Source organism: Streptomyces sp. NPDC107575 (genome assembly GCF_055657265.1).
The window spans coordinates 610,627-665,679 of the sequence record NZ_JBVKBG010000004.1 but is presented as its reverse complement, the minus strand read 5'-3'; the positions used below and the strand labels follow the sequence as shown (position 1 = coordinate 665,679).

The window sequence follows — 55,053 nt, the reverse complement described above, 5'->3', positions numbered from 1 at the left end:
CGGGTGCAGGCGATCGCCGGTGCGGCCGCCCTCGAGGCCCAGCAGACGCCGCGGCTCGGCGCCGGTTGGCTGCACGCGTGGCGCTCGCAGGCGCCGAAGGACGCGGGCGGGGCGCAGGTCTTCGCCGAGTTCCTGGTGCAGCAGGCGTGGCGCGGCGGCGGCACCCCGGACGAGCAGCGGATCGTTCTCGAAGAGGCCCGCAACGCCTGTGACCAGGCGGCCCTGTTGGCCCCCGGCGACCCCGTCCCGCACATCACGCACCTCGCCGTCGCGCGCGGACTCGGCTATTCGCAGGCCGAGTTCGAGCAGCTGTGGCTGAAGATCCTCGACACGGCGCCGGGACACATGGGCGCGCATCTGGCCGGTCTTCGGTACTGGACGGAGAAGTGGCACGGCTCGCGCGAGCAGGCCTTCTCGTTCGCGGAGGCCGCCGCCGCTCGTGCGCCGCGCGGTTCGCTGCTCGCGGCGCTTCCGCTGTTCGCGCTGTACGAGCACGTGCCCGATGTGAACCTGGTGCGCGGCTTCTACGAGAGCGAGGTCGTCACGAAGGCGCTGCACGGCGCGCTGTACGCGGTGCACTCCGCGCGCCCGGACGACCCGATGCTCGCGCACGTCCGGCATCTGCTGGTGTTCTTCCTGGTGCGCAGCGAGCGCTGGTCCGAGGCGATGCAGCAGCTGGTGCACGTGGACGGGCACGTGGGGGCGATCCCGTGGACCGCCGAGCCGGACCCGGCCGCGTCGTACGCGGTGTACCGGGCGCTCGCCGTCGCGGGGTACGAGGCGAACGGCGGGAGCCCGGCGACGCTTCGGCATTGACCGGGTGCCGTTCCTACGTCTCGGGGCTCCGCCCCGGACCCCGCGCCTCAAACGCCGGCGGGGCTTGATCTGGCCACGCGGACGATGGCGGCACGGGAACATCCGTCCAATACGGCGAGGAGTTCCCGCCGCATGCTCGGTTCGTGGCAGCCAGTAGGCAACGGGAGGCGGGCAGCGTCATGGCGGAGCTCTACGCAGAAGACGTCCACGTGGAGGTGAGCGGGCCCTCGCAGGCGCCCGCCGTGCTGCTGATCCACGGCAGCGCGGGGTCCCTCGAGCACTGGGACCCGGTGGTTCCGGCGCTCGCGGAGGCGTTCCGGGTGATCCGGGTGGATCTGCCGGGGTGCGGGCGGTCTCCGTCGCCGAAGAGCGGCGGGTTCGGGGTGCCGGAGCAAGCGGGCCGGATCGAGGGCGTGCTCGACCGGCTAGGGGTGGGGCGGGTGACCGTCGTCGGCCATTCGTCGGGGTGCATGGTGGCGACGGCCCTGGCCGAACGGCGGCCCGGGGTGGTGACGGCCGTGGTCCTCATCGCGATGGGCCCCGACCTGAACGCACAGACGGCCGAACTCCCGCTGGTGCGGCTGCTGTTGGCCCCGGTCGTGGGACCGCTGCTGTGGCGGCTGCGGTCACCGGACGCGCTGCGCAAGGCCGCGAGCGCGTCGGCCACACGGCCCGTCGAGATCCCCGACTCGTACGTCGAGGCCACGCTGGCCATGACGCACCGCTCCTTCGTCGGGACGATGCGCGGCAACCGGGAGTACCTGGCGCAGCGCCCCCTCCCGGACCGCCACGCCCCGCTGGGGCTGCCGCTGCTCGTCCTCTTCGGCGCCGAGGACCGCCGCTGGCGCCCCTCCTCGGCCCAGACGTACCGCGCCGTGCCGGGGGCCCGGATCGAACTGTTGCCTGGCGTGGGGCACCTGGTCATGCTGGAAGCACCGGAGGAGACCGGGGCGCTGCTGCGGGAGTTCATCGCGGCGGCCACGGCCGGCACCAGCTAGGGGACCGCATGCCTCGACCCTCGTGGGACATCGCCGTACCGGCCGGGCCCGGGCGGCTCGCGGGGCTGCGCATGGCCGGATTCAGCGACCGGGCGACGGAGCTGCGGAACCTGCAACTGATCCCGCACCCTTCGGTCACCGTGGCCCTCAATCTCGGCGACACCGCCCTGTCCATGCACGACGGGACGGGCAGCCGTACCTGCGAGCGGACGGTCGTCGGCCTCGCTCCCGACGCCGTACGGGCGGCGGGCGACCGGGGCTTCGCCTGTCTGCAGCTGCGGCTCTCGCCCGCGCTCGCGCACGCGGTGCTCGGCGCGCCGGGCGGCCCGTACGGGGAGCCGGTCGACCTCGACGAACTGTGGGGGCGGGCCGCCGCCGAGCGGTTCCAGGACCTCCTGCGCGCGGCCGGATCCTGGCCGGAGCGGTTCGCGATCGCCGAGCGGGAGCTCGCCCTGAGGACGCGGGAGGGACGCGTCCCCGACCCTGAAGTCGCCCATGCCTGGCGGCGGTTGGCGGCCGACCACGGTCTCGTACGGGTCGACCGCCTCGCCCGCGAGACCGGCTGGAGCCGCAAGCGGCTGTGGTCCCGGTTCCGCGACCAGGTCGGCCTCACGCCGCAGCACGCCGCCCGCCTCGTCCGCTTCGACCGTGCCGCCCACCGGCTCGCCGCGGGCGAACCGCCGTCCCGCGTCGCCGCGGAGAGCGGCTACGCCGACCAGTCCCATCTGCACCGGGACGTCCGGGCGTTCACCGGGGCGACGCCCGCGACGGTCGCGGGGACCCCGTTCCTGGCGGTGGACGACGTGGCGTGGGCGAGCGACGGCAGCTGACCCGGACACATCAACCGCCGATGCCACGTCCGACATCTCGAACGCCCTTCGATTTCTCGTACCGATCTGCGTCGGAATTCTTGACCCACCTGCCACAGAACTCTTCACTGACACACATGCCGCCCACCAGAAACCACCAATACCCGCTGTCCACGGCCGCCTTGACGCGACGTCATCTGCTGGTCGCCGGTTCCCTCGCCCTCGCGGCGGTCGCGCTGCCCGCCCCCGCCGCGCATGCGCGGGCCCGGGAAGGGACGTACGAGGGCTACCTCTTCGTCTACTTCACCGGCGAGGGCTCCGCGAACGGCGAGCAGATCCACATGGCGCTCAGCCGCGGCGACGACCCGGTGCGGTTCCGGGAGCTGAACGGCGCCGCCCCCGTGCTCACCTCCGGCATCGGCGACAAGGGCGTGCGCGACCCCTTCGTCATCCGCTCCCCCGAAGGCGACCGCTTCTTCCTCATCGCCACCGACCTGAAGATCAACGGCGGGCCCGGCTGGGACTACGTGCAGCGGCACGGCAGCCGGTCGATCATCGTGTGGGAGTCGACCGACCTCGTGACCTGGGACGGCCCCCGGTCCGTGCGGGTGTCGCCGGAGACCGCGGGCAACACCTGGGCCCCGGAGGCGTACTGGAGCGAGGAACTCGGCGAGTACGTCGTGTTCTGGGCGTCGAAGCTGTACGCCGAGAGCGACCCGGAGCACACCGCGGACACGTACAACCGGATGCTGTACGCCACGACGAAGGACTTCCGGACCTTCAGCGAGGCCAAGGTGTGGAACGACCCCGGCTACTCCGTCATCGACTCGACGGTCATCGCGCACGACGGGACGTACTACCGCTTCACGAAGGACGAGCGGTCGGCGTCGCAGTCGCCGTACGGGAAGTTCATCCTGGAGGAGAAGGCGACCGACCTGCTCGACACCGACTGGGACACGGTCGCCGAGGGCATCGGCATGGGCTCGATGGCGCAGGGCGAGGGGCCGCTGGTCTTCAAGTCCAACACCGGGTCGAAGTGGTATCTGTTCATCGACGACTACACCGGCAGCGGCTACATCCCGTTCGTCTCCGACGACCTCGCGGCCGGGAAGTGGACCGAGGTCGAGCGACGTCGGCTGCCCGCCGCGCCGCGGCACGGGACCGTACTCCCGGTCACCGCGGCCGAGTTCGAGCGGATCCAGAAGAAGTGGGGCGTCGCGCCGATGCTCGCCGACAAGCACGGGCTCGTCGCGCACTGGCCGCTGACCACCGACGCCAAGGACGCCTCGGGGCACGGCCACCACGGCACGGCCTCCGGTGACGCCGCCTGGTCGGACGGGGCGCTGGTGCTCGGCGGCGCCGGCGGGCACGTGAAGCTGCCCGACGACCTGCTCGCCGGGCTCGACGCGGGCACCGTCACCGCCGACGTATGGGTGGACGCGGACCAGGCGACGCCGTACTTCCTGTACGGGTTCGGGAACACGGCCGCCTCGACCGGGTCCGGCAACGGCTACCTGTTCGCCACCGGCGGCGGCGCCGACTCGGGGTTCCGCGCCGGGCTCTCCGACGGCGACTGGAAGCGCGAGGAGGAGGCGAACGCGGGCACCGGCCTGCCGCGCGGGCGCTGGGCCAACGTCGCGTTCACCGTCGACGGCACCACCTCGCGCCTCTACCTGGACGGCGCGGAAGTGGCGACGAACACCACCGCGGACCTCACGCCCGGCGACATCGGCGGCGGCCGCACCACCGCCAACCACCTTGGCCGCTCCCAGTACTCCGCGGATCACACCCTCAAGGGCCGGCTGCGCGACGTACGGCTCTACAACCGCGCCCTGTCCGCCGACGACATCGCCGCGCTGCCGTCCAACGCGACCCGGATCCGCGCGGTCGGGCTCGACGCGCTGAAGGTGCCCGCGGTCGTCGAGGGCGAGGGCGGGACGGTGGTCCTGCCCGTCGAGCCGGAGACCCAACTACGCGCCCTGAAGCCGGAGTTCACGCTCGCGCCCGGCGCCCGGATCAGCCCGGCGAGCGGCAGGCGCGTGGACCTGCGCTCCCCCGTCACATACACGGTCACCTCGGCCCGGGGCGAGAAGCGGGCCTGGAAGGTGTCGGCGGTCGAGATGCGCACGCCGGTGCTGCCGAAGTTCCACGCCGACCCGAACATCGCGGCGTTCGGCGGCAGGTACTACCTGTACTGCACGACCGACGGGTTCGCGGGCTGGGGCGGTACGACGTTCAGCGTCTGGTCGTCGAAGAACCTGGTCGACTGGACCGACCACGGCGTGATCCTCGACCTGGGCAAGGACGTGAGCTGGGCCGAGTCCCGCGCCTGGGCACCGACGATCGCCGAGAAGGACGGCCGGTACTTCTTCTACTACTGCGCCGAGGCGAAGATCGGCGTCGCGACGGCCGACTCCCCCACGGGCCCGTTCAAGGACAGCGGCAAGGCGCTGATCAGCGCCAACCCGGACGGCGCGGGGCAACCCATCGACCCCGCCGCGTTCACCGACGACGACGGGCAGACGTACCTGTACTGGGGCAACGGGTCGGCGTGGGTGGTGCCGCTCAACGCCGACATGGTGTCCTTCGACTCCGCGAAGGTGCGGCAGATCAAGGGGCTCGCGGACTTCCGGGAGGGCCTGTTCGTCGTCAAGCGCAATGGCGTCTACCACCTCACGTACTCCATCGACGACACCCGCAGCGAGAACTACCGCGTCGGGTACGCCACCTCCGACTCCCCGTACGGGCCGTTCACCAACCGCGGTGTCGTCCTGGAGAAGGACCCCGCGCAGGGCATCCTCGGCACCGGCCACAACTCGCTGCTCCAGGTGCCGGGGACGGACGACTGGTACATCGCCTACCACCGCTTCGCGCTCCCCGACGGCGACGGCACCCACCGCGAGACCACCCTCGACCGGGTCTCGTTCGGCGCGGACGGGCTGCTGCGGCCCGTCACTCCGACGCTGACGGGGGTGCGGCCGCGGCGGATTCCCTGAGCCGCGCCGCGGTGCGCGACGCGTCGTACGTCTCCGGGACGCCCTCCAGGATCACCAGGCTGCCCGGCAGGTGGTCGGTGCGCAGCGGCAGGATCTCCTGGTAGGCGGGCGACGCGTACCAGGCGTGGGCCGCCGCGAGGTCGGGGAACTCGACCATCACGATGTCGCCGACCGGCTCGCCCTCCATCCACTCCCCCTTCTTGCCGTGCGACAGGAAGCGGCCGCCGTACGGGGCGAAGGTGGACTGGACGCGTTCGATGTACGTGAGGACGTCGGGGTGCGGGGCACCGGGCGTGGTGCCGAGTACGGCGATCGCGTAGGCGGTCATGAAAGGGCCCTCCCTCGGGTCCGGCGGGATCTGGTGGGTACAGGTCAGATCCTGCCGGGGCCCGGGGAGGGCGGCCATGACCTCTCAGGTCATGAAAGTGCTGCGGGCGCTCAGATCGTCGCCGCGTCGATCACGAAGCGGTAGCGCACGTCCGAGCCGAGGACCCGCTCGTACGCCTCGTTGACCTGGCTCGCCTCGATCAGCTCGATCTCGGCGCCGAGGCCGTGCTCGGCGCAGAAGTCGAGCATCTCCTGGGTCTCGGCGATGCCGCCGATCATGGAGCCGGCGAGCACCTTGTTGCCGCCGATGAGGGAGAACAGGTTGAGGGAGATCGGCTCCTCGGGGGCGCCGACGTTCACCAGCGCGCCGCCCGTCTTGAGCAGGCCCAGGTAGGCACCGAAGTCGACCTGCGCGGAGACCGTGGAGAGGATCACGTCGAAGGTGCCCGCGAGCTCTTCAAAGGTCTTCGGGTCGCTCGTCGCGTAGTAGTGGTCGGCGCCCAGCTTCAGGCCGTCGTCCTTCTTGCGCAGCGACTGCGAGAGGACGGTGACCTCCGCGCCGAGCGCGTGCGCGATCTTGACGCCCATGTGGCCGAGGCCGCCGAGACCGACGACCGCGACCTTCTTGCCGGGGCCCGCACCCCAGTGCTTCAGCGGGGAGTACGTGGTGATGCCGGCGCAGAGCAGCGGCGCGGCCACGTCGAGCGCGAGGCCCTCGGGGATGCCGACGACGAAGCCCTCGGTGACGACGACCTTCTGCGAGTAGCCGCCGTAGGTCGGCTCGCCGTCCTTGCCGACGGCGTTGTACGTCTGGACGTTGCCCTGGACGCAGTGCTGCTCGAACCCGGTCCTGCAGGGCTCGCACTCGCCGCAGGAGTCGACCATGCAGCCGACGCCGACGCGGTCACCGACCTTGAACTTGGTGACACCGGAACCGACGGCCTCCACGACACCGGCGATCTCGTGGCCCGGGACCATCGGGAAGATGGCCTCGCCCCAGCCCTCGCGGGCCTGGTGGATGTCGGAGTGACAGATTCCGGCGAACTTGATGTCGATCAGCACGTCGTGCTCGCCGACGGTGCGGCGCTCGATGGTGGTGCGCTCCAGCGGGGCCTTGGCGCTGGGGGCGGCGTATGCGGCAACAGTCGTGGTCATGTCCTCAAGCCTGCTACCGGCCCGGCCGGATCACCAAAGAATACGCAGGTCACCGCTTTGCGTACGTCCAGTGGTCCTACTACTGGCGGGGTCAGGCTCCCGGTCCTACGACCGGGAATACTGGACAGCATGGACGAGAACGATGCGGCCGGGGAAACCGCGGCGGACCGCCCGGACCAGCTGGACCGGCGCGCCGAGCTGAGCGAGTTCCTGCGCACCCGGCGGGCCCGGCTCAAGCCCGAGGACGTGGGCCTCGCCTCGGCGGGGCGGCACCGGCGGGTGCCGGGCCTGCGGCGCGAGGAGCTGGCGCAGCTCGCCGGGGTCTCCGTGGCGTACTACACCCGCCTGGAGCAGGGCAACGGGCGCAATGTGTCGGCGGAGGTGCTCGACGCCATCGCGCGCGCCCTGCGGCTCAGCGACACCGAGCACGCCCACCTCGTGCACCTGGCGAGGCCGACGCGGCAGCGCCGCAAGTCGCCGGCGCCGAAGCGGCAGCAGCAGGTGCGGCCCGCGCTGCGCCATCTGCTCGACGCGATGGAGGGCGTGCCCGCGTACATCGGCGGGCCGCGCTCGGACATCCTCGCCTGGAACCGGATGGCGGCGGCGCTGTTCGGCGACTGGGGGCAGCTGCCGCGCGTCGAGCGGAACTGGGCGCGGCTGACCTTCCTCAACCCGGACTACCGGGAGCTGTTCGTCGACTGGGACTCCAAGGCGACCGACATGGTCAGCTATCTGCGCCTGTACGCGGGCCGGAACCCCGAGGACCCGGAACTGTCCGCCCTGGTCGGTGAACTCTCCGTCAAGAGCGAGGAGTTCAGGCGGCTGTGGGCCACGCACGACGTGAAGGAGAAGGGCCACGGCGTGAAGCGGATGCGGCATCCGTTGGTGGGCGATCTGACCCTCGCGTACGAGACGTTGCACTTGCCGGACGACGACGGGCAGTTCTTGTCCGTGTATCACGCGGAGGCAGGGTCCGCGTCGGCGGAGGCGTTGCGCCTGCTGGCGAGTTGGGGTGTGGACGACTCGTTGCGGGCGAAGTTGTAGACGTCGCGGGGCGCTGCCCCGGCCCCCGCGCCTCAATCGCCGGCGGGGCTTGATCCGTACGGCGGTGCCGCTCCCCACGTCCAGTGCGGCACCGGTTGTTCCGCCGGGCGTTCGGCGCCCGGGGACGAGAAGTGGACCGCCAGGCGCGTCCCCCACTCGATGTACGCCAGGAACGCCGAGCGGAATTCCGCGTCCGTCGGGAGGGCCGCCTCGTCGGCCGCGTCCTGGATGAGGTTGACCCAGCGGCGGCGCTGCGGCTCCGTGACGGCCTTGCCGATGTGCATCGCGACCATGTGACTGTGGCCGCCGAGTCGGTCGGAGTAGGCGGGCGGGCCGCCGAAGACCTCGCCGAGCCACAGGGCGACGTGTTCCGCGTGCTCCGCCGGGAGGTCGGCGAAGAGCGGGCCGAGGAGGTCGTCCTTGACCACCTTCTCGTAGAAGACCGTGGTGAGGCGGTCGAACGCCTCGGCGCCGCCCGCCCATTGATAGAGCGTCGGCTCCGCCGAACCCGTGCCGCGCACCGTCGTCGGCGCGTAGTGGCGCATCTCGTCGATGTACCCGACGTAGGGGCGGATCTCCGTGAGGAACACCGGGAAGAGGTCGGAGGCGCGGAAGCCCTTCAGGTGGTCCTCGGTCGACGTCCACACGATGCGCAGGATGTAGTGCTCGAAGTCCTCTTCGCAGCGGGTGAGTTCGTACGAGACGCAGTGCTCCGAGGCCGCGAGCTGCCGCGCCGCGCGGGTGTACGCGGCGAGGAACTCGGCGGAGCGGTCCTCGGGGATGCGGTAGCGGATGTACTCGATGGTGCGCTGGGATCGAGTCGTCATGCGCTCCAGCCAAGCACCGGCGCTCCGCTGTGGCCAGCACCGGTGTTGCGGTCGCGGGGCTCCGCCCCGGAACCCCGCGGCCTCTCGTCCAAAGAGCGGGCTTGATTACCTCACCGTCACCGGCCGGTCCTCCCTGAGCTCCGCGAACAACCGGTTCGCCTTCTGCTTGTCCCAGAGGATGGCGCTGCCCTTGGACGTCGCGAGGCCCAACGTGCCGACGGGGACGCCGAGTTGCCTGCCCTGGCCCGACGACACCCCCTGCATCGCCTTGAAGAGCCGGGTCAGCTCCGGGACCCCGGTCGACTTGTCGACGATGAGCGTGTCCAGGCCCGCGCCCGCGGTGCCGTACATGGTGGACGGGTTCATCAGCACCCCCGGCGACGAGGCCTTCTTGGCCAGCGCGGAGAGGAACTTCTGCTGGTTGCGGGAGCGGCCGAGGTCGCCCTCCTTCTCCTGGTGGCGCTGGCGCACGAAGCCGAGCGCCTCGCGGCCGGTCAGGTTGTGGCAGCCCTTGGCCAGGTCGAGCCCCGACTTGTCGTCGACGATGCGCCGGTCGACGCACATCGGCACGCCGCCGACCGCGTCGACGATGCCGACGAACCCGGCGAAGCCGATCTCCGTGTAGTGGTTGATCCGCAGCCCGGTGTTCGCCTCGATCGCGCGGACCAGGAGTTCGGGGCCGCCGAGCGAGAACGCCGCGTTGAGCTTGTTCTTCGCCGGCTTGTGGTGGACGCCGGTCTTCGGGTCGACGTACGGCGGGATGGTGACCCAGGAGTCGCGCGGCAGGCTGGTGAGCGTGGTGCCGTGGGCGCCGGTGTGCAGCACCATCATCGAGTCGGTGCGGCGGCCCTCGGAGCCCAGCTCGGAGCCGGTGTGCAGGTTCTTGGTCTGCTGCTCGCTGAGGCCCTCGCGGCTGTCGGAGCCGACGATCAGATAGTTCGTGCCCTTGCCCGCGGCGGCCCGGCTCGGCAGCGACGCCAGGTCGACCTCCCCGTCGAGCCGGGTGCCCGCCCACACGTACGTCCCCGCGCCCGCGAGCACCGCGAGGAGCACCAGCAGGCAGAGACCGCGCACCACGAGCCCGAACTTGCCGCGCCGCCGCTTGCGCTTGGGCTCGCGCTCGCTGCGCTTGTAACTGCCGTCGGCCCGCCCGCCGGGCCGGTTGGCCGGCACCGGGTCGAACGGGTGGTGCTCGACCTCGTACTCGTCGTACGGATAGGGCGTCGGGGTGTGTGCGCTGGGGTTCAGGGTCGTCACCTCGCGACCGGCAGGTCCGGCCGATCGGCCGGCCTGACGATGTGCTGGGCCGCCGCGGCGGCCGTTCCGGAACGGTGCATGCGCTGCCACTTCAACCGGCTGCCGCCCACGAAGGCCACCACGGACTGGATGACCACGAGGTACATCAACTGCCGGTACACGAACAGCTGGAAGGGCAGTGACCAGAGCGTGCGCCTGCGCTCTCCGTCGAGCTTCAGAGCGTACGCCGCGACGGCCATCTGGAGGGCGAGGAAGCCCACCCAGGCCACCACGGACGTGGTCGTGTCGCCGGCGAACACGGCGCTGTAGAACATGAAGACGTCGATCATCGGGGCGAGGAGCGGCAGCACGACCTGGAAGAGGAACAGGTAGGACAGGCCGCGCCGCCCGAAGCGGCCCGCGGGCCCGACCTCCAGGACCGCGCCCCGGTGCTTCCACATCGCCTGCAGCGTGCCGTAGCACCAGCGGTAGCGCTGACGCCACAACTGCCGCAGGGACGTGGGGACTTCGGTCCAGGCGACGGCCGTCTCCTCGTACACGACCCGCCAGCCGGCCCGCCACAGCGCCATCGTGAGGTCGGTGTCCTCGGCGAGGGTGTCCTCGCTCAGGCCGCCGACGCCCATCAGCGCGTCGAGCCGGAAGGCGCCGATCGCGCCGGGCACGGTCGTCATGCACTCCAGGACCTCGAACATCCGGCGGTCCAGGTTGAACCCGAAGACGTACTCCAGGTGCTGCCAACGGCCGAGGAGGCGCTTGCGGTTGCCGACCTTGGTGTTGCCGCTGACCGCGCCGACGGCCGGGTGGGCCAGCGGCTGGATCAGGCGCTGGATCGCGTCGGCCTCGAAGACGGTGTCCGAGTCGATCATCACGACGTACGGGCAACGGGTGTACTTCAGGCCGTGGTTGAGGGCCGCCGCCTTGCCCGAGTTGGGCTGGCACAGCACCTGCACACGCGGGTCCCGGGCCGCGTACTCGCTCGCGATCTGCACCGTGCGGTCGCTCGACCCGTCGTCGATGACGATGATCTGCATCGGCTGGTGGGTGGAGGCGAGCAGCGAGCGCAGCGTCGCGCCGATCCCCGCCTCCTCGTTGTACGCGGGTACGAGCACGGTCACCGGATCGCGGATCTCGCGCAGCCAGGGCGAGCCGGGGCGGAACCGCTCGAGGCGTCGGACGTGCGCGCGGGCGAACAGCACGAGCACGAGCAGGCGCAGCACACCGAGCCCCGCGGCCGCGAGGAGCACCCACGAGATGGCCGAGACGAAGCTGCGGCCGAGGGTCTGGAACCAGATCAGGCCCTGCCCGAGCCAGCGCACGGGCGCGGCCACCTCTGATGTCGCCTGCCGGTCGGTCTGCGCGCCCTCGGTGATGGTGGCGAAGCTCTTGGCCTGCGGGTTCGCGAGCAGCTTCTGCGTCTCGCGGTAGCCGAGCGAGGTCTGGCTGAGCTGGCGCACCAGGCCGTCCCGCACCCGCTGCCCGGAGTGGTCGGCCGCGACCAGGGTGTAGCCGGCGGCGGACGCGGCCTGGGCCGCGGGCCACTCGCCGCCGCACATGGTGGCGACGGTGGTGGTCATCGGCATCCGCAGGAGAGTGGTGTGGAAGCCGCCGCTGCCCGCGAACGCGCTCTGGGTGAGCCCCAGTTCGAGCCTTTTGCGCACCGTGGACGAGCTGCCCATGTCGGCGCCCGTGTAGGTGTTGGAGCCGATGTCGTGGCCCTCGTCCTTGATCCGCTCGACCAGCTTCGGATACTGCGCGGCCTTGGCGCCGTTGAGGAAGAACGTGGCGTGCGCGTGGTGCTTCTTGAGCAGCGCGAGCAGCTTCGGCGTCGCCTTCGGGTAGGGGCCGCCGTCATAGGTGAGCGCGACGGTGCCGGGCGGCATCGAGGCGCTGTGCACCCGTCCGCCGTCGATGGACAGCACCGGGCCCGCGCCGGAGGCCGACTCCGGCACGGGCTGCGTGCAGGCAGGCTTCGTCTTGGCGCCGTCCACCTCGTTCTGGGTCCAGCCCTGGAAGAGGAGCGCGCCGAGCAGCACCGGCAGGGTGAGGGCGAGCAGCAGCCAGTGCGCCCGCGGATCCCTCGCTTGTTTGTGCCGTGCCCCCATCAGGCGTCGGCGCCGGCGTCGCCGCCCGGCCGGTCCCGGTCCCGGTCCCGGCGAAGCGACCACATTAGGTGCCCGTTCTCCACGTTCCACTCACACATGGGAGGCGAGTGTATTGATGTGACCTTCTGAGAATTGGGGCATTGGCAAACATCTGGGACCGGAGTGCCAAGTGACAAACGGCACACCTTCCGTTTCGAGCACAACCCTTTGCTCGAAACGTGTTCACCTCGACGACACCTGTGGGTGTCCGGGTCAGGCGGCCGAGGCGTTCTCGGTGACCGTGATCCGCCCCTTGCTGATCGTCGCGAGGCGGGGCGCCCTGCGGGCGATCGCGGAGTCGTGGGTGACCATCACGAAGGTCAGCCCGTGCTCCTTCCAGCGCTCCTCCAGTACGTCCATGATCTCGTCGCGCATCGACTCGTCGAGGTTGCCCGTGGGCTCGTCGGCGAGCAGCACCTTCGGGTTCTTCACCAGGGCCCGCGCGATGGCGACGCGCTGCTGCTGGCCGCCGGACAGCTCCGCCGGCAGATGCCGCAGCCGCTCGCCGAGCCCCACGGACCGCAGCGCCTGTCCGGCCCGCTCCCGCCGCTCGGCGCTCTTGAGCCCGAGCGGTACGAGGGCCGTCTCGACGTTCTCCAGCGCGCTGAGCGTCGGGACGAGGTTGAAGGACTGGAAGACGAAGCCGATGGACTCGGCGCGGACCTTGGTGAGCCGGGCCTCCGGCAGCGTCGCGAGGTCGACCCCGTCGAGCTCCACGCTGCCCGCCGTGGGCCGGTCGAGCCCGCCGAGCATCTGGAGCAGGGTCGACTTGCCGCCGCCGGTCGGCCCCTGGATGACGAGCCGGTCGCCGTCGCCGATGGTCAGGTCGACGCCCGCGAGCGCGTCGACGGTGTCCTTGCCGCGCCGGTACCTCTTGGTGACGCCGGTGAGCTGATACATGGTGCAACTCCTGTGCTACGTAAGGTGATGGGCGGGACCGCTGGTGCTACGCGACGCGGCGCAGCGCGTCCGCCGGTCGCAGCCGCGAGGCCCGCCAGCCGCCGAAGGCGCCGGCGATCAGCCCGCCCGCGACGGCGAGGCCGACCGCGAGGGCGATGGTGGTCGCGGAGACGGGCGCGCTGAGCGCGATGTCGAGGGTCTTCGCGCCTCCCCCGGCCGCCTGGCGCATCCCGCCGCCGAAGCCGCCGCCACCGGGACCGCCGCCCATGCCGCCACCGCCGCCCGCGCCGCCGCCGAGCTGCGCGGAGAGCGTGGGGCTGATCGCGGTCACGGCGTACGCGCCCGCGAGCCCGACCGCGATGCCGAGGACGCCGCCGATCAGCCCGTTGACGACCGCCTCGCCGACGACCTGCCGGGTCACCCGGCCCGAGGTCCAGCCGAGCGCCTTGAGCGTGCCGAACTCCCGGACCCGCCGGGACACGGCCGAGGACGTGAGCAGCCCCGCCACCAGGAAGGCGGCGACGAGCACCGCGATCGACAGCCACTTGCCGACGTTCGAGGCCAGGTTGGAGGCGGTCGACAGGGAGCCGGAGACGGTGTCGGCGAGATCGGCGGACGTGGTGACGGTGGTGCCGTCGATGTTCTTCTGGATGGCCGCCTTCACGGCGTCGATCCGCTGCGAGTCGGTCGCCTTGACGTAGACCGTCGTCACCTTGGACTTGGCGTCCGCGAGCGTCTGGGCCCGCTTCAGCGGCACGTAGACATTGGCGGCCGCGTCCCCGCTGTCGGCGGTCGCGACGCCGATGACCTGGTACTTGTCGCCCTTGACCGTGAGCTTGTCGCCGACGGCGAGCTTCTTCTCCTTCGCGTACGAGGAGTCGACGACGGCGACCTTCGCGTTCGTCTCTGAGGTCGTGAAGCTCCGCCCCTTGGTGATCTTCGAGGAGGTCAGCGGGCCGAGCTTCTGCTGGGTGACGTCGGTGCCGTAGACGGAGAAGGAGTTGACGTCGAAGTTGGCGCCGCCGCCCTGGACGCGGCCCTGTGGCTGACCGCCCTCGCCACCCTGTCCGCCGCCGTTCTGGCCGCCCGGACCACCCTGCGCACCGCTGCTCTCGTCCTGCTTGAACTGGCCGCGCGTGAACTGGCCGCTGACCTTCATCACCTGCAGGCTGAGCCCGCCCACCGTGTCGGCGACGCCCTTCTGGTCGGCGACCTTGGAGACGGTGGAGTCGGCGAGGGTCTGGAAGCCCTGCACCATCACGCGGTCGCTGGACTGCTCCTTGTCACCGGAGTCGCTGTCCTTGGCGTCGAAGTCGAACCTCGGGCGGCCCGTGTCGTCGCCCGCCTTCGGCGCGCTCGCGGCCTTGGTGACGGTCATGTCCGTGCCCAGGCCGTACAGCGACTGCAGGACCTTGTCCTGCGCCTGGGTCATCCCGGCGGACACCGAGCCGACCACGATGACGAGCGCGATCCCGAGCGCGAGCCCGGAGGCGACGACGAGCGCCGCTTTTCTGCGGCGGCGCAGCTCACGCCGGAGATAGGTGAAGAACATCGAAGCCTCGCCGATGACGGCCCGTGCGAAGGGGCGTTTGGTCAGGAATCAGCGGGAGCCGGAGCGTCGGTGACGCTCCGGCTCCCGCTGCGGCGAAACGGTATGGCGGTGTTGTAAGGGTTGCGTGAGGCCGTCATGAGAACGCCATGAGACCCCCACCGGGGGCGAGCCGGTCCGTTACGCGGCGGACCCGGCCTTCCACTGCGACCAGCTCAGGTTCCAGCCGTTCAGACCGTTGTCCGGCTGGACCGTCTTGTCGCCGGTGTTCTTCACGATGACGACGTCGCCGACCATCGAGTTGTTGTAGAACCAGGCGCCCGGGGTGCTGTTGTCATTGGCGCCCTTGGCGTCCTGGAGGCCGACGCAGCCGTGGCTGGTGTTCGCGCCACCGAAGATCGACTTGGCGCCCCAGTAGTTGCCGTGGATGAACGTGCCGGAGTTCGACAGGCGCATCGCGTGCGGCACGTCCTTGATGTCGTACTCGCCCTTGCCGTCGTCGTCCGTGAAGCCGACCGTCGCACCGTTCATCCGGGTCTCCTTGAACTTCTCGGAGATCACCATCTGACCCTCGTACGTCTTGTTGTCGGGGGAGCCCGCGGAGATCGGGATGGTCTTGACGGTCTTCCCGTCCCGCGTGACGGTCATCATCTTGGTCTTCGCGTCGACCGTGGAGACCTGGTCGCGGCCGATCTTGAACGAGACCGTCTTCTGCTGCACGCCGGTCACGCCGTTCGCACCCTCGACGCCGTCCAGGTCGAGCTTCATCGTGACCGTGGAGCCGCCCTTCCAGTAGTCCTCGGGGCGGAAGTCGAGCCGGGTGTCGTTGAACCAGTGGCCGACGACCTCCTGGCCGCTGCTGGAGCTCACGGTGATGTGCTTCTGGACGTCGGCCTTGTTGCTGATCGCCTTGTCGAAGTTGATCGACACGGGCATGCCGACGCCGACCGTCGAGCCGTCCTCCGGCGTGAAGTTGCCGATGAAGCTGTTGGCCGGGGACACCGTCGTGAACTGCGAGTTCTCGTGGGCCGCGCGGCCGTCGGAGTCCTTCGCCTCGGCGGCGATCTTGTACGTCGTCGCCCGCTCCAGCTGGTTCGTGGGCTTCCAGCTCTTCTTGTCGGCGGAGATCTGTCCTTCGACCTTCGTGCCGTCGGCCGTGGTCATGGCGACATCGGTGAGCGTGCCCTTGCTCACGGTGACCTTCGCGGCACTGTTGATGCTCGCGTTGTCGGAGCCGTCCTTCGGCGCGATCTTGATGTCGGCCTCGGAGGTCTTCTTGGCCGCGGCCTCGTCGGCCTGCGCCTGCGACTCCTTCTTGCCCGAGCCGCCGCCCTCGTCGCCGCCGCCACAGGCCGTCAGCACGAGCACACCGCCGAGCAGAGCGGACGCGGCCATCAGACCCTTGCGCCGCTTACCGTCCGTTATCACACGCTTCTCCATAGTCGCCGAATTTCCCGACTTCGCCGAATGCACCTGCTGTCGGCCGCCCCGAGCCCGGTCGACAGCAGGCCCAAGAGGACACAGCAGTCCCCTCGTATCCCACTCAACGTCGTGACCGGTTCGTCCCGTTCCCGAAGAACCGCCGGTGTGGGCAAGACCACGTCAGGCACTCCCTCACCAGGGACGACAAAACCCCGGGCAGCGGTTGCCGCCCAGGGTTCCCGATTCGAGGACCGCTACACGCCGTCTTCCGCTTCCCCCTCCTCATCATCCTCGCCGAGGTCCCAGTCCGGCGAGTCGGGGTCGTAGTCGACCGCCTCGCTGGACCAGGAGGCCTGCACGAGCTCCGCCCCCGGCACGTCGGCGACCAGATCGAACGGGTCCACGAGGTACGCGACCGCCTCCGCCTCGTCCTCCTCCACGGCGCTCACGGCCTGCGCCCGCTCCTCGGGCCCGGTCTCCTCGTCCTCCGCGACGCGCTGCAGCGCGGCCCCGGTCAGCGCCTCCGCGTCGGAGACCTCCAGGACCAATTCCACCTTGAGGCGAACAAAACGTGACGTGTCATCAGTGCTCATGGGCGGAGCGTACGACCCATCCGCCCCGTGACTTTCCTGTGACCCGCGTCTTTAACTAACATCAGCACACACGGCCAATTCGCCAGCGCCACAAGGGGGATCGCTTCCGTGTCTGCCGCACGTCGATCACTGTTCACCGCCACTGCCGCCGCGGCGCTCCTCGGTGCGCTGTGGTTCGTTCCCACAGCGACGGCGACCCCCGAGCATGTCACCCATGCGGACCAGCAGCGCACCGCCACGGCGGTCACCGAGCAGTCCGACCGCCAACTCCGCCTGGCCGACACGGGCCAGGTGGACACGACGCCGTACGTGATCGGCGGCTCGGCCTTCCTCGGCCTGGGCGTCGGCTTCGTGACGTACTCGGTGCGCCGGGGCCGGGCGTACGAGGCGTAGCCGCAACTGCCGCGGCCCGGGCGGCACTTAGCTTTCGGTCCGCTTGTCGGGCTCCAGGCCCCTGATGCGCCGCCGCTCCCCCTCGCCCGGGGCCGGCGGCGAGTCCGCGAGGCGGACCACCGGGTCGGCGAGGCCGCCGTCGCGCCCCGCCACCACGGGCTTCGCCGCACGCAGCGCCTTCGCCTTGTACTGCGCGGCGTCCGCGAGCCGGAAGAGCCGGCGCGCGCTGCTCACCTCGCCGATCGGGTCCCCGGTCGACGCGATGCCGCACGCGACGCCGTCGCCGTGGTCCAACTCGGCGGCCCGTGAACAGATCTCGTCGCCGACCCGGACCACCTCGTCGGCCGAGGGCCCCACGGCGACGAGCGAGAACTCGTCGCCGCCGAGCCGCGCCGCGAGGGCTCCCGGCAGCATCGCCCCGCAGAGCGAGAGCACCGAGCCGAACCGTTCGAGGAGCCGGTCGCCCGCCGCGTGCCCGTAGGTGTCGTTGACCCGCTTCAGGCCGTTGAGGTCGCAGACGACGAGGCTGACCACGGAGCCGTCGGCGCGGTGCCGCTCCACGGCCTCGTCGAGGCGTATGTCGACCGCGCGCCGGTTGGCGAGGCCGGTCAGGGCGTCGGTGAAGGCGAGCCTGCGGGCCTCCTCCAGGCGCTCGGTCTGCGCGATGCCGGCCGCGACGACCGCCGCGAGGACCGTGGCGAAGTCGGCGTCGAAGCGGCCGAACACGTCGGCGCCCGTCGGCCGCGCCACGTACAGCTCGCCCCACGCCCGCCCGTGCAGCACGATCGGCGCGACGACGCAGCAGCCGCGGCCCCTGCGGCGCAGCGCGGCGACCCGCTGGTGGCAGTAGCCGGCCCGGTCCACGGGGCCCTCGGCCGTCTCGACCCAGGCGTCCGGCTCGCCGCCCTTGGCCCACCGCTCGTGCAGGAACTCGGTGATCTCGGGGAACTGGTGCACGGGGTATCCCTCCCCCTCGGGGAACTCCTCCTCGCCCTCGGCCAGCTCCCCGACGTTGACCAGCACCCGCAGCCGGCCGCGCTCGCGCTCCCACACGGAGAGCGCGGCGAAGCTCCCGGACAGCGCGCGGCAGGCGCCGAGCGCCGCCGCGCGCCAGGAGTCCCGCGGGCTGCGCGCGGCGGCCATGCCCTGCGCGAGCTCCACCACGGCGCGTAGCCGAACGTCCTCACCCATCACTCCAGAGTAAGGAGTTTTCAGACATTTCGGTGAATTCGGTGCGCCAACCCGGGGCTCACGACCAGCCAGGCATTACGTAGAGTAATCAAACGGTCCGTCGGTGCGACCGCTCCCCGTCACTCGCCGGGCCACCGCGGACTGCGCTTCTCGTTGAACGCCGCCACGCCCTCGGCCCGGTCCCCTGAGAACGCCACGGACCGCCACGCCGCGTCCTCCACCTCCAGGCCCGCCCGCATGTCGAGGCCGTGCCCGAGCCGCAGCGCCTTCTTCGACGCGCGCAGGCCGACCGGCGAGTTGACGGCGATCCGCGCGGCGAGCCCGAGCGCCTCCGCGCGGTCCGCGCCCGCCTCCACGACCTGGTCCACGAGCCCGAGCTCCCCGGCCTCCGCGGCCCGCACCCGGCGCGCCGTGAAGATCAGCTCGGCGGCCCGCGCGGCCCCTACGCGGCGCGGAAGCAACTGCGTACCGCCGCCGCCGGGGATCACGCCGACGGACACCTCGGGGAGGCCCACGACGGCCGTCCCGTCGGCCACGATCAGATCGCAGGCGAGCGCCAGCTCGAAGCCGCCGCCGAGCGCGAAGCCGTGCACGGCCGCGATCGTCGGCATCGGCAGCTCGAGGACGCCCGTGTACGCGGCGCGGGTCACGGGCCGCTGGCGCAGCAGATCCGCGTCGGAGAAGGAGTTGCGCTCCTTGAGGTCGGCGCCGACACAGAAGGCGCGCTCGGCGCTGGAGGTGAGGACGACGACGCGGACGTCCCGGTCGGCCGTCAGCGCGTCGCACGCGGCGGTGATCGAGCGGGCCATGTCGCTCGACACCGCGTTCATGGCCTTCGGCCGGTCGAGCACCAGCTCGGCGACCGTCCCGCTCTCGTGGCGGCGCACCGCCACGAACTCCCCGAACCGCCGCTCGTCACTCATGACACACCCTTCCGGTTAACGCCAGTTAACCGCCAAGGTTGTCAGGTGCGCCTGGTCAGCGTCCAGGGCTCCACGACGCCGAGGCCGCGCACGGGCCGCTGCCACATGGGCTGCAGCGCGAACCGGTAGGTGGGCGGCTCCTCGCCGTCCTCCTTCGCCTGCTGCGCCTCGGCCGCGGCCTCCGCCTCGGAGGTGGGCGTCTCCCCGATCCTGATCAGTTCCTCGGCGAAGGCGCCGTCCACCAGGACGTTGTCCCGGGGCGCTATCGACGTGAGGCGGCTCGCGAGGTTCACGGTCGAGCCGAAGACATCGCCCATGCGGGTCGTGACCGTGCCGAAGGCGAGGCCGACGCGCAGCTCCGGCATGGTCTCGTCGTTGCTCATCGTCTCGATCAGGCGCAGCGCGATCTCGCTCGCGATGCCCGCGTCGTCGGCCGCGTACAGGACCTCGTCGCCGAGGGTCTTGATGAGCCGGCCGCCGTGCGCCGCGACAAGGTCGGCGGCGGTGGTCTCGAAGGCCTCGACGAGCTCGCCGAGCTCCTCCTCCTCCATGCGGCGGGTGAGCCGCGTGAACCCGACGAGGTCGGCGAAGCCGACGGCGAGCCGCCGGTCGACCATCTCCTCGTCGTCACCGGCCTGCACGACGCGGCCTGTCGCCGCGGCGAGCTGGCGCCGCCACACGTAGACGAGGAACTCCTCCAGCTCGGGCAGGAGCAGCTCCATGAGCGGGTACGTGACCTCGGTGCGGGTCATGCCGGGTTCCGGGGGCTCGGTGAGGCCCTCCAGGAACGAGTCGATCTGCCACTCGGCGAGGCGCGCGGTGGTCTGCCCGGTGGACCGGGCGACCTGTACGGCCATCGCCTCGCTGAGCAGTCCCGCCTCGACGAGACCGGCGAGGCGCCGCAGCGCGAGCACGTCCGCCTCGGTCAGGGCCTTGGCCTGGCCGATGTCGGCGAAGCCCATGGCCCGCCAGAACCGGGAGGCCAGTTCCATGGAGACGCCGGCGCTGCGCGCCGCCTGGAACGGGGTGTATCTGCGCTCGGCCCCGAGGATGAGCCCTTCGAGCCGCAGAGCGAGGGGATCCTCGGCCTCTGCCTCTTCTGGTTCCGCTCCTTCCGGCTTCTCGGGGTCGGTGGGAGAGCCCGTGCCGGAGCCCGAGTCGTCGACGGTCACGCCTGCTGCCCTTCCGATCTGCCGCGGTCAGGTATCGACCGGGCTCAACTCTACGGCAGCACCTGTGCCCCACGTCACTCCGTCCGCTTCCGGGTGGCGTCGCCCGGGAGGCGCCCGGTGGTACACGCCTACGCAGGTCGCAGGTGCACGATGTCGCCCGCGCCGACCGCCTCCCGGCCCCCGCCCTCCGCGGCGATCACGAGACGGCCGTCGCCGTCCACGGCCACCGCCTCGCCGACCAGGTCCCGGTCGCCCGGCAAGATCGCCCGGACCTGGCGGCCGAGCGTGCCGCAGCCCGCCGCGTACGCCTCCTGCAGCCGGGAGAGCGCGGGGTCGCCCTCGGCCGCGCACCACTCGACGTACCACTTCTCCAGGGACCGCAGCACGGCCCGCAGCACCGGCTCGCGGTCGGAGACCTTCGCGCCGGCGAGGGTGAGCGAACCCGCCGTCGGGACGGGCAGCTCGTCGGCGCGCAGCGACACGTTCAGGCCGACGCCGATCACGACGGCGTCCGTACCGGCCCGCTCCAGGAGGATGCCGCCCGCCTTGCGCTCCTCGCCGTCGACCGTGAGGAGCACGTCGTTGGGCCACTTCAGGGCGGTGTCGACACCGGCCGCCGAGGACAGCGCCGTGGCGACCGCGACCCCGGTGAGCAGCGGCAGCCACCCCCAGCGCTCGACGGGCACCTCGTGCTCCCCCGGCTTGAGCAGCACCGAGAAGAACAGGCCCGAGCGCGGCGGCGCCGACCAGCTCCGGTCGAGCCGCCCGCGCGCCGCGCTCTGCTCCTCGGCCACGAGCACGGTGCCCTCGGCCACGGGCCCCTCCGAGGCCCGCCGCACCAGATCCGTGTTGGTGGACCCGGTGCGGGGCACCACCTCCACGGACGACCAGAGGCCGCCTTCCTTGAGCAGGGACCGGCGGAGCCCGGCCTCGGCCAGGGGCGGCCGGTCCAGGTCGGACCAGGGGTTTGCGGGTGCGTCTGAACCATCTCGCGGCGTCATGCAACCCAGCCTAGGTGTGGCAAAGACCGCACTGCTGAACGGTATTCAGGCCACTACGCTACGAATCAGTAGCCCCACTCCCCTTTCTCGAACCGTCCCCCGACCGTCCCCGTGAGCAGCGACGAAGCAGGCAGGGAGCCGCATCCCGATGTCCGAGTTGGAACAGCCGACAGCGCAGATCGACATCCACACGACCGCAGGCAAGATCGACGACCTGCGGCGCCGGATCGACGAGGCGACCCACGCCGGGTCCGCACGCGCGGTCGAAAAGCAGCACGCCAAGGGCAAGTTGACCGCACGCGAGCGGATCGAGCTGCTGCTCGACGAGGACTCCTTCGTGGAGCTGGACGAGTTCGCCCGGCACCGGTCGACGGACTTCGGCCTTGACGCCAACAAGCCGTACGGCGACGGCGTCGTGACCGGGTACGGCACGGTCGACGGCCGCCCCGTGGCCGTGTTCTCGCAGGACTTCACGGTCTTCGGCGGCGCCCTCGGCGAGGTCTTCGGGCAGAAGATCATGAAGGTGATGGACTTCGCGCTGAAGACCGGCTGCCCGGTCATCGGCATCAACGACTCCGGCGGCGCCCGCATCCAGGAGGGCGTCATGGCCCTCGGCATGTACGGGGAGATCTTCCGCCGCAACACCCACGCGTCGGGCGTCATCCCGCAGATCTCGCTCGTGGTCGGGCCGTGCGCGGGCGGCGCCGTGTACTCCCCCGCCATCACCGACTTCACGGTCATGGTCGACCAGACCTCGCACATGTTCATCACCGGACCCGACGTCATCAAGACGGTCACCGGTGAGGACGTCGGTTTCGAGGAGCTGGGCGGCGCCCGCGCGCACAACACGCGTTCCGGTGTCGCGCACCACATGGCGGGCGACGAGAAGGACGCGATCGAGTACATCAAGTCGCTGCTGTCCTACCTGCCGTCGAACAACCTGAGCGAGCCGCCCTCCTTCCCCGAGGAGGCGGACCTCGCGCTCACCGACGAGGACCGCGAGCTCGACACCCTCATCCCGGACAGCGCGAACCAGCCGTACGACATGCGCACGGTGATCGAACACGTCGTGGACGACGCCGACTTCTTCGAGACGCAGTCGCTGTTCGCGCCGAACATCATCACCGGCTTCGGCCGCGTCGAGGGCAGCCCGGTCGGCATCGTCGCCAACCAGCCGATGCAGTTCGCCGGCTGCCTCGACATCCACGCGTCGGAGAAGGCCGCGCGGTTCGTCCGCACGTGTGACGCCTTCAACGTGCCGGTGCTGACCTTCGTCGACGTCCCCGGCTTCCTGCCCGGCGTCGAGCAGGAGCACGAGGGCATCATCCGGCGCGGCGCCAAGCTGATCTATGCGTACGCCGAGGCCACGGTCCCGCTCATCACGATCATCACGCGCAAGGCCTTCGGCGGCGCGTACGACGTCATGGGCTCCAAGCACCTGGGCGCCGACCTCAACCTGGCGTGGCCCACCTCGCAGATCGCCGTCATGGGCGCGCAGGGCGCGGTCAACATCCTGCACCGCAAGACCATCGCGGCGGCCGACGACGTCGAGGCCACCCGCGCCGAGCTGATCCAGCAGTACGAGGACACCCTCCTCAACCCGTACACGGCGGCCGAGCGCGGCTACATCGACGCGGTCATCCTGCCCTCCGACACCCGCTCCCACGTGGTGCGCGGCCTGCGTCAGCTGCGCACGAAGCGGGAATCACTGCCCCCGAAGAAGCACGGCAACATCCCGCTGTAAGGAGCGCCGCTGTGATGATCAAGGTCGTACGGGGCAATCCGACCCCCGAGGAGCTGGCCGCCGCACTGGCGGTGGTCCAGGCGCGCGCCGCGGCGGTCCCGGACGCCCCGGACGCGGCGGAGGGCCGGGACGCGTGGTCCGACCCGTCCCGCATCGCCCGGCACCGGCTGCCCGCCCCGGGGGCGTCGAGCTGGTCCAGGACGTACTGGCCCGCGTGATCACCCACGGGCCCGCGTGAATTAGTCCTTTCGTGGCGGGGCGCCTGAGTACGCGTACTCAGGCGCCCCGCACGCGCGAGCAGCACCATGCTGTATGTGCTGTGGTCAGACCCCGATGACGAGCCCCCAGAGGAGCTCCGCGAAACGCAGGCGATGCTGCGGCGCGCGGGCTTTGTGCTGGCCCTGGCCATGGTCGTCATGTTCCTGATGCTGGGGACCGCGTAGGGCCGACGCCAGGGACCTCGCAGGGCGGCCGGGGAATGCCCTGCCGTTCCGTGGATAACCTGAGCCGCATGACTGCTCCACGCCGCCTGATCCTGGCCTCCCAGTCCCCCGCCCGCCTCGGCCTGCTGCGGCAGGCCGGGTTCGCCCCCGAGGTGATCGTCAGCGGGGTCGACGAGGAGGCCGTGACGGCCCCGACGCCCGCCGAACTCGCCCTCGCGCTCGCCGAGGCCAAGGCGTCCGTGGTCGCGGCGCGCCCCGAGGCGGGCGGCGCCGTCGTCATCGGCTGCGACTCCGTGCTCGACCTCGACGGCGAGGCGCTCGGCAAGCCGGCCGACGCCGAGGAGGCCACCGCCCGCTGGAAGTCGATGCGCGGCCGCGCGGGCACCCTGCAGACCGGCCACTGCGTCTACGACACGGCGAGCGGCCGGTACGCCTCGGGCACCGCCTCCACCGTCGTCCGCTTCGGCGAGCCGAGCGACGCGGAGATCGCCGCGTACGTGGCGACCGGCGAACCGCTCTACGTGGCGGGCGCGTTCACCCTGGACGGCCGCTCGGCCCCGTTCATCGACGGCATCGACGGCGACCACGGCAACGTGATCGGGCTCTCGCTGCCGCTGCTCCGCCGCCTCCTCGCCGAACTCGGCATCGGCATCACGGAGTTGTGGGCGCCGGCGGAGTAGCGGGACCGTTCTGCGCGGGGCTGTCCCCCTGCGTCTCCCGCTCCCCCTGCTCGTGCCGGTCGTACGCGACCAGCGTGAGCACGAGCAGGGCGAGCACGACCATCATGAACACGAAGCTGAACCAGCCCACCAGGCTGATCGAGAACGCGCCGAGCAGCCCGTGCACGACGGCCGCGCTGATCAGCAGGATCCGCCCGAACCCGCCCGGCGCCCTGTCGACGCTCGCGGTGCGCGCGAGCACGATCCCGCACAGCACCAGGTACAGCCCGAACAGGCCGCCCGCGATCCACGCGCCCACGGACATCGCCCGCGGGTCGAGCCCGGCGAGGGACATGTCCTGGTTGTCGACCACCAGGCCGAGGAACCAGTTCAGGAGCACGATCCCGAACGCCTCCGCGAACAACACGATCGCGGCAACCCACGCCACCGGCCTGCGAGCCACCGGCCCCCACCCACTTCCACTGACTGTTACCGCTAGTACGGCCAAGACATCCCGAACGCTACTAACGGGTAAACCCCGGTACAAGGGTTCTGTCGAGGTTCCCGCGAAGGCAAAGAATCGTTGGGCCATTCGTAGGGACTCCACAAAGAAAGCCGACGGGCCGCAGCACGGTCTCACAGAGACCTTGGCCACAGAGGCGGGCTAGGGTTGCGGTGAGGGATCGCGCGTATCCAGGCGCGACAAGGGATTTCACCTACCGGGTGGACCCCGGGTGACACTGCGTGTGGGCAAGCTCACGCCCGGGGACGCCTCGTGGGTCCGTGTCGGCAGTCCCTAAACTCAGCTTGTTTCAGTGAGTCAAGCTTCACGGTGACCCGCCGACCGCCCCGGCTCGGGCGACCACGGCCGGGGGTCCGGGGGATGCCCCCGGGAAGACACAGCAAGGAGGGAGCCATCGTGCGCAAGGTGCTCATCGCCAACCGTGGCGAAATCGCTGTCCGCGTGGCCCGGGCGTGCCGGGACACGGGGATCGCGAGCGTTGCCGTCTACGCCGAGCCGGACCGGGACGCCCTGCACGTCCGTGCGGCCGACGAGGCCTTCGCCCTTGGCGGGGACACCCCGGCCACCAGCTACCTGGACATCGCCAAGGTGCTCCAGGCGGCGAAGGACTCCGGCGCGGACGCGATCCACCCCGGCTACGGATTCCTGTCGGAGAACGCCGAGTTCGCCCAGGCCGTCCTCGACGCGGGCCTGATCTGGATCGGCCCGCCCCCGCACGCCATCCGCGACCTCGGCGACAAGGTCGCCGCCCGGCACATCGCGCAGCGCGCGGGTGCCCCGCTGGTCGCCGGCACCCCGGACCCGGTCGAGGGCGCCGACGAGGTCGTGGCGTTCGCCGAGGAGCACGGCCTGCCGATCGCGATCAAGGCCGCCTTCGGTGGCGGCGGCCGCGGCCTGAAGGTCGCCCGCACCCTCGACGAGGTGCCCGAGCTGTACGAGTCCGCGGTGCGCGAGGCCGTCGCCGCGTTCGGTCGCGGCGAGTGCTTCGTCGAGCGCTACCTCGACAAGCCGCGCCACGTCGAGACGCAGTGCCTGGCCGACCAGCACGGCAACGTCGTGGTGGTCTCCACCCGTGACTGCTCGCTGCAGCGCCGCCACCAGAAGCTGGTGGAGGAGGCCCCGGCCCCGTTCCTGTCCGACGCCCAGCTGGAGCAGCTGTACAGCTCCTCGAAGGCGATCCTCAAGGAGGCCGGCTACGTCGGCGCGGGCACCGTCGAGTTCCTCGTCGGCGCGGACGGCACGATCTCCTTCCTCGAGGTCAACACCCGTCTCCAGGTCGAGCACCCGGTCACCGAGGAGGTCGCCGGCATCGACCTCGTGCGCGAGATGTTCCGCATCGCCGACGGCGAGGAGCTCGGCTACGGCGACCCCGAACTGCGCGGCCACTCCTTCGAGTTCCGCATCAACGGCGAGGACCCGGGCCGCGGCTTCCTGCCCGCCCCGGGCACCGTCACCAAGTTCGACCCGCCGGCCGGGCCCGGCGTCCGCCTGGACGCGGGCGTCGAGTCCGGCTCGGTCATCGGCCCGGCCTGGGACTCCCTGCTCGCCAAGCTGATCGTCACCGGCCGCACCCGCAAGGAGGCCCTGCAGCGGGCCTCGCGCGCGCTCGCCGAGTTCGAGGTCGAGGGCATGGCCACCGCCATCCCCTTCCACCGCAAGGTCGTCACGGACCCGGCGTTCGCCCCCGAACTGACCGGCAGCGAGGACCCGTTCACGGTGTTCACGCGCTGGATCGAGACCGAGTTCGTCAACGACATCGAGCCGTTCGCCGCCCCGGCGCCCGGTGAGGACGAGGACGAGGCGGGCCGCGAGAACATCGTCGTCGAGGTCGGCGGCAAGCGCCTGGAGGTCTCCCTCCCCGCGGGCATGGGCATGTCCCTGGCCCGCACCGGCCTGAACGCCGGCGCCAAGCCGAAGCGCCGCGCCGCCAAGAAGTCCGGCTCGGCCGTCTCCGGCGACACCCTCGCCTCCCCGATGCAGGGCACGATCGTCAAGATCGCGGTCGAGGAGGGCCAGGAGGTCAAGGAGGGCGACCTCGTCGTCGTCCTGGAGGCCATGAAGATGGAACAGCCCCTGAACGCCCACAAGTCGGGCACCATCAAGGGCCTCTCCGCCGAGATCGGCGCGTCCCTCACCTCGGGCGCCGCGATCTGCGAGATCAAGGACTGACGCCCAACCGGCGTACACCGAGGGCCCGTCGACCGTCCTGGTCGGCGGGCCCTCGGCCGTACCTCCCCACTCACGTGTCGGCGCGCACCCAGCCGGTGCCGTTGTGCGCGACGTCCAGGGCCAGCACGCCGAAGGCGACGGTCAGCAGCGCGAACCCGGCGTACGCGAGTGCGTCGACGCCCGAGATCCAGCCGACGACGTTCACCGGCATCGCGGCCATCAGCACCCAGGCCGCCCAGGCGGGGACCGCGTGGCTGCGCAGCAGCGCGATGCCGAACAGCACGGAGCCGATGACCATGCCGGCGATGAACCAGATCCCGGCGACCGCGAGGACGGGCAGATTGTCGGCGCCGTCGATCACCTTCACGATCGACGCCTGACCCACGCCCTTGTCGAGGCCGGCCAGCGTGACGAAGTCGTACGACGGCGTCGCGTTGACCAGCAGGACGCCGCCGCCGAACAGGACGAGCCCGGCGAGCCCGAGCCGGAGCGAGCGCGCCATGACGTACACACCGACCAGCAGGACCGCGGTCGTGAGCAGCAGCGCCATGGCCAGCCACGCCCAGGCGGCCGCCTTCTCCTGCCCCTCGTGCGCGGCGATGTCGGCGACGATGTTCCGCGTCTTGTCCTCGGTCATGTCGTACGGCGACAGCAGCGAGGCGACGATGAACAGCAGCGGCCCGAGCACCAGCACGGCGGCCATGACGGCCCGCAGCGGACGGATCCTTTCGACGGCGGCCCCTGAGGCGGTCGCCGGTACGTGCGCGGACGAAGGTGTGGCGGTCATGGCGTTCCCCCTGAAGCCCGTGGATGCCACCGGATTCCACCAGTGAAGCGGCCGCCTCCCCCGCCGGACCAGCCGTCAATTCTGAGGGGCGCTCACTCCCCCAGGAGCCCCGCCTCGCGCCCCCTGCGCAGCAGCGCCGCCGTGTGCCCTGCGTTCAACTTGCGGTGCAGAGCGGCCACGTATCCGCGTACGGTCGTCAGCGAGATCCCCATCGCACGGGCCGCCTCGGCGGGGGTGCGGCCGGCGTCGATGTGCTCCAGGGTGCGGTGCTCCCGCTCGGTCAGGCCGAGCGCGCGGGCGGCGGCGCGGCCCGGCGCGAGGTCCCGCAGCAGCAGGAGCCGCGCCACGCCGGGCACGGCGCACTCCACTGCCCGTACGTCGATGTCGTGCGCCCTGAAGGCGCCGCGCGTGCCGGTCCGCGGGTCGCCGTCCAGGCGCGGCAGCAGCTCCGCCGCGACGGCGTCGAGCGCCCGCACCGCACCGTCCCCGGCCACCGCGGCGACGCCCTGCCCGCGCCGCCCGGCGGACGCGAGCGCGGCGGCGATCAGCGCGTACATCCGCTGCCGCTCGGCCAACAGCCGTTCGGCGGCCGCGAGCTGGGGCTGCGCGTAGCCGAGCAGATCCCGCTGCTCCTCGGTGAAGTCGGTGCCGCCGCGCAGCAGCGCGTAGCCGGAGACACCCGTCCCGTCCCGGCCGCTGGCGACGAGGTGGCGGTGCATCCCGAAGGGGCGGAAATCAAGGTTGTAGCAGTGGGTGCGCCGCCAGTCGCGGTCCCCGGCGACATCGCTCACCCGCCAGGCGCCGCCCGTCCCGGACAGCAGCATGGGGCCGGTCAGCGGGTGGTCCACGGGGTGCTCGTAGATGACGGCGGGGTCGGCGTGGAAGGACTCCGCGGGCAGTGCGAGCGCCCGCACGGCGCCGTCCCGCGCGGCGAAGTGGTACCACTGGGCGCCGTCGGCCGGGATGAGGCGGGCGAGGCCGCGGACCGCGCGGGAGCGCAACTCGGCCACGTCCACGGCCTCTTCGAGTTCCCGGACGAGCTGCCGCACTCCTCGCCGGCCCGCGTCAGTGATGTCCATGCCGCGCTCCAGGGCGCCTCGCGCGAGCGCCCTCCGCGTCGACGCTACTGCGGTAGCGATCCCTCCGCACCGTCGCGGTCCCGCGATCGGGCATCCTTGAAGTCCTGCGCACGCCCAGGGAGGCCCGATGACGACCGCCGAGCACGATCGCTCGCGCCGCATGCGCGCGGACGCACGCCGCAATTACGAGCGGCTGCTCGCGCAGGCCCGGATCGCCTTCGCCGAGCACGGCACGGGCGCCTCCCTGGAGGAGGTGGCCCGCGGGGCCGGGGTCGGCATCGGCACGCTGTACCGGCACTTCCCCAACCGGCACGCGCTGATGAGCGCCGTCTTCGAGGAGGCGGTGAACGATCTGCTCGACCGCTCCCGGGCGCTGCTGGACGCTCCGCAGCCCTGTACGGCGCTCGTGACCTGGCTGCGCGAGATCATCACGCACGCGAGCGAGTACCGGGGGCTGTCCCGCGCCCTCATGTCGGCCTCGCAGGACGCGAGTTCGGCGCTGGCGCGGTGCAGTGATCCGATGCGGGAGGCCGGCCAGGCGTTGCTCTCGCGAGCGCAGCGGGTGGGGGCGGTGCGGGAGGACGTCTCCATGACGGACCTCCTTCAGCTCACCAACGCGATTGCCCTCGCGGCGGAGGAGACTCCGTCGGACCCGGGACTGGCGGATCGCCTGCTGCGCCTGACCTTGCGCGGCATCGCCTGTTGACCGGCACCGGCAAATCAAGCCCCTGCGGCGATTGAGCAGCGGGGTCTGGGGCAGAGCCCCAGGAGCGCAACGCCGGACGGGTGCAACGATCAGCGGCGACGAAGATCGGCCACCCGGGCCGTCCGCTCGGGCGGGGTGTCCAGGGCGGCGGAACGCAGCGAATGGCCACCCGGAAGCTGACCACGCCGCTGCCCCGGCAATGGCACATCCCGACGCGCCTGCCGCGCCGGGACGGATTCACCGCCCCCGGTAGGGTCCTCCGCCCCGGCCCCCGCGACAGCGACCTGCACACCCTGATCGGCCAGCGCCTGAAGCTCCGTCGCCGCCCGGTCGTCGTGCGCCGGCGGCTCGTCCGTCACAAGACGCGTGATCACATCGGTCGGCACGGTCTGGAACATGGTGTCCGTACCGAGCTTGGAGTGATCCGCGAGCACGACGACCTCGGACGCGGCCTGCACGAGCGCCCGGTCCACGGACGCCGACAGCATGTTGGACGTGGAGAGGCCGCGCTCGGCGGTCAGACCGCTGCCGGACAGGAAGGCGCGCGAGACTCTCAGACCCTGCAGGGACTGCTCCGCCCCGCTGCCCACCAGCGCGTAGTTGGAACCCCGCAGCGTGCCACCGGTCATGACGACCTCGACCCTGTTGGCATGGGCGAGTGCCTGTGCCACGAGGAGCGAATTGGTGACGACGGTCAGGCCCGGCACACGCGCGAGCCGGCGGGCCAGCTCCTGCGTGGTCGTCCCCGCGCCCACCACGATGGCCTCGCCCTCTTCGACGAGACCCGCGGCGAGATCGGCGATGGCCGTCTTCTCTGCGGTCGCGAGATGTGACTTCTGCGGAAAGCCGGACTCCCGCGTGAATCCGCCCGGCAATACCGCACCGCCGTGCCGGCGGTCGAGGAGTCCTTCTGCCTCCAGTGCGCGCACGTCCCGCCGTACGGTCACTTCAGAGGTCTGGACGACGCGGGCGAGCTCACGGAGCGAAACCGCTCCGTTGGCTCGCACCATTTCGAGGATCAATTGACGACGTTCTGCAGCGAACACGAAACTGACAGTAACCCCAACGACCGTCTGCTTTCAGCAGTTTGCGCCGAATTACAGATTCTGTTCGCACAGGAAGGGCTGAAGTGGTATAGGCGCGAACGACCGCCTACCCACCACGCCTATGCCCCGCGCATGGGCCGCAACTCACCGTGACCTGCGGCCCGTTGCCGGAAATCAGCTCTCTTCGGCGATCTTCCGCGTGTGCAGCTGCCGCGCCACTTCGGCGATCGAGCCCGACAGCGAGGGGTACACGGTGAACGTGTTCGCGATCTGCTCGACGGTCAGATTGTTGTCGACCGCGATCGAGATGGGGTGGATCAGTTCCGAAGCGCGCGGGGCGACGACCACTCCGCCGACCACGATGCCCGTGCCCGGACGACAGAAGATCTTGACGAAGCCGTCCCGGATGCCCTGCATCTTCGCGCGCGGGTTGCGCAGCAGCGGCAGCTTGACGACGCGGGCGTCGATCTTGCCCGAGTCGACGTCGGCCTGCGTGTAGCCGACGGTCGCGATCTCCGGGTCGGTGAAGACGTTCGACGAGACCGTCTTGAGGTTCAGCGGCGTCACCGCGTCGCCCAGGAAGTGGTACATCGCGATGCGGCCCTGCATCGCGGCGACGGACGCGAGGGCGAAGACGCCGGTCACGTCGCCGGCCGCGTACACGCCGGGAGCGGTCGTGCGGCTGACCTTGTCGGTCCAGATGTGGCCCGACTCCTTGACCTTGACGCCCGCTTCCTCCAGGCCGAGGCCCTCGCTGTTGGGGACGGCGCCGACCGCCATCAGGCAGTGCGTGCCGGAGATGACCCGGCCGTCGGAGAGCGTGACCTCCACGCGATCGCCGACGCGCTTGGCGGAGGCGGCGCGGGAGCGGGCCATGACGTTCATGCCGCGGCGCCGGAACACGTCCTCCAGGACGGCGGCGGCGTCCGGGTCCTCGCCCGGCAGCACGCGGTCGCGGGAGGAGACGAGGGTGACCTTGGAGCCGAGGGCCTTGTAGGCACCGGCGAACTCGGCGCCGGTGACACCGGAACCGACCACGATGAGCTCCTCGGGGAGCTCGTCCAGGTCGTACACCTGCGTCCAGTTGAGGATCCGCTCGCCGTCGGGCTGCGCGTCGGCCAGCTCGCGCGGGTGGCCGCCGGTGCACAGCAGCACGGCGTCGGCGACGAGGGTCTCCTCGCTGCCGTCGGCCGCGGTGACGATCACCTTGCGGGAGCCGTCGAGCGCCTGCTGGCCGTCCAGGCGGCCCTTGCCGCGCAGCACGCGCGCGCCCGCGCGGGTGACGGAGGCGGTGATGTCGTGGGACTGGGCGAGCGCGAGGCGCTTCACGCGGCGGTTGACCTTGCCGAGGTCCACGCCGACGACGCGGGCCGGGCTGTCCGGGTCGGGGGTGTCGTCCTCGACGATGATGCCGAGCTCTTCATAAGAGGAGTCGAAGGTGGTCATCACCTCGGCCGTGGCGATCAGGGTCTTCGACGGCACGCAGTCGGTGAGCACCGACGCCCCGCCGAGGCCGTCGCAGTCGACGACGGTCACCTCCGCGCCGAGGGACGCGGCCACCAACGCCGCCTCGTATCCGCCAGGTCCGCCACCGATGATCACGATCCGAGTCACATGCCCCATTGTCCCGCACGCTTCAAGCCCGCACCGAGCCGGGGCCCCCGTCCGGGCGCGGGGCGCGCGTATCTCCTCGTAAGAGGGGTGCTTCCGTTACTCACGAGACACGTGGGTCCACTGACGTACGCTCGGTCCCATGTCGCTCTACGCCGCGTACGCCGGCAATCTCGACGCGCGGCTCATGACGCGCCGCGCCCCGCACTCGCCGCTGCGCGCGACCGGCTGGCTGAACGGCTGGCGGCTCACGTTCGGGGGCGAGCACATGGGCTGGGAGGGCGCACTCGCCACGATCGTCGAGGCGCCGCGTTCACAGGTCTTCGTCGCGCTGTACGACATCGCTCCGATGGACGAGGAGTCGATGGACCGTTGGGAGGGCGTCGGCCTCGACATCTACCGGCGGATGCGGGTCCGCGTGGACACCCTGGAGGGCGAGGAGCCCGCGTGGCTCTACGTACTGAACGGGTACGAGGGCGGTCTCCCCTCCGCGCGGTACCTGGGCGAGATCGCCGACGCGGCCGAGTCCGCGGGCGCGCCGCACGACTACGCGATGGAGCTGCGCAAGCGCCCCTGCTGAGGGCGCCCGGAAGCGCTTCCCGCACCCCCGTTCGTCGGAAACGACAAAGCAACGATCACAAGGACGTGACCTCCGACATCTACGCGCGTAGGCAACGACAGGCTACCCTCGTCGGCGTGAACGCTTCTCTTACTCCGGACAACGTCCTGGCCGACCCGTACGCAGCCGCCGACGCCGCCGCCGCGCGGCTGCGCGAGCTGACGGGCGCCGAGACCCACGACGTCGCCCTCGTGATGGGCTCGGGCTGGGCGCCCGCCGCCGAGGCGCTGGGCGAGCCCGCCGCCGAGTTCCCCTTCACCGAGCTGCCCGGTTTCACCGGCGCCGCGGTGGCGGGCCACGGCGGCACGGTCCGCTCGTACCAGGTCGGCGAGAAGCGCGCCCTGGTCTACCTGGGCCGTACGCACTTCTACGAGGGCCGCGGCGTCGCCGCCGTCGCGCACGGCGTGCGCACGGCCGCCGCGGCGGGCTGCAAGACCGTCGTGCTCACCAACGGCTGCGGCGGTCTGCGCCAGGGCATGCGCCCGGGCCAGCCGGTCCTGATCTCGGACCACATCAACCTGACGGCGGCCTCGCCGATCGTCGGCGCCAACTTCGTCGACCTCACCGACCTGTACTCGCCGCGGCTGCGCGCGCTGTGCCAGGAGATCGACCCGAGCCTGGAAGAGGGCGTGTACGCCCAGTTCCCCGGCCCGCACTACGAGACCCCCGCCGAGGTCCGGATGGCCGGGATCCTCGGCGCCGACCTGGTCGGCATGTCCACCACCCTGGAGGCCATCGCGGCCCGCGAGGCGGGCGCCGAGGTGCTCGGCATCTCCCTGGTGACGAACCTGGCGGCGGGCCTGTCCGGCGAGCCCCTCAACCACGAAGAGGTCCTCCAGGCGGGCCGCGACTCGGCGACCGCCATGGGCGACCTGCTGACGAAGGTCCTCGCGAAGATCTGATCCCCGGCTGCCGGGCCCCGTTCCCGCAGAATGTGGGCGCCGGTCCGGACAATCAAGCCCCTGCGGCGATTGAGCAGCGGGGTCCGGGGCAGAGCCCCGAGACCGCAACCCCGTTGCAGGCCAAGAACTCCCCGTAAGGAATGCGAACCGTGACCGAATCAGGCAGCACACCGCTCGACCGGGCGAAGACCTGGCTCGCGGAGGACCCCGACCCGGAGACCCGCGAGGAGCTCGCCAAGCTCATCGAGACCGGCGACCTGGAATCGATCGCGGAGCGCTTCGCGGGCACGCTCCAGTTCGGCACCGCGGGTCTCCGCGGTGAGCTGGGCGCGGGCCCGATGCGGATGAACCGTGCGGTGGTCATCCGCGCGGCCGCGGGCCTGGCGGCGTACCTGAAGGCCAAGGGGCAGACGGACGGGCCGGTCGTCATCGGCTACGACGCGCGCCACAAGTCGGCGGACTTCGCGCGCGACACGGCCGCCGTGATGGTGGGGGCCGGGCTGCGCGCCGCGGTCCTGCCCCGCCCGCTGCCCACCCCCGTGCTCGCCTTCGCCATACGGCACCTGGGCGCGGTCGCGGGCGTCGAGGTCACGGCCTCGCACAACCCGCCGCGCGACAACGGCTACAAGGTCTACCTCGGCGACGGCTCGCAGATCGTGCCGCCCGCAGACGCGGAGATCGCCGCCGAGATCGACGCGGTGGTGTCCCTCAACGACGTACCGCGCGCGGAGTCGGGCTGGGAGACGCTCGGCGAGGACGTCCTGGAGGCGTACCTCGCGCGCACGGACGCGGTCCTCGCGCCGGGCTCGGCCCGCGGCGCCCGCACCGTCTACACGGCGATGCACGGCGTCGGCAAGGACACCCTCCTCGCCGCCTTCGCCCGCGCGGGCTTCCCCGAGCCGGTACTCGTGCCGGAGCAGGCCGAGCCCGATCCGGACTTCCCCACGGTCGCGTTCCCGAACCCGGAGGAGCCGGGGGCGATGGACCTGTCCTTCGCGACGGCCCGCTCGCTGCCCGAGGCGCCGGACCTGATCATCGCCAACGACCCGGACGCCGACCGCTGCGCCGTGGCCGTGCCGGACGGCGGCGACTGGCGGATGCTGCGCGGCGACGAGGTGGGCGCGCTCCTCGCGGCGCACCTGGTGAAGCGGGGCGTGAGCGGCGTGCTCGCCGAGTCGATCGTGTCGTCCTCGCTGCTCGGCCGGATCGCCGAGGCGGCGGGCCTCCCGTACGAGGAGACGCTGACCGGCTTCAAGTGGATCGCCCGCGTCGAGGGCCTGCGCTACGGCTACGAGGAGGCGCTCGGCTACTGCGTCGACCCCGAGGGCGTGCGCGACAAGGACGGCATCACGGCGGCGCTGCTCGTGACCGAGCTGGCGAGCGAGCTGAAGGCCCAGGGCCGTACGCTCCTCGACGCGCTCGACGACCTGGCGCTGGCGCACGGGCTGCACGCCACGGACCAGTTGAGCGTGCGGGTCGAGGACCTGTCGGTGATCGCGGACGCGATGCGTCGTCTGCGGGAGGCTCCGCCGGTGGAGCTGGCGGGGCTCGCGGTGACCCGCGCGGACGACCTCTCCGAGGGGGAGGGCGGGCTGCCTCCCACGGACGGGCTCCGGTACACCCTGGACGGGGCGCGGGTCGTGGTGCGGCCGTCGGGGACGGAGCCGAAGCTGAAGTGTTACCTGGAGGTCGTGGTGGCGGTCGCCGATCGGTCGGCGTTGCCTGCGGCGCGGGCCACTGCCGTGGAGCGGTTGGCGGCGATCAAGCGGGACCTTGCGGTTGCGGCAGGAATTTAGTTCGGCGTCAGCCGTGGTTGCGGTCCCGGGGCTCTGCCCCGGACCCCGCTGCTCAATCGCCGCAGGGGCTTGATTTTGCCCAGCCGCTAGATGCGCCACGAGGGCTCAATAGGTGGCTAGCCGAGCGCGATGAGCACCACGAGGAGCACAGCTCCCACGAACGCCGGGGCGATGATTTCGTAGGCCCAGCGGGTCTTCGGGGTGCCCTGGGAGGTGTCGGCGCCGGCGCGGGTCTCGTGGAGGTCGCGGAGTTCGTCCATGGCCTGGTCGCCGGGCGAGCGCTGTTCGGTCACCGGGAGGCCGCTGGCCCCCGTGGGCGTGCGGCCGCCCTTGGCCGCACGCATCTGCTGGCGCTGCGCCTTGCGCCGGCCGCGCAGCGACACGGGGATGGACCAGAGCTGGTACTTGGTGCCCTCCTCGACGAGCACCTCGTTCGAGTACCCGGACCTGAAGCCCGAGACCGTGGCCCACGGCAGCGTGATGTCACGGAACGGGTTGCGCACGCGCAGCCGGTCCTCGTTCCCGAAGACGGCCGGCCGGATCGTGAACGCGACGACGAGCGGCACCACGAACAACAGCACGGCGAGCACCGTCCAGGGCGTCCGCCCCTCCCCGTTGACCACCGCGTCGCCGCCCAGCCAGGCGCCCATCAGGATCAGCGCGACACCGCCCGCGATACCGGCGGGAGACCGATAGATCCGGTCTGTTGCCTGCGGAGGTGTGGTCTGGCTGCTCGTCATGGCTCGATTGTGCCCGACCCGTCAAGCCCCATGGCCGTCAGCTGGCCGATTGAGCGGCTGGGCAAGATCAAGCCCCGCCGGCGATTGAGGCGCGGGGTCCGGGGCAGAGCCCCGAGACGTCAACCCCGGCTCCCGCAACCGCACCGCGACCTGTACAGCCGCTACGCGCGTAGATATGCTCCCCTCGTGACCATGCCCAGTTCTGCACCCGCACCCGCTCTCAGCGACGTCACCGCGTCCGACAGCACGCTGCGCCGCTTCCTGCACGGGTTGCCCGGCGTCGACGCGGTCGGCCTGGAGGCGCGCGCCGCTTCGCTCGGGACCCGTTCCATCAAGACCACGGCGAAGGCGTACGCCATCGACCTGGCCATCTCGATGATCGACCTGACGACCCTGGAAGGCGCCGACACCCCGGGCAAGGTCCGGGCCCTCGGCGCCAAGGCGGTCAACCCGGACCCCACCGACCGCGGCACGCCGCGCACGGCGGCGGTCTGCGTCTACCCCGACATGGTGGCCACCGCGAAGGCCGCCGTCGCCGGCACGGACGTGAAGGTCGCCTCCGTCGCGACCGCGTTCCCGGCCGGCCGCGCGGCCCTCGAGGTCAAGCTCGGGGACGTACGGGAGGCCGTGGCCGCGGGGGCGGACGAGATCGACATGGTCATCGATCGCGGCGCCTTCCTCGCCGGCAAGTACATGAAGGTCTACGAGGAGATCCGCGCGGTCAAGGAGGCCTCCGGCGCCGCCCGCCTCAAGGTCATCTTCGAGACCGGCGAGCTCTCGACGTACGACAACATCCGGCGCGCTAGCTGGATCGGCATGCTGGCCGGGGCCGACTTCATCAAGACATCGACGGGCAAGGTCGGTGTCAACGCCACGCCGGCGAACACCCTCCTCATGCTCGAAGCCGTCCGCGACTTCCGCGCCGCGACCGGGGTACAGGTCGGCGTGAAGCCCGCGGGCGGCATCCGCACCTCCAAGGACGCCGTCAAGTTCCTGGTCATCGTGAACGAGACCGCGGGCGAGGACTGGCTCGACAACCACTGGTTCCGCTTCGGCGCCTCCAGCCTCCTGAACGACCTGCTGATGCAGCGTCAGAAGCTGGCGACAGGCCGCTACTCCGGTCCCGACTACGTGACGGTGGACTGATCACCCATGGCATCTGTATTTGAGTACGCTCCGGCGCCCGAGTCCCGCTCCGTCGTCGACATCGCGCCCTCCTACGGGCTCTTCATCGACGGCGAGTTCACCGACGCCGCCGACGGCAAGGTCTTCAAGACCGTCTCCCCCGCCACCGAGGAGGTCCTCTCCGAGGTCGCGCAGGCCGGTGAGGCCGATGTCGAGCGTGCCGTGAAGGCGGCCCGCAAGGCGTTCGAGAAGTGGTCCGCACTACCGGGCGCCGAGCGCGGCAAGTACCTGTTCCGCATCGCCCGCATCATCCAGGAGCGCAGCCGCGAGCTGGCCGTCCTGGAGACGCTGGACAACGGCAAGCCGATCAAGGAGACCCGCGACGCGGACCTCCCGCTCGTCGCCGCGCACTTCTTCTACTACGCGGGCTGGGCCGACAAGCTCGACCACGCCGGGTTCGGCCCCGCGCCGAAGCCGCTGGGCGTCGCCGGGCAGGTCATCCCGTGGAACTTCCCGCTGCTCATGCTGGCGTGGAAGATCGCCCCGGCGCTCGCGACCGGCAACACGGTGGTCCTGAAGCCCGCCGAGACGACCCCGCTGTCCGCGCTGTTCTTCGCGGACATCTGCCGCCAGGCGGGCCTGCCGAAGGGCGTCGTCAACATCCTTCCCGGGTACGGGGATTCGGGCGCGGCGCTCGTCGCCCACCCCGACGTGAACAAGGTCGCCTTCACCGGCTCCACGGCCGTCGGCAAGGAGATCGCCCGCACCGTCGCCGGCACGGACAAGAAACTGACGCTCGAACTCGGCGGCAAGGGCGCGAACATCGTCTTCGACGACGCCCCGATCGACCAGGCCGTCGAGGGCATCGTCACCGGCATCTTCTTCAACCAGGGCCAGGTCTGCTGCGCGGGCTCCCGCCTCCTGGTCCAGGAGTCGATCCAGGACGAGCTGCTCGACAGCCTGAAGCGCCGCCTGTCGACGCTGCGCCTCGGCGACCCGCTCGACAAGAACACCGACATCGGCGCCATCAACTCCGCCGAGCAGCTCGCGCGCATCACCGCGCTCACCGAGCAGGGCGAGGCCGAGGGCGCCGAGCGCTGGAGCGCGCCCTGCGAACTCCCCTCCTCCGGCTACTGGTTCGCGCCGACGCTCTTCACGAACGTCACGCAGGCGCACACCGTCGCCCGCGACGAGATCTTCGGCCCGGTGCTGTCCGTCCTCACCTTCCGCACGCCGGACGAGGCCGTCGCCAAGGCCAACAACTCGCAGTACGGCCTCTCGGCCGGCATCTGGACGGAGAAGGGCTCGCGCATCCTCGCGGTCGCGAACAAGCTCCGCGCCGGGGTCGTCTGGGCCAACACGTTCAACAAGTTCGACCCGACCTCGCCGTTCGGCGGGTACAAGGAGTCGGGCTTCGGCCGCGAGGGTGGCCGCCACGGTCTGGAGGCCTACCTCGATGTCTGATCAGAACCGCCTGAGCGTCTTCAAGACCTACAAGCTGTACGTCGGCGGGAAGTTCCCGCGTTCCGAGAGCGGCCGGGTGTACGAAGTGACCGATCGCAAGACCGGCGAGTGGCTGGCCAACGCCCCGCTGTCGTCCCGCAAGGACGCCCGTGACGCCGTGGTCGCCGCCCGCAAGGCCTTCGGCGGCTGGCAGGGTGCGACGGCGTACAACCGCGGTCAGGTCCTGTACCGCGTCGCCGAGATGCTGGAGGGCCGCCGCGAGCAGTTCGCGCGCGAGGTCGCCGAGGCGGAGGGCCTGAGCAAGTCGAAGGCCGCGGCCGTCGTGGACGCCGCGATCGACCGCTGGGTCTGGTACGCGGGCTGGACCGACAAGATCGGCCAGGTCGTCGGCGGGGCGAACCCGGTGGCGGGCCCGTTCTTCAACCTTTCGACGCCCGAGCCGACCGGTGTCGTCGCGGTCGTGGCGCCGCAGCTGTCGTCGTTCCTCGGCCTGGTCTCGATGATCGCCCCGGTGATCGCGTCCGGCAACACGGTCGTCGTGATCACCAGCGAGAAGTCCCCGCTGCCCGCGCTCTCCCTCGGCGAGGTGCTCGCGACCTCGGACGTGCCGGGCGGCGTCGTGAACATCCTGTCCGGCAAGGCGTCGGAGATCGCCCCGTCGCTCGCCGCGCACCAGGACGTGAACGGCATCGACCTCACGGGCGCCGACACCGATCTGGCCAAGGAGCTGGAGATCGCCGCCGCGGACAACCTGAAGCGCGTCCGCCGTCCACAGCCTGTGGAGGACTTCGCGTCGGACCCGGGCACGGACCGCCTGACGTACTTCCTGGAGACCAAGACGGTCTGGCACCCGACGGGTTCGCTGGGCGCGTCCGGCTCCGCGTACTAGCCCACCCTCGTACGAGGGCGGACAGTGGCCCCGGCTCCTCCGCCGTCCAGGAGGAGCCGGGGCCACTGTCATGCGCCGGGTCAGCCCGGCAGCACCTTCGTCGCGGGGCCCACCACGGGCAGCTCCTCCAGCGACGCCCCGGAGGCGATGGGCCCGGTGACCGCGGCCGTGCTGACCGGCACGAAGTCCGCGACCTGCGTGCCGATCGAGTTGTCCAGCGGGTCGACGCCCGTATTGGCCAGCGGGTCGAGCGGCAGCTTCTTCAGCGTGCCGAGACCGTTCGACGTCGCCGAGTCGAGCGCCGTCGATACGCCGCCGACCGCCGCGTCGACGTTCTCGTCACCGGTCTGCGTCTGCGGCAGCGGGATCGGCGCCGCGCTCGCGGAGGCGCCCCCCGCTGCGACGACCGCGCCCGCCGCGGACACGGTGAGTCCGACGCGCATCAGGGTGCGCCGCACGGAGGAAGTGGGTTTGTGGTCTGCGTGTCGTGCCATGGTGTTCCGCCCGAAACCTTTCGCCTGTGTAATCATGTGCGTACACAGGGTAGTTGGCGTGGTGCGCGCCACAACGGCACCACGCGGGGCGGCGACAGGGTCGCCATGCCGCACACTGGTGTCTCGTGAGTTCGCATCCTCCGATACCGACGCGGGTCGTCCTGCTCTGTGGCCCCTCGGGCTCCGGCAAGTCGTCGTTCGCGGCCCGCTCCGGGCTGCCCGTCCTGTGCCTCGACGACTTCTACAAGGAGGCGGGGGACCCCACGCTGCCGCTGGTGGAGGGCACTTCGGACATCGACTGGGACTCGCCGCTGTCCTGGGACGCCGAGGTCGCGGTCGCCGCGATCGTGGCGCTGTGCGCGAAGGGCCGCACGAGCGTTCCCGTCTACGACATCTCCGTCAGCGCGCGGGTGGGCGAGGAGACGCTGGACATCGAGCGCACGCCGCTGTTCATCGCGGAGGGCATCTTCGCGGCGGACATCGTGGAGCGCTGCCGGGAGTTGGGCGTGCTCGCCGACGCGCTGTGCCTGCGCGGCCGCCCGTCGACGACGTTCCGCCGCCGGTTGCTGCGCGACCTCAAGGAGGGCCGCAAGTCGGTGCCGTTCCTGTTGCGGCGCGGCTGGCGTCTGATGCGTACGGAGCGGGTCATCGTGTCCCGTCAGGTCGCGCTCGGCGCGCACGCGTGCGGCAAGGAGGAGGCGCTGGGGCGGGTGGCGGCGGCCGCGGCGGGGCGGTGTGTGAAGGCGCGGACTCTTGGGCCGCAGCGTGGTTGACGCCTCGGGGCTCTGCTCCGGACCCCGCTGCTCAATCGCCGCAGGGGCTTATAAGCACGGAACGGGACCGGAAAGACCCCCCGGCCTTCCGGTCCCGCCCGATCCCCCCTACTGCTCCCCCGTACTTCCCCCGTGCTGAAACCCCGCTCCCCCGAACAGGGCCCCGTTCCCCCCGGCCTTCAGGCGACGAGCTCGCCGAAGGACTCCTCCTGGTCACGACCGAAGCTCAGCACCTCGTCCTCGCGCAGTCGCCGCAGCGAGCGCCAGATGCTGGACTTCACCGTGCCCACGCTGATGTCGAGGATCTCCGCGATCTCCGGGTCCGTGCGGCCCTCGTAGTAACGAAGGACCAGCATGGTGCGCTGGAGTTCGGGCAGCCGGGCCAGCGCCTGCCACAGGACCGCGCGCAGCTCCGTGCCGCGCATCGCGTCCGTGTCGCCGGCCGTCTCCGGCAGCTCCTCGGTCGGGTACTCGTTCAGCTTGCGGCGGCGCCACGCGCTGATGTGCAGGTTCGTCATGGTGCGGCGGAGGTAGCCCCCGACCGCGGCCTTGTCACTGATCCGGTCCCAGGCCCGGTACGTCGAGAACAGCGCGCTCTGCAGCAGGTCCTCGGCCTCGAACCGGTCGCCGGTCAGGTGGTAGGCGGTTGCGTACAGGGAGGCGCGGCGCTCCTGGACGTAGGCCGTGAACTCGGCCTCCGACAAGGACGTCCGGCGCTGCTCCCCCGAGTCCCCCCTGTACGCGGCTCCCCCGTGGCCCCCCTCGGTGACCGCTTCCCGTGCGTCAACCACCGTCATGAGACCGGTGTGCTGACGCCCGGTGCCGCGAGCGCACCCCCGCCCGCTCACGGCACCGGACTTCTCGTGACGCTCGGAAACCACTCGGCCCATGTCGTGCAGACGCGTGACAACCGCGCTTGAGTTGGTGCTGTGCAGCGTGTTCATCTCGCGCCCCCCGTCGTGGAGTACCGAATACTTCTGCGTCGTCGTCGCGGTGCTTCTTCGCGATGACCAAAAGCTTGCCGGTCCGAGTTCATGACGGTGTCCGTCGACTGTCACAGGCCTGTCACAGCGGCTCCCGTAATAGGGAGCGGACGTGGAGGAAGCGCCCCCGCCGGGCCCGTTCCGTCCCGCTTCCCCGCACCTGACGCGCACACTCGGTCGAACTGAAGGCCTCTGATGGGCCAGAATGGCGCTTGTGCCTTCCCTGTTGCTGATCGAGGACGACGACGCCATCCGTACGGCCCTGGAGCTGTCACTTACGCGCCAGGGCCACCGGGTCGCCACCGCTGCCACCGGAGAGGACGGTCTGAAGCTGCTGCGTGAGCAGCGGCCCGATCTGATCGTCCTCGATGTCATGCTGCCCGGCATCGACGGTTTCGAGGTGTGCCGCCGCATCCGGCGCACGGACCAACTGCCGATCATCCTGCTGACCGCGCGCAGCGACGACATCGACGTCGTGGTGGGCCTCGAGTCCGGCGCCGACGACTATGTCGTGAAGCCGGTGCAGGGGCGGGTGCTCGACGCGCGGATCCGGGCCGTGCTGCGGCGCGGCGAGCGGGAGGCCAACGATGCCGCGACGTTCGGCTCGTTGGTGATCGACCGCGCCGCGATGACGGTGACGAAGAACGGCGAGGACCTCCAGCTGACGCCGACCGAGCTGCGCCTGCTGCTCGAGCTGAGCAGGCGGCCCGGACAGGCGCTGTCCCGGCAGCAGTTGCTGCGCCTGGTGTGGGAGCACGACTACCTCGGTGACTCGCGGCTCGTCGACGCGTGTGTGCAGCGGCTGCGCGCGAAGGTCGAGGACGTGCCGTCGTCGCCGACCCTGATCCGTACGGTGCGCGGGGTGGGCTACCGGCTGGACACGCCTCAGTGACGAAGCCGCACGACAAGCTCCGGGGCGCGGCAGCGGCCAAGAAGACCCTCCTCGCCGGCCTGCGCTTCACCAGCCTCCGGCTGCGCCTGGTCGTCGTGTTCGCGCTCGTGGCCCTGACGGCGGCGGTGTCCGCGTCGGGGATCGCGTACTGGCTCAATCGCGAGGCCGTGCTCACGCGCACACAGGACTCGGCGCTCAGCGACTTCAAGCAGGAGATGCAGAACCGGGCGGCGGCGCTGCCCGAGGAGCCCACGCAGGGCGAGTTGCAGCACGCGGCGAACCTGATGGCGGGCAGCAGCCAGCACTTCAGCGTGATGCTCATGGCGAAGGACGAGAACGGCCGCAGGGTCGTGGGCAATTCGGACCTGGACGCGTTCACCGTCGCCGACGTGCCGAAGTCGCTGCGGGCCGCGGTCACCAAGAAGCAGCCGATCAACGGCGGCAACAAGCACGCGTACCACCTGTACTGGCAGCGGATCACGCAGGACGACACCCCGTACCTGGTCGGCGGCGCCACCGTCGACGACGGGCCGACCGGCTACATGCTCAAGTCCCTGGAGCCGGAGGCCAAGGACCTCAGCTCGCTCGCCTGGTCGCTCGGCATCGCCACCGCGCTCGCCCTCATCGGCTCCGCGCTGCTCGCGCAGGCCGCCGCGACGACGGTGCTCAAGCCCGTGCACCGGCTCGGCGTCGCCGCGCGCCGCCTCGGCGAGGGCAAGCTCGACACCCGGCTGCGCGTCTCCGGCACGGACGAGCTCGCGGAGCTGTCCCGTACGTTCAACAAGACGGCGGAGAACCTGGAGAAGAAGGTCGCGGACATGAGTTCCCGCGACGAGTCCTCGCGCCGCTTCGTCGCCGACATGTCGCACGAGCTGCGCACGCCGCTGACCGCGATCACCGCGGTGACGGAGGTCCTGGAGGAGGAGCTCGACGCCGAGACCGGCTCCGTCGACCCCATGATCGAACCGGCCGTACGGCTCGTGGTCAGCGAGACCCGGCGCCTGAACGACCTCGTCGAGAACCTCATGGAGGTCACCCGCTTCGACGCGGGCAGCGCCAAGCTCGTCCTCGACGACGTCGACCTCGCCGACCAGATCACCGCCTGCATCGACGCCCGCGCCTGGCTGGACGCCGTCGAGCTCGACGCCGAGCGCGGCATCCACGCCCGCCTCGACCCGCGCCGCCTCGACGTGATCCTCGCGAACCTGATCGGCAACGCGCTCAAGCACGGCGGGTCCCCCGTGCGCGTCTCGGTGCGGGTGGAGGGCGACGACATCGTCATCGCCGTGCGCGACCACGGTCCCGGCATCCCCGATGACGTCCTGCCGCACGTCTTCGACCGATTCTTCAAGGCGAGCGCCTCGCGGCCCCGCTCGGAGGGCAGCGGCCTCGGCCTCTCCATCGCCATGGAGAACGCCCGGATCCACGGGGGCCGGATCGGCGCCGCCAACTCCCCCGAAGGAGGTGCCGTGTTCACGCTGCACCTGCCGCGGGACGCGGGGCCCCTCGCCTCCGCCACGGAGGAGGACGCCAGGGAAGCGCGGGAAGGCGGTGCCGCGAAGTGACGCGACGGGTACGCCCCTTGGCGCTCATCGGCCTCGCCTCGCTGCTGCTCGCGGGGTGCGGGATCCGTCCCACGGAGGTGCCGACGGACTTCGGCGCCGCTCCCACACGCGTGGGCTGTTCCCTGTCGGGCTCGGACAAGGTGGAGGCGCAGGCGGGCGGCGAGTTCCCGGTGCAGGTCTATCTGGTCTGTACGTCGCAGCTGGTCACGGTCGACCGGACCATCACGCTGGAGCGCGGCCAGTCCTCCGACCGGGTCGTGGTGGCCCGTGAGCTCCTGGCGCAGCTGGCCGCGGCCCCGTCCGCCGAGGAGAAGTCGGCGGGGTACACGACGGACGTCCGCTCCGGCCTCAGGGTCTCGGGCCCGCGCGAGGGCGATCCCGCGGACGCGCTCCGCCTGAACTCCCCGCCGGACGACCTGTCCCCGTACGCCCTGGCCCAGGTCATCTGCACGTTCGCGACCAGCGAGGTCACGGCGGAGGACGACGAGCACGTGATCCTCGGCGGCCCGGACGCCGACCCGCCCCGCGAGTACACCTGCTCGGAGGCCCTGAAGGCCCGCCCGGGCCTGATCCCCGCTCCGACGAAGACCCTGAACTGACGAACGCCCGGGGCCCCGGCGCGACGGCGCAGGAACCTCGGCGCAACGTCGGCGGAACCTCGGCGGAACCGATCCTCCCGCGCCCGGCGTCTAGGGGTGCGTGCAGCGCCATCGCTCGGGCGGCCACAGGGCCGCCGTCCGTTTCCGTGCGGCAGGGATCGTCCTGCTCGCCGCGCATCTCGTCTTCGTTGCCTGGTTCACGCTGCGCCCCCTGGATGTGCCCTGGGTCAGCGCGGCGAACCTGCATCCCCTGGCCGGCATCCGCTCCGACCTCGCGCTCGGCTGGCGCGAGGCCGCGCTGCGGCTCGGCGAGGGTCTCGCGCTGCTGGCCCCGCTCGGCGTGCTGCTGCCCGTCGCGGGCGGCCGCCTGTACGTTTCGCTGTGGGGTTCGCTTGTGCGCACGGTCGCGGTCGCCGCGCTGATCTCGCTCGGCATCGAACTGCTGCAGACCGGGGTGCCGGGTCAGGTCGTGGACGTCGACTCGCTGCTCCTGAACACGGTGGGCGTCGCACTCGCCCATCTCCTCGTGGTGCCCGTCCTGCGCTCCCGGCTCCGCCGCAGGACCGACGGCGAGCCCCTCCCCCCGCAGGAGCCGGCTCAGGGTCCGACCCCGACGATTCCCAGGGTCGGCATCGCTCCGTGAGCTGACGTTTTGCCGGGTCGATCGCCGTACATTCGAAGACGTAAGCACCACACACCGAAGACATACGGTTCGCGAAGGAGCCCACCATGACCGCCCTTGCCCGCCCCACCAACGGACGGATGATCGGCGGAGTGTGCGCAGCGCTGGCACGGCGCTTCGGCACCTCCGCGAGCACGATGCGCGTGATCTTCGTGGTCTCGTGTCTGCTGCCGGGCCCGCAGTTCCTGCTCTACATCGCGCTGTGGATCCTGTTCCCGAGTGAGAACAAGGTCCGCCAGGCCTGGTGACGTCCGTGCGCACCCACGCCGAAGGGGCGCGCCCGCGAGATCGCGGGTGCGCCCCTTCGGCGTGTGCGGTGGGTCGGGTCAGCTGAGGCCGCCGACCGGCAGGCCGCCGAGCAGCCCGGAGACGGCGTCGCCGCCGTCGGCGGGCAGGGCCGTCTTGGTGGCCTGGTCGACGACCGGGGCGGCGGTGTGCAGGCCGTTGTCGACCGCGGTCTGGGCGCCGCCCAGGGACTCGGCGCCGGGGAGCGTCGACGTCACGTTCTCGAGCGGGAGGGCGGAGGTCACGGAACCGACGGCGTCGGTGGCGTCGGGGACGGCCGGGGCAGCGTTCGCGGCACCGGCGCCGGCGGCGGCGAAGGCGGCTCCGAGAGCGGCGACACCGAGGGTCTTGACAGCAGACTGCTTCATTGTGAAATGCGTCCTCTTGACGATGACGGGGGAATGAGCGGTCCACGACCGTAAACATTCCTTCGCTGCGCCCGCAAACAGCGAACCGCCGGGAAAACCGGCCGGGAACAAACGTTCCCGGCCGCGTCAGCACCTCCCCGAAAACCCCTATTCGTCGACAGAACCGCTGGTGGAAGCGGTCTGCCGGAACAGCCATTCGGATTTCAGCTCGGCATATCCGGGCTTGATGACGTCATTGATCATCGCCAGTCGTTCATCGAAAGGAATGAATGCTGACTTCATCGCATTGACAGAAAACCACTGCATGTCGTCGAGCGTGTAACCGAATGCGTCGACCAGGTGCTCGAACTCGCGGCTCATCGAGGTACCGGACATGAGGCGGTTGTCGGTGTTGACCGTGGCCCTGAAGTGCAGCTTTCGCAGCAGCCCGATGGGGTGCTCCCCGTACGAGCTCGCGGCGCCGGTCTGCAGGTTCGACGAGGGGCACATCTCCAGCGGGATCCGCTTGTCGCGCACGTACGAGGCGAGGCGGCCGAGCTGTACGCCGCCGTCCGCCTCCACCTTGATGTCGTCGATGATGCGCACGCCGTGCCCGAGCCGGTCCGCGCCGCACCACTGCAGGGCCTGCCAGATGGACGGCAGGCCGAAGGCCTCGCCCGCGTGGATCGTGAAGTGGTTGTTCTCCCGCTTGAGGTACTCGAAGGCGTCGAGGTGGCGGGTGGGCGGGAAGCCGGCCTCTGCGCCCGCGATGTCGAAGCCGACGACGCCCAGGTCCCGGTAACGGTTGGCGAGTTCGGCGATCTCCAGGGCGCGGGCCGCGTGCCGCATCGCCGTGAGCAGGGCGCCGACACGGATGCGGTGCCCGTTCTCCTTCGCGCGCCGCTCGCCCTCCCTGAAGCCCTCGTTGACCGCCTCGACGACCTCTTCGAGGGTGAGCCCCTGTTCCAGGTGCTGCTCGGGGGCGTAGCGGATCTCGGCGTAGACGACGCCGTCCTCGGCGAGGTCCTCGGCGCACTCGGCGGCGACCCGGACCAGCGACTCGCGCGTCTGCATGACGGCGCAGGTGTGGCTGAACGTCTCCAAGTACCGCTCCAGGGAACCGGAGTCGGCCGCTTCGCGGAACCAGACGCCGAGCTTGTCGGGGTCGGTCTCCGGCAGGTTCTCGTACCCCTGCTCGCGCGCCAGGTCGACGATCGTGCCGGGCCTGAGGCCGCCGTCGAGGTGGTCGTGCAGGAGCACCTTGGGGGCGCGCCGGATCTGCTCGGCGGTCGGCACCCGGGGGCTGTTGGGGTTCGCGGTGATCGGGCTCGTCATTTCCGCACTCTAACTCCTACGCGCGTAGATCGCTGCGGTTCGTTGTCGGTTCGTTGCGCGCGGTGAACGACATGATCCGTCGATACGCAACAGTGACCCGACCACCGGCGTCGCCCGCCGGGCTTCTGACACTGTGCTGTCATGCAGCAGCGAGCGACGCAGGGCCGCGAGGCGCGGCTTGCCAGGGCGGCCGGGCCGGTGCCGGGGGCGGTGGGCGGCGTGGTGCTGCTGCTCCCCGCGGGCGAGGAGACGTCGACCCGCAGACCCTCGCCCGTGGACCGGGCGGCGCTGCGTCCGCTCGCGCGCCGCCTCACGCGCGCGGGGCGCGAGGCGGGCCTGGTCGCGCACGTCGTGCAGTACCGGTGCCGCGGCTGGAACGAGACGCAGGCCGAACTCGCGCGCGACGCCCGGTGGGCCGCCGACGAGGTCGTGCGCCGCTACGGGGACGTACCGATCTGCCTCGCCGGTATCGACATGGGCGCCCGGGCGGCGCTGCACGCGGCCGACCACGACGCCGTCAACTCGGTTCTGGCGCTGGCCCCTTGGCTGCCGGAGGACGATGTGGCCGCGCCCCTGGAGCCGGTCAGGCAGCTCGCGGGCCGCCGGGTCCTCATCGTGCACGGCACCGACGACCGGCGCACGGACCCGGAGTTGTCCTTCCGGCTCGCGGGCCGTGCGAAGAAGACGAACCGTGACGTGTGCCGGTTCGAGGTGCACTCGGACGGGCACGGGCTGGCGCAGCATCGGTTCGAAGTCGCCTCGCTGGCCGTGGACTTCGCGATGGGCGCGCTGTTCGGGCGGCCGTTCTCGCGGCCGCTGCGGGATGCGTTTGCGGCGCCGCCGCCGTTGGGGTTGCGGATGCCGTTGGCCTCCGGCTTCGGGCGGACGCTCTAGTGGGGCGCCGGGTGTGAGTGTGGCGCTGGACCGGGGGTGCGGTCGCGGGGCTCTGCCCCGGGCCCCGCGCCTCAATCGCCGGCGGGGCTTGAATTGCGCACCTCAATCGCCGACAGTGCCTGAATTGGCGGCGCTTGAGGTGTTGTGCTCCGGCAGGAGTTTGCCCCTGCGCGACAGCAGGAATCGCTTGAAGGCCGCTACGGGTGGGGTGTCCGGGTGGCCGTCCAGCCAGGCGACGCCGATCTCGCGGACCGCCCGCTGGCCCGTCACCGCCAGTTCCACGACTCCCGGGCGCGGCACGGTCGGGGGTGGCAGGAGTGCGACACCGAGCCCGGCCGCGACGAAGCCGCGCAGCGTTTCCGCCTCCTCGCCCTCGAACGCGATCCGGGGCGTGAACCCGGCCTCCGCGCACAGGTCGTCGCAGATGCGGCGCAGCCCGTAGCCCGGTTCGAGGGTGACGAAGGTTTCCTCGGCCGCCTCCGACAGGCGGATGCGCTTGCGGGCGGCGAGGCGGTGGTGGTCGGGGACGACGAGGCGCAGGCGCTGCTCGTCGAGGCGGCGCGCGACCAGGCCCGGCGCGTCCGGGACGGGCGAGGTGAGACACAGGTCCAGCTCCCCCGCGCGCAGCCGCTCCAGCATCGCCTCCCCGTAGTTCTGCACGAGGCTGAAGCGGATGCGGGGGTGTTCGGCGCGGAAGGCGCGGATCAGGCCGGGCACCGTCTCCGTACCCATGGTGTGCAGGAAGCCGAAGGCGACCTTGCCGGACTCGGGGTCGGCGTCGGCACGCACCGACTCGACCGCCTTCTCGATCTCGCCGAGCGCGCGCTCCACCGAGCCGAGGAACGTACGGCCCGCGGGCGTCAGCGACACCGTGCGGCCGTGCCGGGCGAACAGCTCGACGCCCAGGTCGCGTTCGAGGCGGACCAGGGCGCGGGAGAGCGTGGACTGCGGCACGTTCATCTCCTGCGCCGCGCGCGTGACGTGCTCGGTGCGGGCGGCCCCGGCGAAGTGGGCGAGGCGCGGGGCGAGGAGCGTGACGATGTCTTCCGTGTCACCAATGGGTGACAGGCGCTGCTCCGACCTCTGCTCATGCTGCATGGGAACGATTATGGCCTCTTCATGCATTGGACGCATGAATGCAGGTGAGCCTACGTTCAGGGCATGTCACCTGCCAGTAGCCAGGCGGCCGCTCCCACCGCCGCGGTCGCCGACCCCCAGCCCACCGCCGACACCCGGCTGACGCCCGGCGGCCCCGGCTACCGCCGCATGAGCTTCGCCCTGTTCCTCGCCGGAGTCGCCACCTTCGCGCTCCTCTACTCGACGCAGGCCCTGCTCCCCCTCATCTCCGACGACTACGGCGCGAGCGCCAGCGCGGCGGCCTGGACGGTCTCCGCCTCGACCTTCGCGCTCGCGGTGTGCGTGCTGCCGCTGAGCGCCCTGTCCGAGCGGTTCGGGCGGCGCACGGTGATGACCGCCTCGCTGACGGTGGCGGTCGCGGTGGGCCTCCTGGTTCCCTTCGCGCCCTCGCTCGGCGCGCTGATCACGCTGCGCGCGCTGCAGGGCGCCGCCCTGGCCGGTCTTCCCGCGTCCGCGATGGCGTATCTCGCGGAGGAGGTACGGCCGAAGGCGCTGGTCGCGGCCATCGGACTGTTCGTCGCCGGCAACTCCATCGGCGGCATGAGCGGCCGGATCATCGGCGGCTGGCTGGCGCAGGCCTGGGGCTGGCGGGTGGCCGTCGGGGTGATCGGCGTGATCGCGGTGGCGTGCGCCGTCGCGTTCCGGATGCTGCTGCCGACTCCGCGCCACTTCACGCCGGGGTCGCTGCGCCCGCGCGCCCTCGCCGCCACGGTCGGCAGCCACCTCGCGAACCCGCTGCTGCGCCGCCTGTACCTGATCGGCGCGCTGTTCATGATGGTGTTCGGCGGGGTCTACACGGTGATCGGCTACCGGCTGTCCGCGGCGCCCTTCTCGCTCCCGCAGGGCGTCGTCGGCTCGATCTTCATCGTCTACCTGGTGGGGACGGTCTCGTCGGCCGCCGCGGGCCGCCTCGTCACGCGGCTCGGGCGGCGCGGCACGCTGTACCTGGCGGCGGGCACGACCATGGCGGGGCTGCTCCTCGCCCTCGTGCCGAACATCGTCCTCGTCCTGCTGGGCCTGGTGCTGATCACGGCGGGCTTCTTCGCGGGGCACGCCACGGCCTCGTCGTCCGTGAGCCACACCGCCACGCACGGGCGGGCGCAGGCCTCCGCGCTCTACCAGACCATGTACTACGTGGGGTCGAGCGTCGGCTCTGCCGTCGGCGCGGTCGCCTTCCACGCGGCGGGCTGGTCGGGGACGGTGGGCCTCGGCTTCCTCGCGGTGCTCGGCGTCGTGGCGATCACTGTGTGGGGCACGTACGCGGCCCGGACGCGTCCGGCGATCTGAACAACCGCCCCTGGCGTTCCGACGGCCCCCTCTTGACCTGGGCTTTTTCCAGGTCGGGGGGCCGTTGTCAGTGGGCTGCGGTAGCTTTCGTCGTGCTGGAACTCACAGCGGCGATGGGGGCGTTGAAATGAGTGACACCGCGACAAAGGCAGGTCTCGACGACCTGGAGAAGCACCGGGTCGAGCTGACCGGGTACTGCTACCGGATGCTGGGCTCGGCGTTCGAGGCCGAGGACGCCGTGCAAGACACGATGGTCCGGGCCTGGCGCAGCTTCGACAAGTTCGAGGGCCGCTCGTCGCTGCGCTCGTGGCTGTACCGCATCGCGACGAACGTGTGCCTGGACTCGCTGAACGCGGGGAACAAGCGGGCCCGCCCGATGGACCTGACGGCGGCGGCGCCGCTCGCCCAGGCCGCGCTCAACCCCCGTCCCGACAATGTGTGGCTCGAACCGATTCCGGACGCCCGCGTGCTGCCCACGGTGCACGATCCGGCGGAGGCGGCCGTGGCCCGGGAGTCGGTGCGGCTCGCGTTCATCGCCGCGCTGCAGCAGCTGCCGCCGAAGCAGCGGGCGGTGCTGATCCTGCGCGAGGTCCTGGCGTGGAAGGCCCAGGAGGTCGCGGACCTGCTGGACACCTCGGTGGCGTCGGTGAACAGCGCGCTGCAGCGGGCGCGGGCGACGCTGGCGGAGGCCCCGCCCGCGGACTCCGCGACGGCGAATCCGCTCGACGAGGAGCAGCAGAAGCTCCTGGAGCGCTACATCGCGGCGTTCGAGGGCTACGACATGAAGGCCCTCACCGAGCTGCTCGCCGAGGACGCCATCATGACGATGCCGCCGTTCGACCTGTGGCTGCGCGGCCCCGAGGACATCACGGGCTTCATGACGACGATCGGCGCGTCCTGCGCGGGCTCGCGCCTGCTGCCGGTGGTGTCGAACGGGACGCCGGCGTTCGCCCACTACAAGCCGGACCCGGACAAGGGAGGCTTCACGCCCTGGGCGATCCAGGTCATCGAGTTCTCAGCGGGGCGGATCGCGGGGTATCACTGCTTCCTCGACACGCAGCGCTGGTTCCCGCTGTTCGGTGTCCCGGACCATCTCGACGCCTGACTCCTCGGCGGCGGCCGCTCCCAGCACCGCGGCCATCCCCGCGAGTTCGAGGAGTACGGCGAGTCCCGCGGGCGGGTCGCGGAGCACCATCCGTGACCCGGCGCGGCGGGCGGAGAGCTGCATCCGGGCAAGCGCGTCGAGGGTCGGGAGATCGGCGGTGGTCACGCCGGAGACGTCGCAGGTCACGGCGTGGGCGCCGGGCAGGGCTGCGCGCAGGCGTTCGCACAGCCGGGGCGCGTCGCCGGAGCGGATGGGCCCGGCGAGCACCACGACGGGCGAGGACTCGGGAGAGAGCGAGGAATCGGCCACGTACGAATGACCGTGCGGCGGTGCGGAATTCATCGGTCCCGTCCGGAGACTGATGCGTGGGCTGGATCACGTTGATTCGGATAGTGGATCAACGTTGACCGGCGATCCGCTCACGACGGAGTCTTGACGTGTGCAGGGGGTACTCAACGGTTTCGCGGTCATCGCGATCGTCATCGCGGTCGGCTACGTCATCGGGCGGCGCGGCCACTTGGGCGCCGAGGGCCGCGAGGTCCTCACGAAGCTGACGTTCCATGTGGCGACGCCCGCGCTGCTGTTCACGATGCTGGCCAAGGCGGACCTGGCGGTGATCCTCTCGCCGAGCCTGCTCGTCACCGCGCTGTCCACGGCGGCGATGGCCGGCCTGTTCATCGCGGCGGGTGTCATCCGCGGGTGGGGCGCGGGCCGGACCACGATCGGCGCGCTGTGCTCCAGCTATGTGAACTCGGGGAATCTGGGCATCCCGATCGCGGTGTACGTCCTCGGGGACGCCTCGCTCGTCGCCCCGGTGCTGCTCTTCCAGCAGCTCGTGGTGACGCCGGTGGCGCTGACGGTGCTCGACCTGACGGGGGCGTCGGCGACCGGTGCGGAGCGGCTCTCGTGGGCGCAGCGGCTGCTGACCCCGTTCCGGAACCCGATCGCGATCGGCTCGCTGTGCGGGGTGCTGGTGTCGGCGACGGGGTGGACGGTGCCGTCACCGATCTTCGACCCGCTGGAACTGATCGCGAACATGTCGGTGCCCGCGATCCTCATCGCGTTCGGGATATCGCTGTGCGGGAGTTCCTGGCCGGGCGGCCGGGGCGCGGACCGCGTGCCGGTGCTGCTCTCGACGGTGCTGAAGGCCGTCGGCCAGCCGGTGGTGGCGTGGGCGCTCGCGTCCTTCGTGTTCGGGCTGCACGGGGCGCGGCTGCTCGACGTCGTGGTGACGTCGGCGCTTCCGGCGGCCCAGAACATCTTCACGTACGCGAGCCACTACCGGGTGGGCGAGCGCCTGGCGCGGGAGTCGATCCTGCTGTCGACGATGGCGTCGGTGCCGGCGCTGGTCGTGGTGGCGGCGTTGTTGGGGTGACCGTCAGTCGTTCAGGGGAAGCGCGTTGGTGTCGAGGGTGACGTCGAAGGGGGCGGGCAGGGCGAGTTCCTCGCCGTACTCGACGGAGGCCAGCACGCGGTACGTGCCGTTGTCCGGTTCCCCGTAGAGGGTGGCCGTCGGGCGGCCGGAGTGCCACGGGTCGAGCAGCAGATAGAGCGGGACTCCCGCCTTCGCGTAGCCGTGGGCCTTCTTGACGCGGTCGTGGTTGGCGTTGCTCTGCGAGGTGATCTCGACGACCAGTTCGGCCTCCGCCGCCTGGACGCGCCTGCGCTCACGGAGCGCGGCACGGGGGACGACGCAGAGGTCGGGGATGTAGAGCCCGGCGGCGTCGGCAGCCACCAGGCCCAGGGTCTGGTAGATCCCGCAGTCCTTGGGCCGGACGGGCCAGAGGACTTCGGTGACCAGCTCGGCGGCGTCGTTGTGTGCTTCGGAAGGCGGCGGTGCCAAGGTGACGATCCCCTCGATGATCTCCACCTTGCAGCCCTCGGGGGCGTCCGTGTCCTCCCAGACACGGACGATCTCGTCCCAGTCCGACCCCTTGGCGGGCTCGGGCTCGACGGCGAGTGCGCTCATGGCGGTGCTCCTATCGGTCGTCACCGATACCAGCATGCCGAACGAGACCGGCACAGGTCCACCGGTCCCGTTCACCCGAAGGAGGAAACCGCAGGTCAGGCGATACGTTCCAGCAGAATGGGGCGCGCCGTGAAGTCCGTGCCGGCGGGGGCGATGTCGTACGCGCCCTCCAGTGCTTCGAGCGCGTACGCGAAGCGGTCGGGCGTGTCCGTGTGCAGCGTCATGAGCACCTGCCCCGCGAAGACGGAGTCCCCCGGCTTGGCGTGGAGTTCGACGCCCGCCGCCGCCTGCACCGGGTCCTCCTTGCGGGAGCGGCCCGCGCCGAGGCGCCAGGCGGCGAGGCCCACGCCCATCGCGTCGAGGCGGGTGAGCACGCCGGACTCCGCCGCCGTCACCACGTGCGTCTCGCGGGCCGTCGGCAGGGCCGCGTCCGGGTCGCCGCCCTGTGCCGCGATCATCCGTCGCCACGCGTCCATCGCGCGGCCGTCGGCGAGCGCCTTCGCCGGGTCGGCGTCCTTCAGGCCCGCCGCGTCGAGCATCTCGCGGGCGAGGGCGAGGGTCAGCTCGACGACGTCGGCGGGGCCGCCGCCCGCCAACACCTCGACGGATTCCCGGACTTCGAGCGCGTTGCCCGCGGTGAGGCCCAGCGGGGTGTTCATGTCGGTAACGAGGGCGACCGTCGGAAGGCCGTGGTCGGCGCCCAACCCGACCATCGTGCGGGCCAGTTCGCGGGCCGGGCCGATCTCCTTCATGAAGGCCCCCGAGCCGACCTTCACGTCGAGGACCAGTGAGCCCGTGCCCTCCGCGATCTTCTTCGACATGATCGAGGAGGCGATCAGCGGGATGCACTCCACGGTGGCCGTCACGTCGCGCAGCGCGTACAGCTTCTT

General features: G+C 71.3%; 55 protein-coding genes (2 of these 55 cut by a window edge). 28 read left to right on the top strand and 27 right to left on the bottom strand.

Translation table 11 applies throughout. The features are described 5' to 3' along the window. The 4 genes from ACZ7L4_RS22705 to ACZ7L4_RS22690 all read left to right on the top strand — a co-directional run. Positions 1–816, top strand: partial view of a hypothetical protein gene (locus ACZ7L4_RS22705; RefSeq protein ID WP_472104996.1) — the 3' portion only. Its footprint begins 282 nt before the window's first position; 816 of the gene's 1,098 nt are visible here — the last part of the coding sequence; its start codon lies off the left edge, out of view; its stop codon occupies positions 814–816. 143 nt (positions 817–959) lie between these two features. After that, positions 960–1,814, top strand: a complete 855-nt coding sequence (locus ACZ7L4_RS22700; RefSeq protein WP_472104994.1) for an alpha/beta fold hydrolase — start codon at positions 960–962, stop codon at positions 1,812–1,814. Positions 1,815–1,822: 8 nt separating this feature from the next. After that, positions 1,823–2,644: a helix-turn-helix domain-containing protein gene (locus tag ACZ7L4_RS22695; RefSeq protein ID WP_472104992.1), complete on the top strand. Its 822-nt coding sequence runs from the start codon at positions 1,823–1,825 to the stop codon at positions 2,642–2,644. A gap of 116 nt (positions 2,645–2,760) precedes the next feature. Next, entirely contained in the window at positions 2,761–5,619 is a 2,859-nt protein-coding gene (locus tag ACZ7L4_RS22690) for a family 43 glycosylhydrolase (protein WP_472104990.1), read from the top strand. On the opposite strand, the gene ACZ7L4_RS22685 is transcribed toward ACZ7L4_RS22690, so the two are convergent. Together ACZ7L4_RS22685 and ACZ7L4_RS22680 are read right to left on the bottom strand one after the other, a co-directional pair. Beyond that, positions 5,576–5,947: a DUF1330 domain-containing protein gene (locus tag ACZ7L4_RS22685; RefSeq protein WP_472104988.1), complete on the bottom strand. Its 372-nt coding sequence runs from the start codon at positions 5,945–5,947 to the stop codon at positions 5,576–5,578. The two genes, ACZ7L4_RS22690 and ACZ7L4_RS22685, sit on opposite strands and share 44 nt — an antisense overlap. A 110-nt stretch (positions 5,948–6,057) precedes the next feature. After that, a complete protein-coding gene (locus ACZ7L4_RS22680) occupies positions 6,058–7,101 on the bottom strand; it encodes an NAD(P)-dependent alcohol dehydrogenase (protein ID WP_472104986.1) in 1,044 nt (347 codons plus the stop codon). 129 nt (positions 7,102–7,230) lie between these two features. Here ACZ7L4_RS22680 and ACZ7L4_RS22675 point away from each other — a divergent pair, with 129 nt between their 5' ends. Then, positions 7,231–8,145 carry a helix-turn-helix domain-containing protein gene (locus ACZ7L4_RS22675; protein ID WP_472104984.1) on the top strand — a complete coding sequence of 305 codons (915 nt, stop codon included), beginning with the start codon at positions 7,231–7,233 and terminating at the stop codon, positions 8,143–8,145. Between the two features lie 32 nt (positions 8,146–8,177). Here ACZ7L4_RS22675 and ACZ7L4_RS22670 read toward each other — a convergent pair whose 3' ends face one another. The 7 genes from ACZ7L4_RS22670 to ACZ7L4_RS22640 all read right to left on the bottom strand — a co-directional run bounded on the left by ACZ7L4_RS22670 (position 8,178) and on the right by ACZ7L4_RS22640 (position 16,834). Further along, on the bottom strand, positions 8,178–8,972 hold the full coding sequence (locus ACZ7L4_RS22670; protein ID WP_472104982.1) for a globin domain-containing protein: 795 nt from the start codon (positions 8,970–8,972) through the stop codon (positions 8,178–8,180). A 105-nt stretch (positions 8,973–9,077) separates the two neighbouring features. Continuing rightward, on the bottom strand, positions 9,078–10,229 hold the full coding sequence (locus ACZ7L4_RS22665; RefSeq protein WP_472104981.1) for an LCP family protein: 1,152 nt from the start codon (positions 10,227–10,229) through the stop codon (positions 9,078–9,080). Then, complete coding sequence (locus ACZ7L4_RS22660; protein ID WP_472104979.1) at positions 10,226–12,331, bottom strand: bifunctional polysaccharide deacetylase/glycosyltransferase family 2 protein; 2,106 nt, start codon at positions 12,329–12,331, stop codon at positions 10,226–10,228. The genes ACZ7L4_RS22665 and ACZ7L4_RS22660 overlap by 4 nt, the downstream gene beginning before the upstream one ends. 252 nt (positions 12,332–12,583) lie before the next feature. Further along, positions 12,584–13,270 carry an ABC transporter ATP-binding protein gene (locus ACZ7L4_RS22655; RefSeq protein ID WP_472104977.1) on the bottom strand — a complete coding sequence of 229 codons (687 nt, stop codon included), beginning with the start codon at positions 13,268–13,270 and terminating at the stop codon, positions 12,584–12,586. Positions 13,271–13,316: 46 nt separating this feature from the next. Beyond that, positions 13,317–14,822, bottom strand: a complete 1,506-nt coding sequence (locus ACZ7L4_RS22650; protein ID WP_472104975.1) for an ABC transporter permease — start codon at positions 14,820–14,822, stop codon at positions 13,317–13,319. A 177-nt stretch (positions 14,823–14,999) separates the two neighbouring features. Beyond that, a complete protein-coding gene (locus ACZ7L4_RS22645; RefSeq protein WP_472104974.1) occupies positions 15,000–16,259 on the bottom strand; it encodes a L,D-transpeptidase in 1,260 nt (419 codons plus the stop codon). 236 nt (positions 16,260–16,495) lie between these two features. Beyond that, a complete protein-coding gene (locus tag ACZ7L4_RS22640) occupies positions 16,496–16,834 on the bottom strand; it encodes a hypothetical protein (protein WP_450815674.1) in 339 nt (112 codons plus the stop codon). A gap of 108 nt (positions 16,835–16,942) precedes the next feature. Between ACZ7L4_RS22640 and ACZ7L4_RS22635 the strand changes: the two genes are divergently transcribed. Continuing rightward, positions 16,943–17,227: a hypothetical protein gene (locus tag ACZ7L4_RS22635; RefSeq protein WP_472104972.1), complete on the top strand. Its 285-nt coding sequence runs from the start codon at positions 16,943–16,945 to the stop codon at positions 17,225–17,227. A 27-nt stretch (positions 17,228–17,254) separates the two neighbouring features. Here ACZ7L4_RS22635 and ACZ7L4_RS22630 read toward each other — a convergent pair whose 3' ends face one another. The 4 genes from ACZ7L4_RS22630 to ACZ7L4_RS22615 form a co-directional block, all read right to left on the bottom strand. Then, positions 17,255–18,418, bottom strand: a complete 1,164-nt coding sequence (locus ACZ7L4_RS22630; RefSeq protein ID WP_472104970.1) for a GGDEF domain-containing protein — start codon at positions 18,416–18,418, stop codon at positions 17,255–17,257. 119 nt (positions 18,419–18,537) lie between these two features. Beyond that, a complete protein-coding gene (locus ACZ7L4_RS22625) occupies positions 18,538–19,341 on the bottom strand; it encodes an enoyl-CoA hydratase/isomerase family protein (protein ID WP_472104969.1) in 804 nt (267 codons plus the stop codon). Positions 19,342–19,382: 41 nt separating this feature from the next. Continuing rightward, positions 19,383–20,513 carry an adenylate/guanylate cyclase domain-containing protein gene (locus ACZ7L4_RS22620; RefSeq protein WP_472104967.1) on the bottom strand — a complete coding sequence of 377 codons (1,131 nt, stop codon included), beginning with the start codon at positions 20,511–20,513 and terminating at the stop codon, positions 19,383–19,385. Positions 20,514–20,641: 128 nt separating this feature from the next. Next, positions 20,642–21,514 carry a biotin--[acetyl-CoA-carboxylase] ligase gene (locus ACZ7L4_RS22615; protein WP_472104965.1) on the bottom strand — a complete coding sequence of 291 codons (873 nt, stop codon included), beginning with the start codon at positions 21,512–21,514 and terminating at the stop codon, positions 20,642–20,644. 148 nt (positions 21,515–21,662) lie between these two features. Between ACZ7L4_RS22615 and ACZ7L4_RS22610 the strand changes: the two genes are divergently transcribed. From ACZ7L4_RS22610 to ACZ7L4_RS22595, 4 genes are all read left to right on the top strand, one after another. Next, complete coding sequence (locus ACZ7L4_RS22610; protein ID WP_450815682.1) at positions 21,663–23,258, top strand: acyl-CoA carboxylase subunit beta; 1,596 nt, start codon at positions 21,663–21,665, stop codon at positions 23,256–23,258. Positions 23,259–23,269: 11 nt separating this feature from the next. Continuing rightward, positions 23,270–23,476 (top strand): acyl-CoA carboxylase subunit epsilon, encoded by a 207-nt coding sequence (locus ACZ7L4_RS22605; protein ID WP_472104963.1) that lies wholly within the window; start codon positions 23,270–23,272, stop codon positions 23,474–23,476. Between the two features lie 96 nt (positions 23,477–23,572). After that, a complete protein-coding gene (gene mmpB / locus ACZ7L4_RS22600; RefSeq protein WP_385764471.1) occupies positions 23,573–23,701 on the top strand; it encodes a morphogenic membrane protein MmpB in 129 nt (42 codons plus the stop codon). Between the two features lie 68 nt (positions 23,702–23,769). Next, positions 23,770–24,381: a nucleoside triphosphate pyrophosphatase gene (locus tag ACZ7L4_RS22595; protein ID WP_472104961.1), complete on the top strand. Its 612-nt coding sequence runs from the start codon at positions 23,770–23,772 to the stop codon at positions 24,379–24,381. Here the strand turns inward: ACZ7L4_RS22595 and ACZ7L4_RS22590 are convergent. Further along, entirely contained in the window at positions 24,353–24,823 is a 471-nt protein-coding gene (locus ACZ7L4_RS22590; protein ID WP_472104959.1) for a hypothetical protein, read from the bottom strand. The two genes, ACZ7L4_RS22595 and ACZ7L4_RS22590, sit on opposite strands and share 29 nt — an antisense overlap. Before the next feature lie 456 nt (positions 24,824–25,279). Here ACZ7L4_RS22590 and ACZ7L4_RS22585 point away from each other — a divergent pair, with 456 nt between their 5' ends. Continuing rightward, a complete protein-coding gene (locus ACZ7L4_RS22585; RefSeq protein WP_450817151.1) occupies positions 25,280–27,052 on the top strand; it encodes an acetyl/propionyl/methylcrotonyl-CoA carboxylase subunit alpha in 1,773 nt (590 codons plus the stop codon). A 70-nt stretch (positions 27,053–27,122) separates the two neighbouring features. Here the strand turns inward: ACZ7L4_RS22585 and ACZ7L4_RS22580 are convergent, their stop codons facing one another. Together ACZ7L4_RS22580 and ACZ7L4_RS22575 are read right to left on the bottom strand one after the other, a co-directional pair. Next, a complete protein-coding gene (locus ACZ7L4_RS22580) occupies positions 27,123–27,839 on the bottom strand; it encodes a hypothetical protein (protein ID WP_472104957.1) in 717 nt (238 codons plus the stop codon). Between the two features lie 92 nt (positions 27,840–27,931). Then, entirely contained in the window at positions 27,932–28,918 is a 987-nt protein-coding gene (locus ACZ7L4_RS22575; protein WP_472104955.1) for a helix-turn-helix transcriptional regulator, read from the bottom strand. 160 nt (positions 28,919–29,078) lie between these two features. On the opposite strand from ACZ7L4_RS22575, the gene ACZ7L4_RS22570 reads away from it, so the two are divergent. Further along, complete coding sequence (locus ACZ7L4_RS22570) at positions 29,079–29,624, top strand: TetR/AcrR family transcriptional regulator (RefSeq protein WP_472105642.1); 546 nt, start codon at positions 29,079–29,081, stop codon at positions 29,622–29,624. Positions 29,625–29,713: 89 nt separating this feature from the next. Here ACZ7L4_RS22570 and ACZ7L4_RS22565 read toward each other — a convergent pair whose 3' ends face one another. Continuing rightward, on the bottom strand, positions 29,714–30,670 hold the full coding sequence (locus ACZ7L4_RS22565) for a DeoR/GlpR family DNA-binding transcription regulator (RefSeq protein WP_472104953.1): 957 nt from the start codon (positions 30,668–30,670) through the stop codon (positions 29,714–29,716). Between the two features lie 174 nt (positions 30,671–30,844). Next, complete coding sequence (locus tag ACZ7L4_RS22560) at positions 30,845–32,293, bottom strand: NAD(P)H-quinone dehydrogenase (RefSeq protein ID WP_450817149.1); 1,449 nt, start codon at positions 32,291–32,293, stop codon at positions 30,845–30,847. A gap of 130 nt (positions 32,294–32,423) precedes the next feature. Here ACZ7L4_RS22560 and ACZ7L4_RS22555 point away from each other — a divergent pair, with 130 nt between their 5' ends. The 3 genes from ACZ7L4_RS22555 (at position 32,424) to ACZ7L4_RS22545 (ending at position 35,598) form a co-directional block, all read left to right on the top strand. Next, positions 32,424–32,861 carry a gamma-glutamylcyclotransferase family protein gene (locus tag ACZ7L4_RS22555; protein ID WP_385764484.1) on the top strand — a complete coding sequence of 146 codons (438 nt, stop codon included), beginning with the start codon at positions 32,424–32,426 and terminating at the stop codon, positions 32,859–32,861. Between the two features lie 116 nt (positions 32,862–32,977). Beyond that, positions 32,978–33,802: a purine-nucleoside phosphorylase gene (locus ACZ7L4_RS22550; RefSeq protein WP_450817148.1), complete on the top strand. Its 825-nt coding sequence runs from the start codon at positions 32,978–32,980 to the stop codon at positions 33,800–33,802. A gap of 149 nt (positions 33,803–33,951) precedes the next feature. Further along, positions 33,952–35,598 carry a phospho-sugar mutase gene (locus ACZ7L4_RS22545; protein ID WP_472104950.1) on the top strand — a complete coding sequence of 549 codons (1,647 nt, stop codon included), beginning with the start codon at positions 33,952–33,954 and terminating at the stop codon, positions 35,596–35,598. Between the two features lie 116 nt (positions 35,599–35,714). On the opposite strand, the gene ACZ7L4_RS22540 is transcribed toward ACZ7L4_RS22545, so the two are convergent. Then, a complete protein-coding gene (locus tag ACZ7L4_RS22540) occupies positions 35,715–36,338 on the bottom strand; it encodes a PH domain-containing protein (RefSeq protein WP_472104948.1) in 624 nt (207 codons plus the stop codon). 192 nt (positions 36,339–36,530) lie between these two features. On the opposite strand from ACZ7L4_RS22540, the gene deoC reads away from it, so the two are divergent. The 3 genes from deoC to ACZ7L4_RS22525 are packed head-to-tail and all read left to right on the top strand — an operon-like array spanning position 36,531 to position 39,816. Next, on the top strand, positions 36,531–37,484 hold the full coding sequence (gene deoC, locus ACZ7L4_RS22535) for a deoxyribose-phosphate aldolase (protein WP_472104946.1): 954 nt from the start codon (positions 36,531–36,533) through the stop codon (positions 37,482–37,484). 6 nt (positions 37,485–37,490) lie between these two features. Then, the gene (locus tag ACZ7L4_RS22530) at positions 37,491–38,927 is read left to right on the top strand and encodes an aldehyde dehydrogenase family protein (protein WP_472104945.1); all 1,437 of its coding nucleotides are present in this window, start codon (positions 37,491–37,493) and stop codon (positions 38,925–38,927) included. After that, the gene (locus ACZ7L4_RS22525; protein ID WP_472104943.1) at positions 38,920–39,816 is read left to right on the top strand and encodes an aldehyde dehydrogenase family protein; all 897 of its coding nucleotides are present in this window, start codon (positions 38,920–38,922) and stop codon (positions 39,814–39,816) included. Before ACZ7L4_RS22530 ends, ACZ7L4_RS22525 begins: the two co-directional genes overlap by 8 nt. An 80-nt stretch (positions 39,817–39,896) precedes the next feature. Here ACZ7L4_RS22525 and ACZ7L4_RS22520 read toward each other — a convergent pair whose 3' ends face one another. After that, complete coding sequence (locus tag ACZ7L4_RS22520; protein WP_450817142.1) at positions 39,897–40,310, bottom strand: hypothetical protein; 414 nt, start codon at positions 40,308–40,310, stop codon at positions 39,897–39,899. Positions 40,311–40,435: 125 nt separating this feature from the next. On the opposite strand from ACZ7L4_RS22520, the gene ACZ7L4_RS22515 reads away from it, so the two are divergent. Then, positions 40,436–41,083 (top strand): uridine kinase family protein, encoded by a 648-nt coding sequence (locus ACZ7L4_RS22515; RefSeq protein WP_472104941.1) that lies wholly within the window; start codon positions 40,436–40,438, stop codon positions 41,081–41,083. Between the two features lie 179 nt (positions 41,084–41,262). On the opposite strand, the gene ACZ7L4_RS22510 is transcribed toward ACZ7L4_RS22515, so the two are convergent. Beyond that, positions 41,263–42,027, bottom strand: a complete 765-nt coding sequence (locus ACZ7L4_RS22510) for a SigE family RNA polymerase sigma factor (protein ID WP_472104939.1) — start codon at positions 42,025–42,027, stop codon at positions 41,263–41,265. A gap of 253 nt (positions 42,028–42,280) precedes the next feature. On the opposite strand from ACZ7L4_RS22510, the gene afsQ1 reads away from it, so the two are divergent. The 5 genes from afsQ1 to ACZ7L4_RS22485 all read left to right on the top strand — a co-directional run bounded on the left by afsQ1 (position 42,281) and on the right by ACZ7L4_RS22485 (position 46,052). After that, positions 42,281–42,958, top strand: coding sequence for a two-component system response regulator AfsQ1 (afsQ1, locus tag ACZ7L4_RS22505; RefSeq protein WP_013001223.1), 678 nt, complete (start codon positions 42,281–42,283; stop codon positions 42,956–42,958). Then, entirely contained in the window at positions 42,955–44,523 is a 1,569-nt protein-coding gene (locus tag ACZ7L4_RS22500) for an ATP-binding protein (protein WP_472104937.1), read from the top strand. Before afsQ1 ends, ACZ7L4_RS22500 begins: the two co-directional genes overlap by 4 nt. After that, complete coding sequence (locus ACZ7L4_RS22495; RefSeq protein ID WP_472104935.1) at positions 44,520–45,122, top strand: hypothetical protein; 603 nt, start codon at positions 44,520–44,522, stop codon at positions 45,120–45,122. Before ACZ7L4_RS22500 ends, ACZ7L4_RS22495 begins: the two co-directional genes overlap by 4 nt. Positions 45,123–45,222: 100 nt before the next feature. Beyond that, complete coding sequence (locus ACZ7L4_RS22490) at positions 45,223–45,765, top strand: VanZ family protein (RefSeq protein ID WP_472104933.1); 543 nt, start codon at positions 45,223–45,225, stop codon at positions 45,763–45,765. An 86-nt stretch (positions 45,766–45,851) separates the two neighbouring features. Then, positions 45,852–46,052: a PspC domain-containing protein gene (locus ACZ7L4_RS22485; RefSeq protein ID WP_422409200.1), complete on the top strand. Its 201-nt coding sequence runs from the start codon at positions 45,852–45,854 to the stop codon at positions 46,050–46,052. 78 nt (positions 46,053–46,130) lie between these two features. On the opposite strand, the gene ACZ7L4_RS22480 is transcribed toward ACZ7L4_RS22485, so the two are convergent. Both ACZ7L4_RS22480 and ACZ7L4_RS22475 read right to left on the bottom strand, forming a co-directional pair. Further along, on the bottom strand, positions 46,131–46,457 hold the full coding sequence (locus tag ACZ7L4_RS22480) for an ATP-binding protein (RefSeq protein ID WP_472104931.1): 327 nt from the start codon (positions 46,455–46,457) through the stop codon (positions 46,131–46,133). A gap of 147 nt (positions 46,458–46,604) precedes the next feature. After that, on the bottom strand, positions 46,605–47,771 hold the full coding sequence (locus tag ACZ7L4_RS22475) for an adenosine deaminase (RefSeq protein ID WP_472104929.1): 1,167 nt from the start codon (positions 47,769–47,771) through the stop codon (positions 46,605–46,607). Positions 47,772–47,912: 141 nt separating this feature from the next. Here ACZ7L4_RS22475 and ACZ7L4_RS22470 point away from each other — a divergent pair, with 141 nt between their 5' ends. Beyond that, positions 47,913–48,665: an alpha/beta hydrolase gene (locus ACZ7L4_RS22470; RefSeq protein ID WP_472104927.1), complete on the top strand. Its 753-nt coding sequence runs from the start codon at positions 47,913–47,915 to the stop codon at positions 48,663–48,665. A 102-nt stretch (positions 48,666–48,767) separates the two neighbouring features. Here the strand turns inward: ACZ7L4_RS22470 and ACZ7L4_RS22465 are convergent, their stop codons facing one another. Then, on the bottom strand, positions 48,768–49,763 hold the full coding sequence (locus ACZ7L4_RS22465; protein WP_472104925.1) for a LysR family transcriptional regulator: 996 nt from the start codon (positions 49,761–49,763) through the stop codon (positions 48,768–48,770). A 63-nt stretch (positions 49,764–49,826) separates the two neighbouring features. Here ACZ7L4_RS22465 and ACZ7L4_RS22460 point away from each other — a divergent pair, with 63 nt between their 5' ends. Together ACZ7L4_RS22460 and ACZ7L4_RS22455 are read left to right on the top strand one after the other, a co-directional pair. Beyond that, on the top strand, positions 49,827–51,089 hold the full coding sequence (locus tag ACZ7L4_RS22460) for an MFS transporter (RefSeq protein ID WP_472104923.1): 1,263 nt from the start codon (positions 49,827–49,829) through the stop codon (positions 51,087–51,089). Between the two features lie 127 nt (positions 51,090–51,216). Then, positions 51,217–52,194, top strand: coding sequence for a sigma-70 family RNA polymerase sigma factor (locus tag ACZ7L4_RS22455; protein ID WP_472104921.1), 978 nt, complete (start codon positions 51,217–51,219; stop codon positions 52,192–52,194). Here ACZ7L4_RS22455 and ACZ7L4_RS22450 read toward each other — a convergent pair. Continuing rightward, a complete protein-coding gene (locus tag ACZ7L4_RS22450) occupies positions 52,105–52,503 on the bottom strand; it encodes an STAS domain-containing protein (protein ID WP_472104919.1) in 399 nt (132 codons plus the stop codon). The genes ACZ7L4_RS22455 and ACZ7L4_RS22450 overlap by 90 nt on opposite strands. 130 nt (positions 52,504–52,633) lie before the next feature. On the opposite strand from ACZ7L4_RS22450, the gene ACZ7L4_RS22445 reads away from it, so the two are divergent. Beyond that, positions 52,634–53,569, top strand: a complete 936-nt coding sequence (locus ACZ7L4_RS22445; protein WP_472104917.1) for an AEC family transporter — start codon at positions 52,634–52,636, stop codon at positions 53,567–53,569. Positions 53,570–53,572: 3 nt separating this feature from the next. On the opposite strand, the gene ACZ7L4_RS22440 is transcribed toward ACZ7L4_RS22445, so the two are convergent. After that, a complete protein-coding gene (locus ACZ7L4_RS22440; protein WP_472104915.1) occupies positions 53,573–54,163 on the bottom strand; it encodes a Uma2 family endonuclease in 591 nt (196 codons plus the stop codon). 95 nt (positions 54,164–54,258) lie between these two features. Further along, a protein-coding gene (locus tag ACZ7L4_RS22435) for a thymidine phosphorylase (protein ID WP_472104913.1) crosses the window boundary here: on the bottom strand, positions 54,259–55,053 show its 3' portion. Its footprint extends 483 nt past the window's final position; the window shows 795 of its 1,278 coding nt (coding positions 484–1,278); its start codon lies beyond the right edge, outside the window; its stop codon occupies positions 54,259–54,261.

Coding starts and splice junctions, on each gene's coding strand:
- ACZ7L4_RS22560 (WP_450817149.1), bottom strand. CDS start 32,293: ATGGGGCATGTGACTCGGATCGTGATCATCGGTGGCGGACCTGGCGGA.
- ACZ7L4_RS22465 (WP_472104925.1), bottom strand. CDS start 49,763: ATGCAGCATGAGCAGAGGTCGGAGCAGCGCCTGTCACCCATTGGTGAC.
- ACZ7L4_RS22675 (WP_472104984.1), top strand. CDS start 7,231: ATGGACGAGAACGATGCGGCCGGGGAAACCGCGGCGGACCGCCCGGAC.
- ACZ7L4_RS22480 (WP_472104931.1), bottom strand. CDS start 46,457: ATGAAGCAGTCTGCTGTCAAGACCCTCGGTGTCGCCGCTCTCGGAGCC.
- ACZ7L4_RS22485 (WP_422409200.1), top strand. CDS start 45,852: ATGACCGCCCTTGCCCGCCCCACCAACGGACGGATGATCGGCGGAGTG.
- ACZ7L4_RS22650 (WP_472104975.1), bottom strand. CDS start 14,822: ATGTTCTTCACCTATCTCCGGCGTGAGCTGCGCCGCCGCAGAAAAGCG.
- ACZ7L4_RS22470 (WP_472104927.1), top strand. CDS start 47,913: ATGCAGCAGCGAGCGACGCAGGGCCGCGAGGCGCGGCTTGCCAGGGCG.
- ACZ7L4_RS22615 (WP_472104965.1), bottom strand. CDS start 21,514: ATGACGCCGCGAGATGGTTCAGACGCACCCGCAAACCCCTGGTCCGAC.
- ACZ7L4_RS22475 (WP_472104929.1), bottom strand. CDS start 47,771: ATGACGAGCCCGATCACCGCGAACCCCAACAGCCCCCGGGTGCCGACC.
- ACZ7L4_RS22455 (WP_472104921.1), top strand. CDS start 51,217: ATGAGTGACACCGCGACAAAGGCAGGTCTCGACGACCTGGAGAAGCAC.
- ACZ7L4_RS22530 (WP_472104945.1), top strand. CDS start 37,491: ATGGCATCTGTATTTGAGTACGCTCCGGCGCCCGAGTCCCGCTCCGTC.
- ACZ7L4_RS22555 (WP_385764484.1), top strand. CDS start 32,424: ATGTCGCTCTACGCCGCGTACGCCGGCAATCTCGACGCGCGGCTCATG.
- ACZ7L4_RS22610 (WP_450815682.1), top strand. CDS start 21,663: ATGTCCGAGTTGGAACAGCCGACAGCGCAGATCGACATCCACACGACC.
- ACZ7L4_RS22460 (WP_472104923.1), top strand. CDS start 49,827: ATGTCACCTGCCAGTAGCCAGGCGGCCGCTCCCACCGCCGCGGTCGCC.
- ACZ7L4_RS22660 (WP_472104979.1), bottom strand. CDS start 12,331: ATGGGGGCACGGCACAAACAAGCGAGGGATCCGCGGGCGCACTGGCTG.
- ACZ7L4_RS22625 (WP_472104969.1), bottom strand. CDS start 19,341: ATGAGTGACGAGCGGCGGTTCGGGGAGTTCGTGGCGGTGCGCCGCCAC.
- ACZ7L4_RS22575 (WP_472104955.1), bottom strand. CDS start 28,918: ATGGACATCACTGACGCGGGCCGGCGAGGAGTGCGGCAGCTCGTCCGG.
- ACZ7L4_RS22680 (WP_472104986.1), bottom strand. CDS start 7,101: ATGACCACGACTGTTGCCGCATACGCCGCCCCCAGCGCCAAGGCCCCG.
- ACZ7L4_RS22695 (WP_472104992.1), top strand. CDS start 1,823: ATGCCTCGACCCTCGTGGGACATCGCCGTACCGGCCGGGCCCGGGCGG.
- ACZ7L4_RS22670 (WP_472104982.1), bottom strand. CDS start 8,972: ATGACGACTCGATCCCAGCGCACCATCGAGTACATCCGCTACCGCATC.
- ACZ7L4_RS22640 (WP_450815674.1), bottom strand. CDS start 16,834: ATGAGCACTGATGACACGTCACGTTTTGTTCGCCTCAAGGTGGAATTG.
- ACZ7L4_RS22645 (WP_472104974.1), bottom strand. CDS start 16,259: ATGGAGAAGCGTGTGATAACGGACGGTAAGCGGCGCAAGGGTCTGATG.
- ACZ7L4_RS22525 (WP_472104943.1), top strand. CDS start 38,920: ATGTCTGATCAGAACCGCCTGAGCGTCTTCAAGACCTACAAGCTGTAC.
- ACZ7L4_RS22540 (WP_472104948.1), bottom strand. CDS start 36,338: ATGACGAGCAGCCAGACCACACCTCCGCAGGCAACAGACCGGATCTAT.
- ACZ7L4_RS22685 (WP_472104988.1), bottom strand. CDS start 5,947: ATGACCGCCTACGCGATCGCCGTACTCGGCACCACGCCCGGTGCCCCG.
- ACZ7L4_RS22440 (WP_472104915.1), bottom strand. CDS start 54,163: ATGAGCGCACTCGCCGTCGAGCCCGAGCCCGCCAAGGGGTCGGACTGG.
- ACZ7L4_RS22690 (WP_472104990.1), top strand. CDS start 2,761: ATGCCGCCCACCAGAAACCACCAATACCCGCTGTCCACGGCCGCCTTG.
- ACZ7L4_RS22510 (WP_472104939.1), bottom strand. CDS start 42,027: ATGAACACGCTGCACAGCACCAACTCAAGCGCGGTTGTCACGCGTCTG.
- ACZ7L4_RS22520 (WP_450817142.1), bottom strand. CDS start 40,310: ATGGCACGACACGCAGACCACAAACCCACTTCCTCCGTGCGGCGCACC.
- ACZ7L4_RS22580 (WP_472104957.1), bottom strand. CDS start 27,839: ATGACCGCCACACCTTCGTCCGCGCACGTACCGGCGACCGCCTCAGGG.
- ACZ7L4_RS22630 (WP_472104970.1), bottom strand. CDS start 18,418: ATGGGTGAGGACGTTCGGCTACGCGCCGTGGTGGAGCTCGCGCAGGGC.
- ACZ7L4_RS22655 (WP_472104977.1), bottom strand. CDS start 13,270: ATGTATCAGCTCACCGGCGTCACCAAGAGGTACCGGCGCGGCAAGGAC.
- deoC (WP_472104946.1), top strand. CDS start 36,531: ATGCCCAGTTCTGCACCCGCACCCGCTCTCAGCGACGTCACCGCGTCC.
- ACZ7L4_RS22570 (WP_472105642.1), top strand. CDS start 29,079: ATGCGCGCGGACGCACGCCGCAATTACGAGCGGCTGCTCGCGCAGGCC.
- ACZ7L4_RS22595 (WP_472104961.1), top strand. CDS start 23,770: ATGACTGCTCCACGCCGCCTGATCCTGGCCTCCCAGTCCCCCGCCCGC.